Annotated in this window: 43 protein-coding genes and 1 pseudogene (2 of these 44 cut by a window edge); 20 read left to right on the plus strand and 24 right to left on the minus strand. The window is 73.7% G+C overall.

The annotated features are described in order from the left end of the window. On the plus strand, positions 1-278 hold the final stretch of the coding sequence (locus AC3EUV_RS17035; RefSeq protein ID WP_435603243.1) for a PepSY domain-containing protein. The gene continues 409 nt to the left of window position 1, outside the view; 278 of the gene's 687 nt are visible here — the last part of the coding sequence; its start codon lies off the left edge, out of view; it ends in the stop codon at positions 276-278. A 54-nt stretch (positions 279-332) separates the two neighbouring features. Here AC3EUV_RS17035 and AC3EUV_RS17040 read toward each other — a convergent pair whose 3' ends face one another. The 3 genes from AC3EUV_RS17040 to AC3EUV_RS17050 all read right to left on the minus strand — a co-directional run bounded on the left by AC3EUV_RS17040 (position 333) and on the right by AC3EUV_RS17050 (position 3,348). Next, on the minus strand, positions 333-1,607 hold the full coding sequence (locus AC3EUV_RS17040; RefSeq protein WP_432142771.1) for an HRDC domain-containing protein: 1,275 nt from the start codon (positions 1,605-1,607) through the stop codon (positions 333-335). A 77-nt stretch (positions 1,608-1,684) separates the two neighbouring features. Next, entirely contained in the window at positions 1,685-2,347 is a 663-nt protein-coding gene (locus AC3EUV_RS17045; protein ID WP_018088879.1) for a response regulator transcription factor, read from the minus strand. A gap of 344 nt (positions 2,348-2,691) precedes the next feature. Next, entirely contained in the window at positions 2,692-3,348 is a 657-nt protein-coding gene (locus AC3EUV_RS17050; RefSeq protein WP_432142770.1) for a DUF3000 domain-containing protein, read from the minus strand. Between the two features lie 147 nt (positions 3,349-3,495). Between AC3EUV_RS17050 and hemE the strand changes: the two genes are divergently transcribed. Together hemE and AC3EUV_RS17060 are read left to right on the plus strand one after the other, a co-directional pair. After that, a complete protein-coding gene (hemE, locus tag AC3EUV_RS17055) occupies positions 3,496-4,563 on the plus strand; it encodes a uroporphyrinogen decarboxylase (protein WP_432142769.1) in 1,068 nt (355 codons plus the stop codon). 37 nt (positions 4,564-4,600) lie between these two features. Next, complete coding sequence (locus AC3EUV_RS17060; protein WP_435603244.1) at positions 4,601-6,127, plus strand: hypothetical protein; 1,527 nt, start codon at positions 4,601-4,603, stop codon at positions 6,125-6,127. Positions 6,128-6,157: 30 nt separating this feature from the next. Here the strand turns inward: AC3EUV_RS17060 and AC3EUV_RS17065 are convergent, their stop codons facing one another. From AC3EUV_RS17065 to AC3EUV_RS17075, 3 genes are all read right to left on the minus strand, one after another. After that, positions 6,158-7,540, minus strand: a complete 1,383-nt coding sequence (locus tag AC3EUV_RS17065) for an FAD-dependent oxidoreductase (RefSeq protein WP_435603245.1) — start codon at positions 7,538-7,540, stop codon at positions 6,158-6,160. 162 nt (positions 7,541-7,702) lie between these two features. Further along, complete coding sequence (locus AC3EUV_RS17070; protein WP_432142766.1) at positions 7,703-8,899, minus strand: thiolase family protein; 1,197 nt, start codon at positions 8,897-8,899, stop codon at positions 7,703-7,705. A gap of 95 nt (positions 8,900-8,994) precedes the next feature. Further along, entirely contained in the window at positions 8,995-9,756 is a 762-nt protein-coding gene (locus tag AC3EUV_RS17075; RefSeq protein ID WP_435603246.1) for a DUF4349 domain-containing protein, read from the minus strand. Between the two features lie 200 nt (positions 9,757-9,956). Here AC3EUV_RS17075 and hemG point away from each other — a divergent pair, with 200 nt between their 5' ends. Then, on the plus strand, positions 9,957-11,417 hold the full coding sequence (gene hemG / locus AC3EUV_RS17080; RefSeq protein ID WP_432142764.1) for a protoporphyrinogen oxidase: 1,461 nt from the start codon (positions 9,957-9,959) through the stop codon (positions 11,415-11,417). 2 nt (positions 11,418-11,419) lie between these two features. Beyond that, a complete protein-coding gene (hemQ, locus tag AC3EUV_RS17085; protein WP_432142763.1) occupies positions 11,420-12,181 on the plus strand; it encodes a hydrogen peroxide-dependent heme synthase in 762 nt (253 codons plus the stop codon). A gap of 84 nt (positions 12,182-12,265) precedes the next feature. On the opposite strand, the gene AC3EUV_RS17090 is transcribed toward hemQ, so the two are convergent. The 5 genes and pseudogenes from AC3EUV_RS17090 to AC3EUV_RS17110 all read right to left on the minus strand — a co-directional run bounded on the left by AC3EUV_RS17090 (position 12,266) and on the right by AC3EUV_RS17110 (position 18,257). Beyond that, a complete protein-coding gene (locus AC3EUV_RS17090; protein WP_432142762.1) occupies positions 12,266-13,954 on the minus strand; it encodes an alpha/beta hydrolase in 1,689 nt (562 codons plus the stop codon). An 84-nt stretch (positions 13,955-14,038) separates the two neighbouring features. Then, positions 14,039-14,839 carry a TIGR04222 domain-containing membrane protein gene (locus AC3EUV_RS17095; protein WP_435603247.1) on the minus strand — a complete coding sequence of 267 codons (801 nt, stop codon included), beginning with the start codon at positions 14,837-14,839 and terminating at the stop codon, positions 14,039-14,041. Positions 14,840-14,912: 73 nt separating this feature from the next. After that, on the minus strand, positions 14,913-15,890 hold the full coding sequence (locus tag AC3EUV_RS17100; protein WP_432142760.1) for a TIGR04222 domain-containing membrane protein: 978 nt from the start codon (positions 15,888-15,890) through the stop codon (positions 14,913-14,915). A gap of 5 nt (positions 15,891-15,895) precedes the next feature. Further along, positions 15,896-17,270 (minus strand): annotated as a pseudogene (locus AC3EUV_RS17105) (MbnB/TglH/ChrH family RiPP precursor modification enzyme). 237 nt (positions 17,271-17,507) lie between these two features. After that, positions 17,508-18,257, minus strand: coding sequence for an aminoacyl-tRNA hydrolase (locus AC3EUV_RS17110; protein WP_435603248.1), 750 nt, complete (start codon positions 18,255-18,257; stop codon positions 17,508-17,510). A 244-nt stretch (positions 18,258-18,501) separates the two neighbouring features. Between AC3EUV_RS17110 and AC3EUV_RS17115 the strand changes: the two genes are divergently transcribed. Next, positions 18,502-19,419 carry an ATP-binding cassette domain-containing protein gene (locus AC3EUV_RS17115; protein ID WP_435603321.1) on the plus strand — a complete coding sequence of 306 codons (918 nt, stop codon included), beginning with the start codon at positions 18,502-18,504 and terminating at the stop codon, positions 19,417-19,419. After that, positions 19,416-20,084, plus strand: a complete 669-nt coding sequence (locus AC3EUV_RS17120) for an ABC transporter (protein ID WP_435603249.1) — start codon at positions 19,416-19,418, stop codon at positions 20,082-20,084. Before AC3EUV_RS17115 ends, AC3EUV_RS17120 begins: the two co-directional genes overlap by 4 nt. A gap of 108 nt (positions 20,085-20,192) precedes the next feature. Here the strand turns inward: AC3EUV_RS17120 and AC3EUV_RS17125 are convergent, their stop codons facing one another. Next, entirely contained in the window at positions 20,193-21,560 is a 1,368-nt protein-coding gene (locus AC3EUV_RS17125) for an alkaline phosphatase PhoX (protein WP_432142757.1), read from the minus strand. A gap of 99 nt (positions 21,561-21,659) precedes the next feature. Then, positions 21,660-22,280: a TetR/AcrR family transcriptional regulator gene (locus AC3EUV_RS17130; RefSeq protein ID WP_435603250.1), complete on the minus strand. Its 621-nt coding sequence runs from the start codon at positions 22,278-22,280 to the stop codon at positions 21,660-21,662. Positions 22,281-22,338: 58 nt separating this feature from the next. On the opposite strand from AC3EUV_RS17130, the gene AC3EUV_RS17135 reads away from it, so the two are divergent. Further along, positions 22,339-23,361, plus strand: coding sequence for a glycoside hydrolase family 113 protein (locus AC3EUV_RS17135; RefSeq protein ID WP_435603251.1), 1,023 nt, complete (start codon positions 22,339-22,341; stop codon positions 23,359-23,361). Positions 23,362-23,366: 5 nt separating this feature from the next. On the opposite strand, the gene zapE is transcribed toward AC3EUV_RS17135, so the two are convergent. Beyond that, positions 23,367-24,488 (minus strand): cell division protein ZapE, encoded by a 1,122-nt coding sequence (zapE, locus tag AC3EUV_RS17140; protein WP_432142754.1) that lies wholly within the window; start codon positions 24,486-24,488, stop codon positions 23,367-23,369. Between the two features lie 67 nt (positions 24,489-24,555). On the opposite strand from zapE, the gene AC3EUV_RS17145 reads away from it, so the two are divergent. Together AC3EUV_RS17145 and AC3EUV_RS17150 are read left to right on the plus strand one after the other, a co-directional pair. Beyond that, positions 24,556-25,380, plus strand: coding sequence for a pyrimidine reductase family protein (locus tag AC3EUV_RS17145; protein ID WP_435603252.1), 825 nt, complete (start codon positions 24,556-24,558; stop codon positions 25,378-25,380). Between the two features lie 138 nt (positions 25,381-25,518). Further along, positions 25,519-26,016, plus strand: coding sequence for an indole-3-glycerol phosphate synthase (locus AC3EUV_RS17150; protein ID WP_432142752.1), 498 nt, complete (start codon positions 25,519-25,521; stop codon positions 26,014-26,016). A gap of 87 nt (positions 26,017-26,103) precedes the next feature. On the opposite strand, the gene AC3EUV_RS17155 is transcribed toward AC3EUV_RS17150, so the two are convergent. Continuing rightward, positions 26,104-26,790 (minus strand): ABC transporter ATP-binding protein, encoded by a 687-nt coding sequence (locus AC3EUV_RS17155; protein WP_435603253.1) that lies wholly within the window; start codon positions 26,788-26,790, stop codon positions 26,104-26,106. After that, the gene (locus AC3EUV_RS17160; protein ID WP_432142750.1) at positions 26,787-27,893 is read right to left on the minus strand and encodes an FtsX-like permease family protein; all 1,107 of its coding nucleotides are present in this window, start codon (positions 27,891-27,893) and stop codon (positions 26,787-26,789) included. Before AC3EUV_RS17160 ends, AC3EUV_RS17155 begins: the two co-directional genes overlap by 4 nt. Before the next feature lie 254 nt (positions 27,894-28,147). On the opposite strand from AC3EUV_RS17160, the gene AC3EUV_RS17165 reads away from it, so the two are divergent. From AC3EUV_RS17165 to AC3EUV_RS17195, 7 genes are all read left to right on the plus strand, one after another. Further along, positions 28,148-29,317 carry a sensor histidine kinase gene (locus tag AC3EUV_RS17165; RefSeq protein ID WP_432142847.1) on the plus strand — a complete coding sequence of 390 codons (1,170 nt, stop codon included), beginning with the start codon at positions 28,148-28,150 and terminating at the stop codon, positions 29,315-29,317. Further along, positions 29,314-29,988 carry a response regulator gene (locus tag AC3EUV_RS17170; protein WP_435603254.1) on the plus strand — a complete coding sequence of 225 codons (675 nt, stop codon included), beginning with the start codon at positions 29,314-29,316 and terminating at the stop codon, positions 29,986-29,988. The genes AC3EUV_RS17165 and AC3EUV_RS17170 overlap by 4 nt, the downstream gene beginning before the upstream one ends. A gap of 139 nt (positions 29,989-30,127) precedes the next feature. Next, complete coding sequence (murC, locus tag AC3EUV_RS17175) at positions 30,128-31,525, plus strand: UDP-N-acetylmuramate--L-alanine ligase (RefSeq protein WP_432142748.1); 1,398 nt, start codon at positions 30,128-30,130, stop codon at positions 31,523-31,525. 15 nt (positions 31,526-31,540) lie between these two features. Continuing rightward, entirely contained in the window at positions 31,541-31,948 is a 408-nt protein-coding gene (gene msrB, locus AC3EUV_RS17180) for a peptide-methionine (R)-S-oxide reductase MsrB (RefSeq protein WP_432142747.1), read from the plus strand. A gap of 323 nt (positions 31,949-32,271) precedes the next feature. Continuing rightward, positions 32,272-39,561 (plus strand): amino acid adenylation domain-containing protein, encoded by a 7,290-nt coding sequence (locus AC3EUV_RS17185; protein WP_435603255.1) that lies wholly within the window; start codon positions 32,272-32,274, stop codon positions 39,559-39,561. A 40-nt stretch (positions 39,562-39,601) separates the two neighbouring features. After that, positions 39,602-42,154 carry an FAD-dependent monooxygenase gene (locus tag AC3EUV_RS17190; RefSeq protein ID WP_435603256.1) on the plus strand — a complete coding sequence of 851 codons (2,553 nt, stop codon included), beginning with the start codon at positions 39,602-39,604 and terminating at the stop codon, positions 42,152-42,154. A 43-nt stretch (positions 42,155-42,197) separates the two neighbouring features. After that, positions 42,198-43,085 (plus strand): SDR family oxidoreductase, encoded by an 888-nt coding sequence (locus tag AC3EUV_RS17195; protein WP_435603257.1) that lies wholly within the window; start codon positions 42,198-42,200, stop codon positions 43,083-43,085. Between the two features lie 38 nt (positions 43,086-43,123). Here AC3EUV_RS17195 and AC3EUV_RS17200 read toward each other — a convergent pair whose 3' ends face one another. The 4 genes from AC3EUV_RS17200 to AC3EUV_RS17215 form a co-directional block, all read right to left on the minus strand. Beyond that, positions 43,124-44,410 carry an NPCBM/NEW2 domain-containing protein gene (locus AC3EUV_RS17200; RefSeq protein ID WP_435603258.1) on the minus strand — a complete coding sequence of 429 codons (1,287 nt, stop codon included), beginning with the start codon at positions 44,408-44,410 and terminating at the stop codon, positions 43,124-43,126. Positions 44,411-44,544: 134 nt separating this feature from the next. Next, positions 44,545-45,204 carry a 4'-phosphopantetheinyl transferase family protein gene (locus AC3EUV_RS17205; protein WP_432142742.1) on the minus strand — a complete coding sequence of 220 codons (660 nt, stop codon included), beginning with the start codon at positions 45,202-45,204 and terminating at the stop codon, positions 44,545-44,547. After that, complete coding sequence (locus AC3EUV_RS17210) at positions 45,201-46,136, minus strand: metallophosphoesterase family protein (protein ID WP_432142741.1); 936 nt, start codon at positions 46,134-46,136, stop codon at positions 45,201-45,203. The genes AC3EUV_RS17205 and AC3EUV_RS17210 overlap by 4 nt, the downstream gene beginning before the upstream one ends. Before the next feature lie 93 nt (positions 46,137-46,229). Further along, complete coding sequence (locus tag AC3EUV_RS17215; RefSeq protein ID WP_435603259.1) at positions 46,230-47,840, minus strand: PucR family transcriptional regulator; 1,611 nt, start codon at positions 47,838-47,840, stop codon at positions 46,230-46,232. A gap of 252 nt (positions 47,841-48,092) precedes the next feature. On the opposite strand from AC3EUV_RS17215, the gene AC3EUV_RS17220 reads away from it, so the two are divergent. Further along, a complete protein-coding gene (locus AC3EUV_RS17220) occupies positions 48,093-48,626 on the plus strand; it encodes a type 1 glutamine amidotransferase domain-containing protein (protein WP_432142846.1) in 534 nt (177 codons plus the stop codon). Between the two features lie 47 nt (positions 48,627-48,673). Here the strand turns inward: AC3EUV_RS17220 and treZ are convergent, their stop codons facing one another. Further along, entirely contained in the window at positions 48,674-50,455 is a 1,782-nt protein-coding gene (gene treZ / locus AC3EUV_RS17225) for a malto-oligosyltrehalose trehalohydrolase (RefSeq protein WP_432142739.1), read from the minus strand. 192 nt (positions 50,456-50,647) lie between these two features. On the opposite strand from treZ, the gene AC3EUV_RS17230 reads away from it, so the two are divergent. Then, positions 50,648-51,193: an FHA domain-containing protein gene (locus AC3EUV_RS17230; protein ID WP_235467078.1), complete on the plus strand. Its 546-nt coding sequence runs from the start codon at positions 50,648-50,650 to the stop codon at positions 51,191-51,193. Between the two features lie 82 nt (positions 51,194-51,275). On the opposite strand, the gene otr(A) is transcribed toward AC3EUV_RS17230, so the two are convergent. Both otr(A) and AC3EUV_RS17240 read right to left on the minus strand, forming a co-directional pair. Then, positions 51,276-53,222: a tetracycline resistance ribosomal protection protein Otr(A) gene (gene otr(A), locus AC3EUV_RS17235; protein ID WP_435603260.1), complete on the minus strand. Its 1,947-nt coding sequence runs from the start codon at positions 53,220-53,222 to the stop codon at positions 51,276-51,278. A gap of 165 nt (positions 53,223-53,387) precedes the next feature. Beyond that, on the minus strand, positions 53,388-54,863 hold the full coding sequence (locus tag AC3EUV_RS17240; RefSeq protein WP_435603261.1) for an FAD-dependent oxidoreductase: 1,476 nt from the start codon (positions 54,861-54,863) through the stop codon (positions 53,388-53,390). A gap of 132 nt (positions 54,864-54,995) precedes the next feature. Here AC3EUV_RS17240 and AC3EUV_RS17245 point away from each other — a divergent pair, with 132 nt between their 5' ends. Beyond that, on the plus strand, positions 54,996-55,892 hold the full coding sequence (locus AC3EUV_RS17245) for a LysR family transcriptional regulator (RefSeq protein WP_432142736.1): 897 nt from the start codon (positions 54,996-54,998) through the stop codon (positions 55,890-55,892). A 55-nt stretch (positions 55,893-55,947) separates the two neighbouring features. Here AC3EUV_RS17245 and treY read toward each other — a convergent pair whose 3' ends face one another. Beyond that, a protein-coding gene (gene treY, locus AC3EUV_RS17250; RefSeq protein ID WP_432142735.1) for a malto-oligosyltrehalose synthase crosses the window boundary here: on the minus strand, positions 55,948-57,671 show its 3' portion. Its footprint extends 736 nt past the window's final position; only the last 1,724 of its 2,460 coding nucleotides appear in the window; its start codon lies beyond the right edge, outside the window; its stop codon occupies positions 55,948-55,950.

Raw genomic sequence — 57,671 nt, forward strand, 5'->3', positions numbered from 1 at the left:
AGAAGCCGCAGCCCCAGTCGGACGACCCCGATGACAAGCAGCAGCTGGCCGCCCGGCTGTCCAAGGCCACCGTCACCGCCCAGCAGGCCGCGCAGACGGCGACCGCGAAGACCAAGGGCACCGTCACCACCATCGAGCTCGGCGACGCCGACCACGGCAACAACGACACCGTGGCGTGGACGGTGGGCGTGGTGACCCTCGACGACTGGAACGAGACGACCTACGAGATCGACGCGACCAACCGCAAGGTCCTGTGGATGCACGTCGATCAGGACTGAGCGACCGCCCCACCTGCCCCGGGCCGGAGTCTTGCTCCGCCCGGGGCAGTCGCGTCAGCCGGCGTCCGTCAGCAGCGCCTCGGTGAGGATCGGCGCGACCTGCTCGATCTGCCAGGGGCGCGCGCCGTGGCCGGACAGCACCTCGGCGACCGTTTCCCGGGTCGGCTCGGCCGGCGGCTCCCAGCACAGCCGGCGCACCGTGTCCGGAGTGATCAAGTTCTCCTGCGGGAGATTCAGGTTCTCGGCGAGCGCGGTGACCGCCGTGCGGGCGGCCGACAGCCGGGCCGCGGCGGCCGGGTCCTTGTCGGCCCAGGCGCGGGGCGGCGGCGGGCCGTTGAGCGGCTGGCCGGGCTGCGGCAGCTCGCTCTCGGGCAGTGCACGGGCGCGGTCCACGGCGGCCTGCCACTGCTCCAGCGCCCGGCGCCCCATCCGGTGGCCGAAGCCGGGCAGCCCCGCCAGCGCGTGACTGTTCGGCGGCAGGCTCAGCGCCGCCTCCACGATCGCGGCGTCCCCGAGCACCTTCCCGGGCGAGACATCGCGCCGCTGGGCGACCTGGTCACGGGCCGTCCACAGCTCCCGTACGACCGCCATCTGACGGCGCCGGCGGACCTTGTGCATGCCGGACGTACGGCGCCAGGGGTCCTTGCGGGGCGGCGGCGGGGGAGCGGCGGCGATCGCCGCGAACTCCTGCCGGGCCCACTCCAGCTTCCCCTGCTGCGTCAGCTCCTCCTCCAGCGCGTCCCGCAGATCCACCAGCAGCTCGACATCGAGCGCGGCATAGCGCAGCCAGGGCTCGGGCAACGGGCGGGTGGACCAGTCGACGGCGGAGTGGCCCTTCTCCAGGGCGAAGCCGAGCACGTTCTCGACCATGGCGCCCAGGCCGACCCGGGCGAAGCCGGCCAGCCGCCCGGCCAGCTCGGTGTCGAACAGCCGGGTGGGGACCATCCCTATGTCACGCAGACACGGCAGGTCCTGGGTGGCGGCGTGCAGCACCCACTCGGCGTCGCCGATCGCCTCCCCCAGCGCCGACAGGTCGGGGCAGCCGACCGGGTCGACCAGCACACTGCCGGCGCCCTCGCGGCGCAGCTGTACGAGGTAGGCGCGCTGACCGTAGCGGTAGCCCGAGGCCCGCTCGGCGTCGACGGCCACCGGGCCCGTACCGGCCGCGAAGGCGGCCACGACCTCGGCGAGTGCCTCGTCCGTGGCGGTCACCGCGGGGATGCCCTCGCGGGGCTCCAGGAGAGGGACCGGCGCCGGTCGGGGGTCCGGAGGCGAGTCTCCGGTTGCTCGCAGTGTCGTGTCTGCTGCGGTCTTTTGGGCGTCGGTCACCAGTCAAGGGTATCTGTGTATGCACGTCGCCCGTCGAGGGAACGTTCCCTCGACGGGCGAGCCGGTCATGTGGACGGTCAGTGAATGATGCCGGTGCGCAATGCGACGGCTACCATTCCGGCCCGGTCGCCGGTGCCGAGCTTGCGGGCAATACGGGCGAGATGGCTCTTGACGGTCAGCGCCGACAGCCCCATCGAGACACCGATGGCCTTGTTGGACTGGCCCTCCGCCACCAGCCGCAACACCTCGACCTCGCGCCCCGACAGCTCCCGGTAGCCGCCCGGGTGACCGGGGGCGCCCGGGGGGCGGCGCTGCATACGGGCCGCGTTGGCGCCGATGGGCGAGGCGCCGGGGCGGCCGGGAAGGCCCAGGTTGGTGCGGGTGCCGGTGACGACATAGCCCTTGACGCCGCCGGCCAGGGCGTTGCGTACGGCACCGATGTCGTCGGCCGCGGACAGCGCGAGGCCGTTCGGCCAGCCCGCCGCCCGGGTCTCGGACAGCAGCGTGAGGCCGGAGCCGTCGGGAAGGTGGACGTCGGCAACGCAGATGTCGCGCGGATTGCCGACGCGGGGACGGGCCTCCGCGATCGACGACGCCTCGATCACGTCGCGCACTCCGAGGGCCCACAGGTGGCGGGTGACGGTGGAGCGCACGCGAGGGTCGGCCACGACGACCATGGCCGTCGGCTTGTTCGGGCGGTAGGCGACCAGGCTCGAAGGTTGCTCGAGAAGAACAGACACCGGGCCTCCTGGGGGGAGTGGCGGGGGACGGACGCCGACTTGGGGGAGCCGGAATGATCCGTGTTTGAAGGGTCACTGACCTCTTCGGCAGTAATCCGGCGGGACTTTAGACTTTGATCACGATTTAGTTAGGGGCAATTCGGGCAAATCGGATGCGTGATCGATCAGGGTGAGTGCCCGGTGCGCACCGAGATGATCAAAGCCGTACGAGATGCCGCCCGGACCTCGTCAGCGGACCTCGTCGCCGGACCTCTTCAGCGGAGCCGGCGGGGTGGGCGGGCAGCGAAACGATCACCGGGCCGACGGTGTGCGAACACCGCGGCCCGGTCCGGGAAGTGCCGAATTCAGCGGGGCTGGGCGCCGCGGCGCTGCGGCAGCGGGACGATCCCGGCGCGCGTCGTCATGTCGAGCGGGGCCGGCGGCAGGCCCGCGACCTGGCACAGCAGATCGCACCACGCCGACAGATGCGCCGCCAGATCCGGCACCCCGCCGGGGCCCTCGGCCGGCGTCCAGGACGCCCGGATCTCGATCTGGGTCGCCGGCTCACGCGCCGCGAGCCCGCCGAAGTAGTGCGAGCCGGCCCGGGTGACCGTCCCGCTCGGTGCGCCGTAGTGCACCGAGCGCGCGTCCAGCGCCCCCGTCAGCCACGACCAGGACACCTCCGGCAGCAGCGGATCGGCGCCCATCTCCGGCTCCAGCTCCGCCCGCGCCAGCGTCACCACCCGGAACGTGCCGTGCCAGGCCTCGTCCCCGGCCGGGTTGTGCAGCACCACCAGCCGGCCGTCCGCCAGATCCCGGTCCTCGCCGTCCGGACCGGCGCCGCGCTCGACGACCGCCGCCTCCAGCGCGTACGCGAACGGGGCGAGCCGTTTCGGGGCGGGTGTCGGGTCGATCTCGATCTCCGGCCGCAGTCGTGCCGCGCGGAGCGCCTCGACCGCCTGACGGAAGGGGATCGGGGCCTCGTCCGCGCTGTCCGCGAGGTGTTCGTGAGCCGCAGCCATGCCCGGAAGATTAGGCGGAACCGGGCCCGCATACGGGGAGGACACCCGGTGCGCGCGTCGCCCATTCGGAGGCGCCCCCGGGCGCATGTGGAGATATCGGCCACCTGCCCCGATCGGCGGACGGGCCGTCGTGCGAAGATTTGGGGCGTGAGCGCCAACAACCAGGCCACGGGCCAGCAGCAGACCGCTACGTACGACTCGGCTTTCCTCAAGGCCTGCCGACGGGAGCCGGTGCCGCACACCCCGGTGTGGTTCATGCGCCAGGCGGGGCGCTCGCTCCCCGAATACCGCAAGGTCCGCGAGGGCATCGCGATGCTCGACTCGTGCATGCGGCCCGAGCTGGTCACCGAGATCACCCTCCAGCCCGTGCGCCGCCACAACGTCGACGCCGCCATCTACTTCAGCGACATCGTCGTCCCCCTCAAGGCCATCGGCATCGACCTCGACATCAAGCCCGGCGTCGGCCCGGTCGTCGAGAACCCGATCCGCACCCGCGCCGATCTGGAGCAGCTGCGCCCCCTGGAGACCGGTGACGTCTCCTACGTCACCGAGGCCATCGGCATGCTCGTCCGCGAGCTGGGCGGCACCCCGCTGATCGGCTTCGCCGGTGCGCCCTTCACGCTCGCCAGCTACCTCGTCGAGGGCGGCCCGTCGCGCAACCACGAGCGCACCAAGGCCCTCATGTACGGCGACCCGCAGCTGTGGGCCGACCTCCTGGACCGGCTCGCCGACATCACCGCCGCCTTCCTCAAGGTCCAGATCGCGGCCGGGGCGAGCGCGGTGCAGCTCTTCGACTCCTGGGTCGGCGCGCTCTCGCCGGCCGACTACCGCCGCTCCGTGATGCCGGCCTCCGCCAAGGTCTTCCGCGCCGTCGAGGGCCTGGGCGTGCCGCGGATCCACTTCGGTGTCGGCACCGGTGAACTTCTCGGTCTGATGGGCGAGGCGGGCGCGGATGTCGTCGGCGTCGACTGGCGGGTCCCGCTGGACGAGGCGGCCCGCCGGGTCGGCCCCGGCAAGGCGCTCCAGGGCAACATCGACCCGGCCGTGCTCTTCGCCCCCCGCGAGGCCGTCGAGACCAAGGCCCGTGAGGTCCTCGACGCCGCCGCCGGCCTGGAGGGCCACATCTTCAATCTCGGCCACGGCGTCCTGCCGACCACCGACCCGGACGCGCTGACCCGCCTGGTCGAGTACGTCCACACGCAGACCGCGCGCTGAGCGGAACCACTCCCGCCCCCGGGGCGTCGTCGGGATCATGCATGCTTCCGCCGACGCCCCGATAGCCGACCTCGCCGCCGCCTGGCGGCTGGTCGACCACCGCTCCACGGCCGAGGCGGCCGATCCGGTCGTCCTCGACTGTGCCCGCCGGCTCGCCGCCGACCCGGGCGGCGAGCGCGCCGCCGAGTGGGTCTACGGGCTGCTCTCGATGACCCGCTACCTCGCCACGAGGGCGGATGACGCGACGACTCGGCAGGTCGCGGAGGTGCTGCGCACGGCGGCCCACGCCCTGGACGGCCCGCCCTGCGATCACCGCACGCACCCCTACGAAAGCGCCCTGGAACAGATCGAGTTCGATGAACTCCGGCTGACCGGCAGCGCTCCGGACGTGGTGCTCCTCGGCAACGGCACGCCGACCGAGGCGGACCCGGCGTGGCAGGAGCCGGGCACCAAGGAGGAGTACCGCTGCCCGCACGCCGTCGCGGTGTTCGCGCGGATCGCCGCCGAGATCATCGCCCCCGGCACCCCGCAGGGCATTCCCGAGCGCATTCCGCACGACTACGAGGACCGCATCGAGGACCTCGCGTCGGTCCTGCACGGCTATCCGCGCGGCGGCGTCCAGCCCGCGTACGAGATCAGCGCCGGGACCGGCCTCCCCGCGCACCCCACCACGGGAGCCCTCGCCGGGCACCTCGCCCTGCTCCGCGCCGGATGCTGGGAGGCCGCTTCCGGGATGATCAGGCCGCGCTGGGTGCTCGACGACATGATCGGGACGCTGGAAGCCGCGCTGCGGGCGCTGGAGGGCGCGAGCTGCTCGCACGGTGGCGGCGCCCACCCCGAGCTCTCGGGCGACCCGGACACCGATGCCGGCACCGGCTACCACCTCCTCACCCCGGGCGGCCGCGCCCGGCTCCAGCGGAGCCACGAGGACGGCATCGAGGACGCGCCACCCGCCGCCTGGACCTGCCGCGCCCATCTACAGGAGCTGGCCCGCGACACCCTCGGCCATCTCACCGCGGCCCGCGACCGGTTCTTCGGCGAGCGCCGGACGGAGTACCTGGACGCGGAGTGCCTGCGTCCCGACGGGACTTGGGACGCGGCGCGGCTGGCGGGAGTGCTGCGGGGAGCCGACGGGGGCGAGGAACGGACCGAGGACCTCGGGGTGTGGGCCGCACGCCGCTTCGTGGGCGGTCCCGGCACCGCCCACGAACGCCTCATCCTGTTCCTGACCGTGTGTCACAGCCTGGACCTCGCCTACCCGGACCCGCCGCCGTCCGTCTACCGCGAGCTGCGCCCCGTACTGGAGAGCGCCCTCGCAGCGGTGCCGGAGATGTGCCCGCACGGGGACGCACACCCGGGAGCGGGGGCCGGTCTGCCCGGCGAGGCCGGTGCGCACCTCGCCCACCTCTGTGCCCCGGAGAGCTTCCCTGCCCCGGAGGGCGCGCGGGAGCCGGACGCCTGGGCCTGCCCCCGGAACCTCGCGCCGCTCGCCGAGGAGTGGCTGGAGTGGTGTGACACCTGGGACGAGGACGCGGAGGACGGGTACGGCGAGGACGACGACTGAACCGGGGCGGTCCGGCGCCGTACCGCCGTGTCAGAAGCCGGCCGCCCGTACGGCCCCGGCCGCCTTGCGGGCCGCCACCAGGACGGGGTCCCAGACCGGGGAGAACGGCGGGGCATAGCCGAGGTCGAGGGCGGTCATCCGTTCCACCGTCATCCCGGCCGTGAGCGCGACCGCCGCGATGTCCACCCGCTTGCCGGCGCCCTCGCGGCCGACGATCTGCACGCCCAGCAACCGGCCCGTACGGCGCTCGGCGAGCATCTTGACGTGCATCGGGCGGGCGCCGGGGTAGTAGCCCGCGCGGTTGGTGGCCTCGACGGTCGCCGTGACGAAACGCAGTCCGGCGGCCAGCGCCTCCCGCTCCAGCAGCCCCGTCCGGGCGATCTCCAGATCGCAGACCTTGCTGACGGCCGTGCCGACGACCCCGGGGAAGGTGGCATAGCCGCCGCCCACATTGGCGCCGATGACCTGCCCGTGTTTGTTGGCGTGGGTGCCCAGCGCGATATGGCGGGTGCGCCCGGAGATCAGGTCCAGCACCTCCACACAGTCGCCGCCGGCCCAGAGGTGGTCCTGGCCGCGGACCCGCATCGCGAGATCGGTGAGCAGCCCGCCGGACTCGCCCAGCGGCAGCCCGGCCGCGGCGGCGAGCGTGGTCTCGGGGCGTACCCCCAGACCCAGCACGACGACATCCGCCGGGTACTCGCCGTCCTCGGTGGTGACCGCGCGGGCCCGCCCTTCCGTATCCGTCAGGACACCGGTGACCGTCGTCCCGCACACCGTCTCGATGCCCATCCCGCACATCGCCTCATGGACGAGCGCGCCCATGTCCGGGTCCAGGGTGGACATCGGCTGGGCGCTCTGCTCCAGGACGGTGACCGCGTAGCCGCGACGGATCAGCGCCTCGGCCATCTCCACGCCGATGTAGCCCGCGCCCACGACGACCGCCCGCCGGCCTGATGACGCATCGAGGGTGTCCAGCAGGGCCTGGCCGTCGTCGAGGGTCTGCACGCCGTGTACCCCCGGCGCGTCGATCCCCGGCAGAGGGGGGCGGCTCGGCCGGGCGCCGGTCGCCAGCACCAGCTTGTCGAAGCCGGTCCATGACTCCCGGCCGCCGTTGTCCAGCTCCCGGGTACGCACCCGGCCGCGGTCCAGGTCGAGTTCGGTGACCTCGGTACGCATCCGCAGATCGATGTCCCGGGCGCGGTGCTCCTCGGCCGTACGGGCGATCAGCGCCTCCGGGCCGTCGACGTCGCCGCCCACCCAGTACGGGATGCCGCAGGCGGAGTACGAGGTGAAGTGGCCGCGCTCGAAGGCGGTGATCGTCAGCTCACCGGGCTTCCGCAGCCGGCGGGCCTGCGATGCCGCGGCCATCCCCGCCGCGTCGCCCCCGACGACCACCAGCCGTTCCGTCGCCATGCCGGGTGCCCCTTCGTCGTGTGCCGCCGCGTCGTGCGGTGCGGCGTCTGCGAGTGTGCCGGCGCCGCCTCGCCTGGAGGTGCGCCGGCCCGCGGGCGCCACGTTACGGCGCGCACGGCGTCCGCGCGGCCCGGCCGGGCCGGCACCGCGCGGAGCGGAGACTCAGCGCTCCAGGACCAGTGCGAGCCCCTGGCCCACGCCGATACACAGTGCGGCGAGCCCGGTACCCGAGCCCAGGGCGGCGAGTTGGTGGGCCACCGAGCCCGCGAGACGGGCGCCGGACGCGCCCAGCGGGTGGCCGATGGCGATGGCGCCGCCGCGCGGGTTCACCACCGCGGGGTCCAGCTCCGGCCACTGCCCGATACAGCCCAACGCCTGGGCCGCGAACGCCTCGTTGAGCTCGAAGGTGGCCACCTCGTCGAAGCCGCGCCCGGACCGCTCCAGCGCGCGCCGGACCGCCTCCACCGGGCCCAGGCCGAACAGCTGCGGCTCGACGCCGGTCACCGCGCTCGCACGGATACGGGCCAGCGGCTCCCGCCCGGTGGCCCGCAGCCCCTCCTCGTCGACCAGCAGCAGCGCGGCCGCTCCGTCGTTGAGCGGCGAGGAGTTCCCGGCGGTGACCGTGCCGCCGGCCGGGCGGAACACCGGCTTCAGCTTGGACAGCGACGTCAGGGAGGACGCCTCCCGGATCGCCTCGTCGCGCACCAGGTCGACATCCGGCAGCGGGACGACCTCGGCGTCGTAGGCGCCCTCCTGCCAGGCACGCACCGCCTTCTGGTGGCTGGCCAGCGCGAAGACGTCCTGCTGTTCGCGGGTGATGCCGTGCTGGTCGGCGATCAGCTCGGCGCCCTCGCCCAGCGAGACCGTCCACTCCGGCTGCATCCGCGGATTGACCATCCGCCAGCCCAGCGTCGAGGAGAACATCTCCTGATGGCCCGCCGGGTAGGCGCGTTCGGGCTTGCGCAGCACATAGGGGGCCCGGCTCATCGACTCCACCCCGCCCGCCACCGCGATATGCGCATCGCCGTGCGCGATGGCGCGGGCCGCCTGGATGACCGCCTCCAGGCCCGACCCGCACAGCCGGTTGACGGTCACGCCGGGGACGGTCACCGGCAGCCCGGCCAGCAGCACCGCCATCCGCGCCACATTGCGGTTGTCCTCGCCCGCGCCGTTCGCATCGCCGAAGCAGACGTCGTCGATCCGCGCCGGATCGAGGTCCGGGGTGCGGTCCACCAGGGCCTTGAGCACATGGGCGGCGAGGTCGTCGGGCCGTACCCCGGCCAGCGCGCCGCCGTACTTGCCGACGGGGGTCCGTACGGCATCGACGATGTAGACATCCCGTACGCGTGGGTCGGTCATCAGGCGCTGTCCTCGCTGTCCCGGCTCGGCATCGGTGCGGCGGTACGAAGATCGACGCCCGCCGACCACGAGTCTTTGCCCGTCGCCGCCCGCTGTCAACGGGGCTCCCGGTCACCTTCCGCCGCCGTATCGGACGCTTCGGCCGGCCCGGCGACACCGGGCGCGTCCGCCGCACCGCCCGCCGGCTGCGGGGTGTACCCGCCGGCCGTCCGCGGGCGTCGCCGCGTCACCGGCAGCCGGTCGCGGACCAGCCGCCACAGCGCGTACAACAGGCCCGCGGCCACCGCGAAGGGCAGCACCGCGCCGACCGCCACCAGCACCCACCGCACGGCCGTCAGAAAGGCGTGCCAGCCGCCGGACAGCGCGTCCCCGAACGACGTCGGGCGGTCTTCGTCGCGGTCCCCGGGGGCGGCGTCCGGCTGCCGCAGCAGCAGCGTGACGGTGGCCGTCCCGGTGCTCTCCTTGAGCGACTTCAGCTGGGCCTCCAGCGACTCCAGATTCGCCTCCCGGGTGCTCAGTTCCGATTCCAGGGAGACGATGTCGCCGATCGTCGTGGCCTTCTCCATCAGCGCCCGGACCCGCGCCACACTGGCCCGCTGCGACCTGATGCGGCTGTCGGTGTCCACCACCTGGGCGGTGACGTCCTTCGCCGAGACCTCACGGGAGAGCAGCTTGCCCAGCCCGGCCAGCCGCCCCAGCACCGCGTCGTACTCGGCGGGCGGCACCCGCAGCACGATCCGCGACCGGTCATGGCCGGTGGCGTCGCGGTCGGTGGTCTCGTCGGCGGTGTACCCGCCGGCGCCCTCGACCGCCGCCCGGGCCTTGGCCAGTGCCGCCGCGATGTCCTCGGTCTGCACGGTGACGGTCGCGGTCCGGACGATCTGCGCGGGACCGGACTTCCCCGGCTTCCCCCGCCCGCACCGCTCCCCGCATGACGCTCCCCCTCGAAGTGGCGTGCCGTTGTTGGCTCTTCGACGGACCGCGGCCCACCGGGGTTGCCGTCCGCGGATCGCGATCCGGTCACGGTCGTGTCGGTGGGCTCTGAGAGAGTGGAGGCATGAGCGCAGCGCACACCCGTACGGGCCGCGAGCCCGGTCATGCCGTCGTCATCGGTGGAGGCATCTCCGGGCTGGCGGCCGCGCACCGCCTCCTCGGAGGCGGCGCCCGGGTGACCGTCCTGGAGGCGTCCGGCCGGCTCGGCGGGAAGCTGCGCGCCGGTGCGATCGCGGGCGTCCCGGTCGATCTCGGTGCCGAATCGATGCTGGCGAGGCGCCCGGAGGCGGTGGACCTCGCGCGCGAGGTCGGGCTCGGCGACCGTCTTCAGCCGCCCGCCACGGCCAGTGCGTCGCTGTGGACCCGCGGTGCGCTGCGCCCGATGCCCAAGGGGCATGTCATGGGCGTCCCCGGGGATCTCGGTCTGCTCGCCGCCTCCGGGGTGATCTCGCCGGAGGGGATGGCGCGGATCGCCGAGGACGAGACGCTGGCGCGGACCGAGGCCGGTGCGGACGTCGCGGTCGGCGAATATGTCGCCGCCCGGCTCGGCCGGGAGGTCGTCGACCGGCTCGTCGAGCCGCTGCTCGGCGGCGTCTACGCGGGCGACGCCTACCGCATCTCGATGCGCGCCGCCGTCCCGCAGCTCTTCGAGGCCGCCCGTTCGCAGCGTTCCCTGATCGAAGGCGTCCGAGCCCTCCAGGCGCGCGCCGCCGCCACCGCGCCTCCGGGCGGGCCGGACGCAACCCCTCCGGTCTTCATGGGCATCGACGGCGGGATCGGAACGCTGCCGTCCGCCGTTGCCGAGGCCGTCCGCCGGGCCGGCGGTGAGATCCACCTCCGGACCCCCGTCCAGGCCCTTGACCGGTCCGCGGGAGAGGGCTGGCGGATCCGCCTCGGCGACCGGACCCTGGAGGCCGACGCGGTCGTGCTGGCCACGCCCGCGGGTGCCGCGGCGGGCCTGCTGCGCACCGAGTGCCCCGACGCGGCCGCCGCGCTGGACACCGTCGACTACGCCTCGATGGCGCTGGTCACCATGGCCTTCCGCCGCGCCGACCTGGACCGGGTGCCCGGCGGCAGCGGCTTCCTCGTCCCGCCCGTCGACGGCCATCGCATCAAGGCCTCGACCTTCGCCAGCCACAAATGGGGCTGGATCGATGCCGCCGACCCTGACCTCTTCGTACTGCGTACCTCCCTCGGCAGGTACCAGGACACCGCCGACCTCCAGCGCGACGACTCCGAACTGGTCGGCCTCTCGCTCGCCGACCTCGGCGCGGCGGTCGGCCTGACCGCCCGGCCGGTGGCGAGCACGGTCACCCGCTGGGAAGGCGGACTGCCGCAGTACTCCGTCGGCCATCTGGAGCGGGTCGCCGGGATCCGCGCGGCGGTCGCCCGGATGCCGGGTGCGCTGCGGGTGTGCGGCGCGGTCTACGACGGCGTCGGCATCCCGGCCTGCGTCGGCTCGGCGCGCCGCGCCGCGGACGAGCTCCTCGGCACCCTGACGCCGGACGCGGTCCCCGCCGAGTGAGAATGGACCACATGACAGACGCTTCCACTCCCGCTTCCGCGCCGCAGACCCCCGCGGCGCCCGAGAAGGTGCCGCACGCCGGCAAGAAGGCCAAGGACCTCAACGAGGTCATCCGCTACACCCTCTGGTCCGTGTTCAAGCTGCGCGAGGTCCTCCCGGAGGACCGCAGCGGCTTCGCCGACGAGGTCGAGGAGCTGTTCGCGCAGCTCGCGGCCAAGGACGTGGTGGTCCGCGGCACCTACGACGTGTCCGGTCTGCGGGCCGACGCGGACCTGATGATCTGGTGGCACTCGGAGAGCTCGGACGCCCTCCAGGAGGCGTACAACCTCTTCCGCCGGACCCGTCTGGGCCGGGCGCTGGAGCCGGTGTGGTCGAACATGGCGCTGCACCGCCCCGCCGAGTTCAACAAGTCGCACATCCCGGCCTTCCTGGCCGACGAGCAGCCGCGCGCCTATGTGAGCGTCTACCCCTTCGTGCGCTCCTACGAGTGGTACCTCCTCCCCGACGAGGACCGCCGCCGGATGCTGGCCGACCACGGCAAGATGGCCCGTGGCTTCCCGGACGTGCGCGCCAACACCGTGCCGTCCTTCTCGCTCGGCGACTACGAGTGGGTGCTGGCCTTCGAGGCCGATGAGCTCTACCGCATCGTCGACCTGATGCGTCATCTGCGCGGCTCCGAGGCGCGGATGCACGTCCGCGAGGAGATCCCGTTCTACACGGGGCGGCGCAAGCCGGTCGCCGAGCTGGTCGCGGGTCTGGCGTAACCGGACGCGGGTGTCCGGGCGGGCCCCGGACACCGCACCGCGGGCCGCCCCCTCAGGGACGGCCCGCGGCGCAATGGGGGTCGGCTACTTCCCGGGCAGGGCGTGCTGGGCCCGGGTCGCCTGCTGGCCCGGCAGCGGCTCCGCGCGCGGTGCGCAGTAGGCCCGGTGCGCCGGGACCTTCCCGTGCAGCAGATACGCCTCGGCGTACTTGTTCACACAGGCGTTGTCGTTGAACGCGACGCCGTGGGTGCCGGCGCCGTTCTCGGTGACCAGTGAGGAGCCGGGCAGCCGGCGCTGGAGCTCCAGCGCCCCCCGGTACGGCGTCGCCGCGTCCCGCTCGGCCGCCAGCAGCAGCACCGGCGGCAGCGCACCGGGCTCCGTATGGACATCGAGCGGACCGCGCCGCCCATGGAGCGCGTCGTCGACCTGGGTCCTGGCCACATGGCCGGCGACATCGGCCAGGTCCCGCCCGGCGGCGGGGTGGTCCGCGCGGCGCACCGCGTCATCGAGCTCGGCCGCGGCCGACGCCGGCCGGTCGGGCCAGTAGGCGCACGGCAGGTTCATCCAGGCGTTGTCCCAGGTCTCGAACGGGGCGATCCGGGCGATCTCCGTGTTGTCCCGGTTCCAGGTCCGCCATGCGCGCGGCCAGGGCGCGTCATTGCACTCCACGGCCGTGTAGACGGCGTTGCTGTTCTCGTCGGCGGCGGCGCCGGTGTCCCGGGGCAGGGCCTGGGCGATCAGCGGCTTGGGGTTGCCGTGCAGGTACCCCGCGAGCGCCTCGGCGCGCATCGGCCAGAAGGCGTCGTTGTAGCCGGTCTTCAGGAACGCCGACTGAAGCTGGCCGGCGCCGATCTTCCCGTTGAGCGGGGTGCGGCGCAGCTTGCCCGCGGCCTTGTTGTACGCCTGCTGCACCGCCTTCTTGGTCGTACCGAGGTGGTACTGCGCGTGGTGCCGGGCGACCCAGCGCAGCCAGTCGCCCCAGCGGCGCTCGAAGGCGACGTCCTGGTCGAGGTTGTTCTGGTACCAGATCTTCCGGGGCGAGGGATTGACCACACTGTCGAAGATCATCCGTCGTACGTGGCCGGGGAACAGCGTCGCGTAGAGCGCACCGAAGTACGTCCCGTACGACGCGCCCATGAACGTCAGCTTCTTCTCGCCGAGCGCGGCCCGCAGCATGTCCAGGTCGCGGGCGTTGTTGACGGAGTTGTAGTACGGCAGGTCCGCGCCGGCCCGGCGGACACAGCCGCGGGCGTACTCCCTGGCCTCCGCCCGCTTCCGGTGCTTGAAGGCGGCATCGGGGTGCATCCGGCTGTCGGTGGGCGCCTTGGCGAACTCCTTGGGGTTCTGGCACGACAGCGGCGCCGAGCGGCCCACACCCCGTGGCGCATAGCCCACGAAGTCATAGGCCCGGGCCACCTTGCGCCACTTGGGGAGCCCCCCGTAGAGCGGGAACTCCATGCTGGACGCGCCGGGGCCGCCGGGGTTGAAGACCAGGGCGCCCTGCCGTTCACCGCGCGCCGTGGCGCGGATCCGGCTGACGGTGAGGTGGATCTTCTTGCCGTCGGGCCGCGCGTAGTCGAGGGGAACGGTGAGTCTGCCGCACTCGACGGTCGACGGCAGATGCTCCACCGCGGCGCAGCGGCCGAATTCGATGCGGTGCGGAACGGGTGCGGGTGGCGCGGCGGCGGCCCCCGTGGCGCCGCCTGCCGGGGCAGTGGCGAGGGCGCTCACCAGCAGCGACCCGATGGTGCCGTACAACGCAAGTGCTCTCACTGGCCGTCCCTTCGTGTGTGCATACAAAAGGGATATTTGAGGCGGTGATTGTCGTTGTAAAGCACCTGGCTCCGGTGTCGGAGGCTATGCCCCGGAAGAGTGGAGCGCGGCGCGCAAGGCGGGATCGGTGAGGGCGGCGGGGCCGCGGAGGGCGAGAGTGACGAGGGAGGCGGGCGTGGCAGGGGCGGCGGGGGAGCGGCCCACGCCGGGCAGTTGCCGCTCGCCGGCGGTGGTGGCCCAGTCGCTGTACGGGTGGAGCTCGAAGCGGGCCACGGCCCAGGTCCCTAGGGTGAGGATCAGCGGCAGCGAGAACCAGGCCAGGAGCAGCCCGGTGTCCGCGCCGGCCGGTGCCATCCAGTAGGACGCGGCGGCGGACAGCAGCACCAGCAGGACGGCCCCCTGCACCAGGCGGACGGCGCTGCCGACACCCGGACGGACCGCGGCGGGCACCGCCAGCCCGTCGGTCACCAGCCGGTCGGCCACCTGCCGCACCGCGTCGTCGCCGACCAGGGCGTCCCGTATCGCCGGTATGCGGCACTGCCCCTCGGGGCCGATGGCGGTCAGGGTGGCGCGCTCGACGGCGTCCTTGCCGACCGGGTCGACGACGGTGGCCCAGCCGGTGTCGGCGAGCAGCAGCCGCCGCTGCTGGGCCATCAGCACCAGCACCACATCGGCGAGCCGGTGCGGGCCGCCCGACAGGTACGCCATCTCGTACAGGGTCAGGCGGGGGCCACGGCGCGTGGCGGCCGCGTTCGGGACGGTCCCGGGGGCCGGCCGCGGGGCCGGCCCGGGGGTGGCACGGGCCGCGGCGACCGCGGCACGGCAGAGCAGCGCACAGGACAGCACCGCCGCCGAACAGGCGACGAGGAAGAAGAGCAGCCACATGTCGGTATTTTTATGCGAGCCGACACGACGGCCGCCACAAATTTCTCAGCATGCGGGCAGTTGCCCGCCCGGCTCAGCCGCCCCCGCAGCCTCCGCCGCCGCAGCTCGACCCGCCCCCGCACGACGAGCCGCCCCCACAGCTCGCACCGCCGCACGACGAGCCGCCGCTGCCGCATCCGGACCCGCCGTCCGAGGAGCCGCACCAGGCGCCACCGTCGCTCCCCGAGCCGCCCCCGGAGGCATCGGACGCGGAGCTGCCGGACGACGCGGAGCCGCTGCCCGCCGCGGCCCGATGCGCCTCCTCGAACTGCTGCCGCAGCAGTTCGTCCGCGATCAGCGCCGTACCGCCGAGCGCCACCACCAGCCCGGCCGGCTGCCAGGCCCCGCCCACGCCCGCGTGCGCGGACGCCGCCTTCGCGGTGTGCAGGGCGAACGACCCCGCCCTGGTGATCCGCCGGGTGAACGCCTTCCGGCACAGCGACGCCACGACCAGACCACCCATCACCGCGGGCACGGTCGTGACGACCGGCGGCACCGCGAACCCGTCGTCCCCGCCGGACCCGGCGACCGAGAGCAGCACCCCCACGAGGAAGAGCACCCCGCAGGCCGCCATCTGGACGCCCGCCCACCGGCGCCAGCCCCGGCCGAGCTGCGGCCGGCGCAGCAGCCCGCGGGCCGCCAGCCCGTCGCCGACGCCCTGTACCGCCGTGCTGCGCATCGCGGTGGCCCGCAGCGCGGCGAGTGCCCCGCCGGGCGTCCGGGCGATCGCGTCCAGCACGGCCGCCTCGACGGCGTCCCGGGCGAGCGCCTGGCGCACGGTCACCACTCCGGGGCCGCCCACGGCCAGCCGGCCGTCCTCGTGCATCCCGGCGAGTGCGGCGTCCACCACCCGCCCGGGGCCGCCGGCCAGGAACGCCATCTCCCACACGTCGTGGGCCAGGGCGTCGGTCCGCCGGACGGACGGGGTGCGCAGCCGCACCCATACGGTGCCGAGGATCAGCAGCAGCGACGAGGCGGCGATTCCCGCGTACACCGCCTGGGGGTAGGACATCGCGGTCACCCCCGGCGCCGGAAGAGCCGCAGGGCGCGCGCCAGCCGGGCCGCGGGCCGCGCGGACGGCGGCTTCGGGCCCGCACGGTCCCGCCACCACTGCGTCAACTGCCGCCGCGCGACCGGGTCTTCGGGCCGTCCCTGGGCCAGCAGATACGCCGCGAAGTCCAGGGCGTCCTGGCGGTAGCCGCCGCTCATGGGCCGGTTCCGGGCATGGTCCGCGAAGGCGGCCCGGTAGCCGGCGCCGAGGATCTCGGGCAGTTCGGGCGCGACCTTGGCGACCACCTCGGCCCGCTTGGCGGCCAGCGCCCGGCTCTGCACCCCCAGCCGGGTGCGGTCGAAGCCCTCGGGGGCGGGCGTCCCGGCGACCAGCGCGGACAGCAGCGCGGTCTGGGCCAGGGCCAATCGCTGGCGGGCGGCGTGGGTGTCGGGGGCGGGGTCGGGGGCGGTGCCGGTGCTGGTGGCGGTGTCGGCGCTGGTGGCGGTGGCCGCATCGCCGGGTGCGGTGTCTGCTCCCGGCGCGATGTCCGGCACCGCCTCAAGCCGCCCGGTCATGGCGGGCCTCCTTCAGCACGGTGCGTATCGCATCGAGTTCACCGGCCAGTTCCCCGCCCTCGGGGAAGTCGTCGTCCCGCTCCAGCAGCACCCCGGGCGGGGTGGTCCGGTCACACAGCGCGGCGAGCACGTCCAGCACGGGCCGGGTCACGGGGTGGGCGTGGCTGTCGTGCCACACCCCGTCCCGCTCCACCCCGCCCGCGACATGGACGTAGGCGAGGGCGTCGAGCGGCAGTTCGTCGAGGGCGGCCTGTGGGTCCTCGCCCCGGTTGATGTGGTTGGTGTGGAGGTTGGCGACATCGATCAGCAGCCGCACCCCGGTCCGCTCGACGAGCTCGGCCAGGAACCGCCCCTCGGTCAGCTCCTCGCCCGGCCAGTTGATGAGGGCGGCGATGTTCTCCAGCGCCAGCGGCACCGGCAGGGCGTCCTGGGCGATCCGTACGTTCTCGCACAGCACGTCCAGCGCGTCCCGGGTCCGTGGTACCGGCAGCAGATGCCCGGCCTCCATACGGGGCGAGGCGGTGAGCGGACCGCCGGCCCGGACGAAGGCGATGTGCTCGGTGACCAGCGGTGCGCCGAGCGCCTCGGCGCGCTCGGCGAGGGCGGTCAGCCGGCCGGGGTCCGGACGGTCGGCGCCCCCGAGGCCGAGCGAGACCCCGTGCGGGATGACGGTCGTGCCGCGCTTACGCAACTCCTCCAGGGCGTACGGCAGATGGCCCGGGCAGATGTTCTCCGCGACCACCTCGACCCAGTCCACCCCGGGCAGCTCCGCGATCTCCGCGGCGATCTCCGGCCGCCAGCCGATTCCCGTACCCAGGCGCTCCATGGCTCCCCCTCTCGCTCCGTGGTGTCGTACTCATGCCGCACGGGGCCCGGCCGAACCCTGCCCCGGCCGAGTTCAGAGGTTGATTTGAGCTTCTGATCCGAGCTTCACCGGCGCCGTGGCGGTGCTGCCCGGCGCCGCTGCGGGCCCACCTCTGCCCTACGGCGGCGAGCGGTGCGAGCGGTGCCGGACGGTGGCCTGATCGGGACGGGCACCGGGCCCGGCGGCACCCGCGCCGGCTCACCCCTCGGCCGCCAGGGCCCTCCGCAGCGCCGGGTGGTCGGCCACGACCGTGCAGGAGCCCGGCGCGATCTCCGTGAACCCGGCGTCCTGCACCACGGGCAGACCACTGCGGGTGAGCGCGTCCCACTCCGCGCGCCCGGCGGACCGCACCGACAGCGGGAACCCGGCCGCCCGCCACGCCGCCCGCTCCTCCTCGGACAGCTCCCACCACGCCAGCTGCGCACCGTGCCCGGCCTGCGCCATCTCCTTGCCCGCCGACATCTCCAGCTCGGGGTTGAACCACAGCACCGGACCGTCGCCGGGCGCCCCGGGCGGCTGCGGATCGTCCAGCTCGGTGCCCGAGACCTGGAGGCGCGCCAGGTCCTTCGGCCAGCCGTCCAGCGGCACCGGCGGGAAGACCCGCACCTCGGCCTCGTGGCCGGTGACCGTGATGCCCGGCAGGGCCGTCGCCCGCCGCCACTCGGCGCGGCGCGCCCGCCGCACCACCTTCCGGATCCGGGCGTCCTGCCAGTCCCGCACCGCCGCGGCCCACTCGCCGTCCCCGGCCGACCGCTCGTCCGACAGCAGCACCAGCACCGCCCGCGCGGCCGTCTCCAGCGCGTCCGTACGCGCCGGCGGGGCCTCCCGCTCGATCCGTACGACGAGCGGCAGCACGAACTGCGGCGCCGCGTCCCGGTCGGTCTCTGCGTGCTCGAAGGGGCTGCCGTCGCTGTTGCCGGCCGGCCCGGCGGTCTCGGTGCTGGTCACCCGCCCAGTCTGCCAGCCGCCACCGACAGCGCCCCCGGCCCGCTCCCGCCGCTCCGGCACCGGCCGGCCGCGACGAGGCCCAACACCGCCCGCCCGGCGTGAGGTTGGGGCGCGTACGGTCCGGAGCCGAACGCCGCCCCGGGCGGGCACCAGGTGCAAGGCCCGGCTACCGTCGGGAGCGGTGGGGTGGTGGAGCGGCGGGAGCGGTGGGGCCGCCAGGAGGGCAGCGGAGGTGCCGGAGCGTATGAGGCTGGACGGGGTGGGGCGGCGGTACGGGGTGCGCGGCCCCTGGGTGCTGCGGGAGGTGGACCTCGACGTGCCCGCCCGGGCGCTGCTGCGCGTCGAGGGGACCAACGGCAGCGGGAAATCCACCCTGCTGCGGCTGCTCGCCGGGATCGACCGGCCCAGCACCGGCCGGATCACCGGCCGCCCGCGCACCGCCTACGTGCCCGAACGCTTCCCGGTCGCCCTCCCCTTCACCGCTATCGGCTACCTCACCCACCTCGGCCGCATCCACGGGCTGCCCGGACCCGAGGCGACCCGCCGCGCCACCGAGTGGCTCGAACGCTTCGGGGCGGCCGGGCATGCCCGGACCCGGCTGGCCGAGCTGTCCAAGGGAACGAGCCAGAAGGTCGCGGTCGCCCAGGCGCTGCTCGCCGAGCCCGACCTCCTGGTACTGGACGAGGCATGGACCGGTCTGGACGGCGGCGCGCGCGAGGTGCTCGACCGGGCGGTCGCCGAACGGGTCGCGGACGGCGGCACCGTCGTGTTCGTCGACCACGACCCGCAACGGCTGGCGGGCGCAGCCGACGCCCGCTACCGGGTCGCGGACGGACGGCTGTTGACCGGCGAGGGGTGCGGCTTGGCGGCGGGTGCGACGGCCGCGGCCGGTCCCCGGGTGCGCATCGAGGCCGAGGGGGCGGCGGCGAGTCTGCCGGCCGCCGGAGCGCCGCGGCTGCCCGGCGGCCCGGAGATCGCGCCCGGACCGGACGGGACGACCCGGCTGACGGTGCCGGCCGCCCACTCCGACGCCCTGCTGCGCGCCCTGCTCACCGCCCGTCCGCCGTGGCACATCCGCTCGGTCACCGCCGTCCCGCCGCCGCACGACGCCGCCGTCCCCGCCGACGATTCCCCCGCACCCCATGAGGCCCCGCTCCCGTGATCGCTCTCCTCCGCTATCAGACGGCACTGCTCATCGGCTCGCACCGCTGGCTGCCGCCGGTCATCCTCTACGCCGCCTGGCTGGCCATCGGCGTCCAGGGCGGCGGGCCGATCCTCGATGCGTTCGGCTATGCCGCCGGCGGGCTGCTGCCGGCCGCCGTATGGCTGACCCGGGTCTGCGTCACCAACGAGCCGCCGGCCGCCCGCAATTGCGCCGCGGCGGCCGCCGGGCCCGGCCGGGTACACCTCGCCTGTGTATTGACCGCGGCCGGCACCGGGCTGCTGCTGGCACTGCTCGGCACGGGGGTGGTCGTGCTGCTGTCGGACCCGCGCTCCACCGACCACCAAGTGGCCGTTCCGGTCGCGCCGGCGGCGCTCGCCGGGCTGCTGGCCGCGCTGGTGTGCCTGCTGATGGGCGTCGCCCTCGGCGCGCTGAGCAACTGGCCGGTGCTGCGCAGCACCGGCTGGAGCATCCCGACGGGTCTGATCGCCGCCCTGCTGCTGTTGGTGCTGGCCGCCTCGCCCGCCAACGCCGCCGTATCGGGCCTGGTCACCGGCTCCGTCCACGGAACGATCAGCACCCCGTGGCTGCCGCTCGCCGTGACCGGCCTCATCGCGGCCGCCGCGACGGGGGCTGCGTGCGCCCTCAGCTCCCGGCGGGGGTGACGGGGGAGGGGGCGGCTGAGGGGCCGCCGGCTCTCCCCCTCCCCCTCCTCCCCCTTCGGGGGAGGGGGCGGGGGTGGGTTCGGGGGGGGAGTGGGCCCCGCCGCAGCCTCAGTGCCCCCAAGGCCCCGTAACCGCGAACGTCGTCCCCGGCGTATAGCAGTTGACGTACATCGTGCGGTGGTCGGGCGAGAACGTCACGCCGGCGAACTCGCCCCACTCCGGCTTCTCCGGGGTGCCGATGTTCTGCCGGCCGCGGGCCATCGCATAGACCTCGCCGCGCCGGGTGAGGCCGAAGACGTGCTGGGCGCCCTCGCCGTCCTCACAGACCATCAGGCCGCCGCTGGGCGCGAGACAGATGTTGTCGGGGGATTCGCCGGGCAGTTGGAGATCGGTGTCCGGGCCGAACACGACCACCTGGGTGAGCCGCCGCTGCTTCGGGTCGTACCGCCAGACCTGTCCGTAGTGGTCGGCCGCCGAGCCGTCCTTGCGGTGGGCGAAGCTGGAGATGAAGTAGACGCAGGAGCCGCCCCAGTAGCAGCCCTCCAGCTTCTGGGCGTGGGTGATGCCCTGGGGGCCGAAGTCCTGGAAGCGGATCGGGGTCTCACGGGCCAGCGGATCGGGCACATCGACCCAGGCGACGTGGTCGAAGGTGGTGCCGGGCTGCTGGATGGTGGACAGGTCGGGCACACCGGGGACGCGCAGGGCCTGGAGGCGGCCGCCGGCCCGGAGCGAACCACGGCCGCCCATCGGCTTGTCGGGCAGAAAGCGGTAGAAGAGGCCGAACGGCTTCTCGAAGGCGTCCTCGGTCTCGTAGACGATGCCGGTGCCGGGGTCCACCGCGATCGCCTCGTGCTGGAAGCGGCCCATCGCGGTCAGCGGGACGGCTCCGGTGCGCCGCGGGTCGTACGGGTCGACCTCGAAGATGAAGCCGTGGTCCTTGGTGTAGTTCTCCTCACCGGCCCGGAGTTCGGTCTCCTCGCAGGTCAGCCAGGTGTTCCAAGGGGTGGGGCCGCCCGCGCAGTTGGTGGAGGTGCCGGCGATGGCGACCCGTTCGGAGAGCACCTTGTTGTCCCGGTCGAGTGCGAGGGCCGTACAGCCGCCCTCGCCGCCGGGGTCGTAGGTCAGATCGCGGACGCGGGGGACGGCGGAGCGGGAGTTCGTACGGTTCTCGTGGTTGCGGACGAGGTAGGTGCCGCCGCGGCGGCCCGGGAACGCCGACATGCCGTCGCAGTTGCTGGGCACCGGGCCCTCTCCGGAGGGCAGCGGGTCGCCCTCCTTGGAGAGGACCTTGTAGCGGAAGCCCTTGGGGAGGTCCAGCAGGCCGTCGGGGTCGGGGACCAGCGGCCCGTAGCCGCGCTCTCCCATGCTCTGGGCGGTCGCGGTTCCCGTGAAGAGCTCCGTGAGGCTTCCGGAGAAGGCGATCCCCGCGCCCAGCGCACCGGTTCTCGCGAGGATCTGACGTCGTGTCGCGGACATGGGCAACTCCCTGTTGGCGGACAGGTGGCGTGACCCGCACGTGTGTAGCACGCAACCGGGCCGCCGGGAACCAGGGCGGCGTGTCGGGGCCGCGCCCCCTTAGCCCCCCGCTCCCCCGTAGTGGGCGACCAACGGCAGGAAGAGCTCATCGACGACTTCCGTGACGGCGGCGCGGGAGGGTGCGCGAAGGCTGATCAGCATCTCGCCGGCGACGAGGGTGACCGGGAGCGCGGCGACCCGAGCGGGGATGCGGGAGGCGTCGAGCTCGCCGCGCCGGCCGGCGCGTTCGAGGAGCTCCGTCATGGTGTCCCCGCCGCCCTGGCGAGTGCGTTCCGTGATGAAGTCGCCGAGGTCGCTGCCCCGTGTGCGGCCGTCGGTGAGCACCTGGACTACGGGGGCGATCTCCGTCAGGCGGGTCGTGATCTGCTCCAGCAGGGCGAGGACGTCGGTGCGCAGTGCGCCGGTGTCCGGCGGGGGCGGGGGCACGGGTGGGGTCCGATGGCGGAGCGCGGCCAGGACCAGGTCGCGGCGCTGCGGCCAGCGCCGGTAGAGGACCGTGCGGCTGGTGTGGGCGCGGGCTGCCACGGCCTCGTACGTCAGGTCGTGGTAGCCGACGGCGAGCAGCTCTTCCCAGGTGGCCTGGAGCAGGGCGGCTTCCAGCTCGGCGCCCCGGCGCCGTCGTCCTGGGGCGGGTGGCTCGCCCTTTGCTTCTTTAGGCACGTTCTGTATCTTAAGCCTGCCGGGAAATAAGATACGTCCTGAACCTTAAGGAGCGCGGATGCGTGGCAAGGGCGTGCAGTACGACACCGGAACGTTCCCCAACGGCGACACCAGTCGGCCCACCTTCGAACCCGACGTCGTGGCGCGTGAGATGCGCGTCATCGCCGACGACCTGCACTGCAACGCCGTCCGGATCACCGGCGGTGACCCTGAACGGCTCAGCGTGGCGGCCGGGTTCGCGGCCGAGGCCGGACTGGCCGTCTGGTACTCGCCGTTCCCCTGCGAGATGACGGAGGAGGAGATGCTGCCGTACTTCGCCGAGTGCGCCGACCGCGCCCAGGCGCTGCGCCGCGGCGGGGCCGAGGTCGTGCTGGCCACGGGGTGCGAGCTGAGCGTGTTCGCGCGCGGCTATCTGCCCGGCGAGACCTTCGCCGACCGGATGGAGACCCTGCGCGCCGCGCCCGAGGTGCGGGCCGCAGCGCTCGCGTCGATACCGGAGCGGGTCAACGGCTATCTGGGCGAGGTCGTCAAGACGGTCCGGCCCCGGTTCGGCGGTCCGGTCAGCTATGCCTCGATCCCCATCGAGGACATCGACTGGAGCCCCTTCGACATCGTCGGGGTGGACGCGTACCGCAGCACCCGCAACGCCGATACCTACCGCGAAGACCTCAGGGCGTACTTCGCCTCCGGCAAGCCGGTCGTGGTCACCGAGGTCGGCTGCTGTACCTTCCGCGGCGCCGGCGACCTCGGAGCGGCCGGCTGGCTGGTCGTCCAGGCGGACGGCACGGTCAGCCCGGGGACCGTACGGGACGAGGGCGAACAGGTCCGCTACATGGACGAGTTGCTGCCGGTCTTCGAGGAGGAGGGCGTCGATACGACCTTCTGGTTCAGCTTCGCCGGGTACGGGCTGCCGCATCGCGACGACCCCGGGACCGATCTGGACCTGGGGTCGTACGGCATCGTCAAGATGCTCGACGGCACGCCGTCACGGACCCACCCCGGCCTCCCCTGGGAGCCGAAGGAGGCGTTCCACGCCCTGGCCCGGCACTACGAGAAGTGCGAGAAGGCCGATGGCGGCTGACGCCTCTAGAGAGCGCCGCCCGTGACCAGCGGCTTGGCGTCGCGGGCCAGCGCCGTCAGACGGGAGATCGCCCGGAAGTACTTCTTGCGGTAGCCGCCGCGCAGCATCTCGTCGCTGAACAGCTCGTCAAAGGCCTTCCCGGAGGTCAGCACCGGGACCTCGCGGTCGTAGAGCCGGTCGGCGAGGACCACCAGCCGCAGCGCGGTGGACTGGTCGGGTACCGCCTGGACGTCGGTGAGGCAGACCGCCTCGATGCCGTCGCACATGGCGCCGTAGCGGCTGGGGTGCACCTTGGACAGATGGTCCAGGAGGGAGGGGAAGTCGTCGAGCGAGGCGCCCGGGGTGCGGTACGCGGTGCGTGTGACGGTCTCGTCGTCGTACGGGGCGGGGGCCTCGGGCAGACCGCGGTGGCGGTAGTCCTCGCCGTCGATACGCAGCGGACGGAAGTGGGCGCTCAGCCCCTGGATCTCGCGCAGGAAGTCGGCGGCCGCGAACCGGCCCTCGCCGAGCTTGCCGGGCAGGGTGTTGGAGGTGGCGGCCAGCGCCACCCCGGCGTCCACCAGCTTGCCGAGCAGGGTGGAGACCAGGACCGTGTCGCCGGGGTCGTCGAGCTCGAACTCGTCGATGCACAGCAGCTTGTGGTCGCCGAGCGTCTTGACGGTCTGCTGGAAGCCGAGCGCGCCGACGAGGTTGGTCAGCTCGACGAAGGTGCCGAAGGCCTTGCGCTCGGCCGGGGCGGGGGTGGCGTGCCACAGGGAGGCGAGCAGATGGGTCTTGCCGACGCCGTAGCCGCCGTCCAGATAGACCCCGCGGGGGCCCTGGGGCGCCGCCGGCTTCCTGGCGAACCAGCGCCGCTTGCCCGCGCCCGCCCGCCCGGCGTCGATGCCGTCCGCGAAGTCGCTCAGGACCTGTACGGCCTCGGCCTGGCTGGGCTGCTTGGCGTCCGGGATGTAGGTGTCGAAGCGGGCGCCCTGGAAGCGCGGCGGCGGCACCATCTCGGCGACCAGGCGGTCGGCCGGGACGTGCGGGGCGCGGGCGGTGAGCGCGGCGGGCGCCGCGTCGGCACCGTCGGCCGGCGGTCCGGCTGTCGGGTCGGTCTGCGGGGCGGAGGGCTGGGAAGGCGACACAGCCGTCCAGCCTATCGCGTGTGCGGTACCCGCCGGTCCGGTGAGCGAGGCATGTCACACTGCCGCCATGCGACGCCTGTTCCCGCTCCCCGCCCCACCCGTACCGGCCCCTGACCTCGACGGCAGTGGGGCGGCGACGACCGATCCCACGGACCGCGAGTGGACGCTGGACGAGCTGGCCGAGACGTATGCGTACCCGGCGGCGGACGACCCGGCGCGCTCCGGGCGCACCGGCTGGCTCCGGGCGAACATGGTGTCTTCCCTGGACGGCGCGGCCCATCACGACGGCCGCTCGCAGCCGCTGTCCGGCGCGGCCGACATGCGGATCTTCGGGGTGCTGCGGGGGCTCGCGGACGCCGTGGTGGTGGGGGCGGAGACGGTGCGGCAGGAGGGCTACCGGCCGGGCCGCGCCCGGGAGGCGTTCGCCGCCCGCCGGGCCGCCGCCGGCCAGGGCCCGGCCCCCGCCATCGCCGTGGTGACCGCCGGTCTCGGGCTGGATTTCACGCTGCCCCTGTTCACCGAGCCGCTGGTGCCCACCGTGCTGCTGACCGGTGCGGCGGCGCCGGCGGACCGGGTGGCCGAGGCCCGGGCGGCGGGCGCCGATGTGCTGTTCGCCGGGGAGGGGCTGGGGGTCGACCCGGCCCGGGTGGCCGGGGTGCTGGCCGGGCGGGGCCATCACCGGCTGCTGACGGAGGGCGGGCCGCGGCTGCTGGGGCAGCTGGCGGCGGCCGACGCGCTGGACGAGATGTGTCTGTCGCTGGCGCCGGTGGTCGCCCTGGGCGACGCGGCGCGGATCATGAACGGTCCGGCCGTCGCGGTGCCCGAGCGGTTCGCCCTGGCATCGGTGTTGGAAGAGGCCGGGTTCCTGTTCACTCGCTACCGTCGGTCCTGACAATCAACGGAACACTCTGTTCCGCTTAGCTTCGGTTGGGCACACTAAAAGCCAACAGGTCCGCGTGGCGACGGGGCAGGATGGTGTCTGTCGGGCTCCGTGCCATGCGGCGCCCCGAAGAGAAGAAGGGCGTCCGTCGTGTTCACGAGCGTATTGATGATCGAGAAGCCTCTGACGCCCGCCGACGTGGAGTTTGTGACCACCCTGCACGGCGATGACCGGATCTCGTTCGTCGTGCTCATGCAGCCGCGGGGTAAGCAGGACGTGCTGCTGCGGGCCATCGACGACGTCGCCCTCGGCGAGTTCGACGACGCCGTACGGGAGGCCGAGGAACCGGGCGGCTCCCAGGCCGAGGCCCCCGCCGAGCTGGCCCTGGCGCACACCCTCCAGGCGCTGCGCGACGCCGGTTCGGAGGCCGTCGGGCAGGTGGTCGAGGACAAACCGCTGGACCTTTTGCAGTCCATCGTCGACGAGACCGGCGCGGACGAGGTGATCGTGCTGACCACCCCGCACTTCGTCGAGGAGTTCTTCCACCGCGACTGGACCTCCCGCGCCCGCCACAAGGTCGGCGTCCCGGTGCTCAAGCTCTTCTCGCACGCGGCGGACGACCAGCCTCAGGACACCGCGGGCGGCTGAGGGCGTCGGCGCGGAGCCGGTCCTCCCCGAGGTCCGGCTCCGGCGCGCCGCCGCGCGGGCCGGGAGGCCGGCCCGCGCCGCGGGAGATCAGTGGCGGACGCCGAGGTGCGGGCGGAGCCGGCCGTCCCGTACCTCGGCGACCTCGTCCGCCGCGTCCAGATGCGCGGGGTCGTGGGTGACCAGCACCGTCGCCGTGGCGCGCTCCTTGGTGAGGGTGCGCAGCAGCGCGAGCACCGCGGCGCCCCGCTCGTGGTCCAGGGCGCTGGTCGGCTCGTCCACCAGCAGCACCGCGGGCTCGTTCATCAGCGCCCGGGCGATATTGACCCGCTGCCGCTGGCCGCCCGACAGCTGGTGCGGCCGCCGGTCCGCCAGCTCCGCCAGGCCGACCGCCGCCAGCAGTTCCCGCGCCCGGGAGCGCGCCTCACGGGGTGCGCGGCCGTCCAGATGGGCCATCACCTGGAGCTGCTCGGCGGCCGTCAGCGACGGCAGCAGGTTCGGCTGCTGGAAGACCGTGCCGATGGTGGTCCGGCGCAGCGCCGTCAGCTCCGCGCGGCCGCGTCCCGCCGTGTCGGTGCCGTCGATCACCACCCGTCCGCGGTCCGGGCGGATCAGCGTCGCGGCGACCGCGAGCAGGCTGGACTTCCCGGAGCCGGACGGCCCGATCACCGCCGTCAGACCGCCGGGGGGCACGGTCAGCGAGACCCGGTCCAGCGCGGTCAGCCGGGCGTCGCCGTCGGGGTAGGTGAGGGTGACATCGGTCAGTTCGAGGCTCATCGGACACTTCCCAGGGCGGTCAGCGGGTCGACGGAGGTGAGACGGCGGATGGCGAGTGCGGCGCCGGCGGCGCCCAGCGCGATCATGATCAGGGCCGGGACCAGCACCGTCGGCGGATCGAGTACGAACGGCACGGTGCCGCCGACCGCCGCGCCCACCGCCGCCGCCAGGGCGGTGCCCAGCGCGGTCCCGGCCACCAGCAGGACGACGGCCTGGCCGAGCGCGTCCCGCAGCAGTGCGCCGGTCGAGGCGCCCAGCGCCTTCAGCACCGCGACATCGCCGCTGCGCTGGATCGTCCACACCGTGAAGAACGCGCCGATGACCAGCGCGGAGATGGCGAACAGGAAGCCGCGCATCAGCTGAAGCGAACCGTTCTCGGCGGCGAACGAGCCGATGGCCTGCACCGCGTCGTCGGTGGTGACGGTCTTCGTGCCGAGCTTCTTGTCGGCGGCCGCCAGATCGGCCGCCCCGGTGGTGGACAGGGCGAGCACCGTCGCTCCGGGGGCGGCGCCGTCGTCAGGGCCCGCACCGCGGGCGGCCGGACCGGAGCCGCCCGTGAGCCGTTGCCAGTCGCCCAGCGACGTCCACACCACCGGGGTGTGGCTGTACATCGCCGTGCCCGACACCGCCGCGACCTCGAACGTCCGCCCGCCCAGCGTCAGCTGCCCGCCCGTCCGCACACCGAGCGACGCGGCGGCCTTCCCGGACAGCACCACCGCACCGTCAGCGACCCGCTCCGGCGCCGGCCGGGATCCGGGCCGCACCCCGAAGGCCGACACCGCGGCGGTCCGGCCGCCCGCCTCCGCCCGGGTCGTCGCGATGCCCAGCGGCTCGGCATGCCGTACGCCCGGCACCCGTGCCCAGTCCCGCACGGTCCGCTCCGGCAGCCGGGAATCGGTGAACGCGAGCTTGCTGCCGTCGGCGGGCGCCGAGAACACCAGATGGTCGGCGGGCAGTCCGGTGACCGCCGAGGTGTTCTCCCGGCCCAGCCCCGCCGTCAGGCCCGACAGCAGGCCCACCAGCACCGTGATCAGCACGATGACGGTGCCCATCAGGGCGAACCGCCCCTTGGCGTATCTCAGGTCTCTCCAGGCGACGAACACGGGCTGCCCTCTTCGGATCGGGGCGCCGGACCGACTGCCCGGCGGCTGCTCCCCACCGTCGCCTCCCGGACGGGGCCGCGGCATCGCGCCGGGGAGGGGTCCGCCGGCGTCGAAGGGTGCGTCCCGCGGTCAAACCTTTGGTTGATGCCGCGGGCGCCCCCGGCCCGTAGCCTGGACGGGCCGTGACCGAAGAAGCCGTGACCGCTCACTCCCTCACCCCCGTCCTGCGGGCCCTGCGCAGCTGCCTGCATCTGATGGTGGCCGCGCTGCTCGCGCTCGCCGCCGTACGGGCGGTGGCCGACCGCACCCCCGACGCCCCCGCCGTGCTCGCCGCCGCGGTGGTGCTGTGCGCGCTCTACGTCACCGGCCCCCGGCTGCCCCGGCTGCGCACCTCCACCGGCGCCGCGGCCCTCTGGCTCGCCGCCGTGGCCCTGGTCTGGCTGGTCCTGCTGGCCCTCACCCCGGACGGCGTCTGGGTGGCCTTCCCGCTCTTCTTCGTCCAGCTGCATCTGCTGCCGCCGCGCTGGGCCCTGCCCGCGGTCGCGGCCACCACCCTGGCCGCCATCGCCGGGTTCGGCTGGCACACCCACACCCTGAGCGTCGGTACGGTGCTCGGCCCGGCCCTGGGCGCTGCCGTCGCGGTCGCCGTCGTCCTCGGCTACGAGGCCCTCTACCGGGAGAGCGAACAGCGCCGCCGCCTCATCGAGGAGCTCACCGCGACCCGCGGCGAACTGGCCGACGCCGAACACGCCGCCGGTGTGCTCGCCGAACGCGAACGGCTGGCCCGCGAGATCCACGACACCCTCGCGCAGGGCCTGTCCAGCATCCAGCTGCTGCTGCGGGCCGCCGAGCGCGCCCTGCCGGAGCGGCCCGGCACCGCCCTCGGCCACGTCCGGCAGGCCCGCACCGCCGCCGTCGACAACCTCGCCGAGGCACGCCGCTTCGTCCGCGCGCTCAGCCCGCCCGATCTGGAGGCCGGATCGCTGCCCGCCGCCCTGGAACGGGTCTGTGCCACCACCGCCCGGGCCTCCGGCCTCGCCGTGCACTGCCAGGTCTCCGGCGCGCCCACCGCGCTGCCCACCCCGCACGAGGTGGCGCTACTGCGCATCGCCCAGTCCGCGCTCGGCAACACCGTCCGGCACGCCGCCGCGGGCCGCGTCGAGCTGACCCTCAGCTACATGGACACCGAGGTCGCACTGGACATCGTCGACGACGGCACCGGCTTCGTCCCCGCCGAGGTGCCCGCCCCCGGCTCCGCCGCGGTCCCCGGCACCGGCTTCGGTCTCGCCGCGATGCGCGCCCGGGCCCGCGCCCTCCAGGGCACCCTCGTCGTCGAGTCCGCCCCGGGGGAGGGCACCGCGGTCGCCGTCACCCTGCCCGTCCCCGTCCCCGCGCCCGACGCCGCACCGGAGGCCGCCTCATGACCGCGTCGGACTCCCCGGAGCTCCCGGCCCCTGCCGCACCTCCCCGGCGCATCCGGCTGCTGCTCGCCGACGACCACCCCGTGGTCCGCGCCGGACTGCGTGCCGTCCTGGAGACCGAGGAGGACTTCGAGATCGTCGCCGATGTGCCCACCGCCGAGCAGGCCGTCGGCCTGGCCGCACGGCTCGACGTCGACGTGGTCCTCATGGACCTCCAGTTCGGCGGCTTGATGCTCGGCTCCCAGGCCACCGCCGCGATCGCCGCCGCCCCCGGCGCCCCGCGCGTCCTGGTCCTGACCACCTACGACACCGACGCCGACATCCTCGCCGCCATCGAGGCCGGCGCCACCGGCTACCTCCTCAAGGACGCCCCGCCGGAGGAGCTGGCCGCCGCGGTGCGCACCGCCGCCGCCGGGAAGTCGGCGCTCGCCCCCACCGTCGCGCTGCGCCTCATGGACCGGATGCGGACCCCCGCCACCGCGCTCTCCCGCCGCGAGACCGAGGTCCTCCAGCTCGTCGCCGACGGTCTGTCGAACGCCGCGATCAGCAAACAGCTCTTCCTCAGCCAGGCGACCGTCAAGTCCCACCTCGTCCACATTTACTCCAAGCTGGGCGTGGACTCCCGTACGTCCGCGGTCGCCGCCGCCACCGCACAGGGCCTGATCCGCCGCTGACCTCCGGCCCGGCACCGGAGCCCGCACCCGGCCGGGATCCGTGGACCGGCGCTGTCGGTGCCGGGTGCGAGAATCATCGACAGCACGACAGAACCACCGCACCACCGCTCGCGACGATCGACATCAGGGAGACCCGCCCATGGCACCCGCCATCCCAGCCTCGATGGACCGGCCGCACTTCATCGGCATCGGGGGAGCCGGTATGTCGGGCATCGCCAAGATCCTTGCGCAGCGCGGCGCCCGGGTGGCGGGCAGCGACGCCAAGGACTCTGCGACCGCCCAGGCCCTGCGCGCCCTCGGCGCCACGGTCCACATCGGCCACGCCGCCGGGCATCTCGCCGAGGACGCCACCAGCGTCGTCGTCTCCTCCGCGATCCGCCCCGACAACCCCGAGCTGGCCGCCGCCCATGAGCGCGGCATCCCTGTCGTGCACCGCTCCGACGCCCTCGCCTCCCTCATGGACGGCCTGCGCCCCATCGCCGTGGCGGGCACCCATGGCAAGACGACGACGACCTCCATGCTCGCCGTCTCCCTCGGCGCCCTCGGCCTCAAGCCGTCCTACGCCATCGGCGGCGACCTCGACGCCCCCGGGTCCAACGCGGAGCACGGCACCGGCGAGATCTTCGTCGCCGAGGCCGACGAGAGCGACCGCAGCTTCCACAAGTACGCCCCCGAGGTCGCCATCATCCTCAACGTGGAGCTGGACCACCACGCCAACTACGCCTCGATGGACGAGATCTACGAGTCCTTCGAGACCTTCGTCGGCCGCATCCGCCCCGGCGGCACCCTGGTCATCGCCGCCGACCAGCCCGGCGCCCGCGAGCTGACCGCACGCATCTCCGGCCGCTACGACATCGAGGTCGTCACCTACGGCGAGTCCGAGGACGCCGACGTCCGCATCCTCAAGGTCAACCCCCGCGGCCTGACCAGCGATGTCACCGTCACCCTGACCAGCGGCAAGATCCTCACCTTCACGGTCTCCGTCCCCGGCCGGCACTACGCCCACAACGCCGTCGCCGCGCTGGCCGCCGGCGTCGCCCTGGGCCTCCCGCCGCACAACCTCGCCTCCGCGCTCGGCAAGTACACCGGCGTCAAGCGCCGCCTCCAGCTCAAGGGCGAGGCGGCCGGTGTGCAGGTCATCGACTCCTACGCGCACCACCCCACGGAGATGACCGCCGACCTGGAAGCGATCCGCGGCGCCGCCGAGGGCGCCCGGGTACTGGTCGTCTTCCAGCCGCACCTCTTCTCCCGCACCCAGGAGCTGGGCACGGAGATGGGCCAGGCACTCGCCCTCGCCGACGCCTCCGTCGTGCTGGACATCTACCCGGCGCGGGAGGACCCGGTCCCGGGCATCACCAGCGCCCTGATCATCGACGCCGCGCGCGCCGCGGGCGCCGATGTCACCCCCGAGCACGACCAGGCCGCCGTCCCGGAGGTCATCGCCGGAATGGCGAAGCCCGGTGACCTTGTTCTCACCATGGGCGCGGGCGATGTGACCGACCTCGGCCCCGCCATCCTGTCCCGCCTGGGCAGCTGAGCTGAGGAGACCCGGATGCCGTACGAGATCGACAAGCCCGACGAGCAGTGGCGCGCCGAGCTGAGCCCCGCGGAGTATCAGGTGCTCCGCCAGGCCGGCACCGAGCCCGCCTTCGTCGGCGAATACACCGACACCAAGACCGAGGGTGTCTACTCCTGCCGAGCCTGCGGTGCCGAGCTCTTCCGCTCCGACACCAAGTTCGAGAGCCACTGCGGCTGGCCGTCCTTCTACGACGCCCGCGACTCGGACGCCGTGGAGCTCATCCCCGACAACTCCCACGGCATGGTGCGGACCGAAGTACGGTGCGCCCGCTGCGGCTCGCACCTGGGGCACGTCTTCGAGGGCGAGGGGTACCCCACCCCCACCGACCAGCGGTACTGCATCAACTCGATCTCGCTGCGGCTGACCCCCGACGAGGGCTGAGAGCGGTGATCGACACGGCCGGCTGATGCGTTCCCGCAGCCACCTCCGGCAGCTTCCCAGGTCGGTGGGCCTCGGGGAGCCGCCGGGAGGCGCCGCCGTGAATGCCATGGATTCGGACAACTTTCCGGGTGGTGCGGCGAGGCCGTAAAGGAGCGTCTCACTCCGGCCGACGGAACGGACCACTCCGGTGGATCGCCGAACTGCCGGGTTTGATATGTGCTGCGGAGGGACGCTCGCAGCCCTTGGCGCGATTTCATCCCCTTCTGCCCCGTCGCCATCCGGATTTGCTGGGTTTTTACTCGCGGGTAGTCATGATGTCGATCATGAAGAGGACCGCGGCTGCCGGCGCAGCTCTCCATGGAACGCAGGTGCGGGTGGACAAAGACCCCACGAGTCCGCTGACGGCGTATCAACGGGATATCTGGGCCGCCGGGTTACAGGCTCCGGAATCACCGCAGTTCAACTGCGTCCTCCACGAACGTCTGCGCGGCGGCGTCGACCATGACGCGCTCGCCGACTGCGCCGAGCGCGCGCTGTACCGCCACGCGACCTTCCGGATGCGGTTCGGCGAGAACGCGGGGGAGCCTTTCCAGTGGGTGGCGGGCGAGAGCGTCCGGGTCAGCAGGGTCGACCTCGGTCAAGAGCCTGAACCGGACATCGCGTGCGTCGAGTGGATGCGGCGCTCGATGGCGACGGCACTGCCGCTCACGGACGGCGGCACGCTGGTCGAAGCCACCCTCCTGGTGGAGAGCCCGGACGTCACGCATCTGCACATCAAGGCGCACCACATCATCGCCGACGGCTGGACCGTCGACCGGCTGAGCCACGAGATTCTCGACGACTTCGCGCGGGCCACGGGTGCCGGCCGGGAGTCCACCGCCCGTCGAGAGCCGTCCTCCTACCTCGCGTTCGTCGAGGAGGAAGCCGCCTACCGGGGCGGCGCCGACAGCGAGCGGGACCGTGCCTTCCACCGGGAAGCCCTCGCCGGTGTGGCGCCCGCGCTCTTCCCGCGCACGGCGGACGGCAGCGGGCGCGGCCGCCACTCGTTCGTCTTCGAGGGCCGGCTCGTCGACCGCGTCCGCGCCGCCGGCCTCTCCCCGTTCGCGTACCTCACCGCCATGTTCGGCACCTGGCTGACGCGGCTGCACCGCAGCGAGGAGGCGGTCCTCGGCATTCCCTTCCTCAACCGGCCGGAGGACCACCACAAGGACGTCCTCGGCCAGTTCGCCAACACCCTTCCGCTGCGGGTCGCGGCACACGGCGGGCGGACGGTGCGGGAGCTGGTCGCCGACACCCAGAACGCGACCCGTGCGCTAAGGCGCCACGAACGGCTGTCGCTGGGCGACGTCCTGCGTGAACTGCCCACGTCGGCCGGCCCCCGCCAGCTCTTCGATGTGACGGTCTCCTACCTGCACTGGCCGCGGCCGGCACCGATACCGGGAGTCGAACGGCAGACGGCCATGATGGCCCCGTCGCACGAACAGGACGCCCTGGGCGTCATGGTGTGCGCCTTCGACGACACGGCCGACATCCACATCGACCTGGACTACGCCCTCGACGTCTTCGACGAGGACCTGCCCATCGCCTCGGTCGCCGGCCACCTCAGGACACTGATCGAGCACGGCGTGGACATGCTGGACCGGCCCGCGTCGGCCGTCCCGATGCTGGAGCCCGCCGAATACGAGGACCTCACCGCGGTGCGCAGCCACGGTCCGACGGTGCCCTATGCGGACGAGGCCACGCTCCACGGCCTGTTCGAGGGGCAGGCCGCCCGCCGCCCCGGGCAGATCGCCGTCGTCGGCGCCACGGGCGAGACCCTGACCTACGCCGAACTGAACGAGCGGGCCAACCGGGTCGCCCGTGCCCTGCGGGACGAGGGCGTCGGCCCGGACGACCGGGTCGCGGTGATGATGGAGCGGGGGCCCTGGCTGCTGGTGGCGCTCCTCGGCACGCTGAAGGCCGGTGGCGCCTACGTACCGGTGGACCCCGGCTACCCGGCCGAACGGGTGCGGTTCCTGCTGGCGGACAGCCGCGCCAAGGTGGTGATCGTGGACGGCGACGGCCCCACCACGGGTGTGGCCGACGGGGCGACGGTGCGGCACGTCGAGGAGCTGCTGCACGGCAGCGGTGCCCCGCTCCCGCCGCTCGCCGGCTCCCGCGATCTGGCCTATGTCATCTACACCTCCGGCTCGACCGGCCGGCCCAAGGGCGTGATGGTGGAGCACCACAGCGTGGTCAACCGCCTCGCGTGGATGCAGCGTCGCTATCCCTTGGGAGACAACGATGTCTTGCTGCAGAAGACGCCGGTCTCCTTCGATGTCTCGGTGTGGGAGCTGTTCTGGTGGGCCGTCGAGGGCGCCGCGGTGGCCCTGTTGCCGCCCGGCGGCCAGCAGGATCCGCGGGAGATCCTGCGGACCATACGGGAACAGCGGGTCAGCGCCGTGCACTTCGTGCCCTCGATGCTCGGCCCGTTCCTCGACCTGCTCCAGGCGATACCCGAGGGGCGCGAGGACGTGAGTTCCTTGCGGTACGTCTTCTGCAGCGGCGAGGCCCTGCCACCGGCACGGGTCGAGCAGTTCAACAGCATCTTCGGTATGTCCGGCATATCCGGCACACCCGGCGCGGAGTGCCCCGTACGGCTGGTGAACCTGTACGGACCGACCGAGGCCACGGTCGACGTCTCGTACTACGACTGCCCGGCCGATCCCGCCCGGACCGTCGCACGGGTCCCGATCGGCCGGCCGATCGACAACACCCGGCTGTACGTACTGGGAGCCGACGATCTGCCGCAGCCGGTGGGCGTCGCCGGTGAGCTGTGCATCGGTGGAGCGGGTGTCGCCCGGGGCTATCTGGACCGCCCGGAACTGACCGCCGAGAAGTTCATCGCCGACCCGTTCCTGCCGGGCGACCGCCTCTACCGCACCGGCGACCTCGCACGATGGCTGGCGGACGGGACCCTGGAGTACCTCGGGCGGATCGACGGCCAGGTCAAGATCCGGGGAAACCGGGTGGAGCTGGGTGAGGTGGCGGGCGCCCTGTGCGCGGTCCCCGGCGTCCGCGACGCCCTCGTCGTCGACCACACCACCGCCGCGCGCGGCACCCATCTCGCCGGTTACTACGTCGCCGACGCCGCCATCGACCCCGCGACGCTGCGCGGACTGCTCGCGCGGACGCTGCCGGCGTTCATGATCCCGGCCGGCTTCGTACGGATCGACGCCCTTCCGCTGACCCCCAACGGAAAGGCCGATCGCCGTGCGCTGCCCCCGCTCCAGGACACCATGACCCCGGCCACCGGCGGGCAGCCGCACAACCCCATCGAGGCCGCCCTGATGGAGATCTGGGCCAGGGTGCTGGGCCGGGAGACCGTCGGCATCCAGGACGACTACTTCGCGCTCGGCGGGGACTCGATCCTCATGCTCAAGGTGCGTGCCGAGGCCGAGGCGCGGGGCCTGCGCTTCTCCCTCACCGACCTCCTCCGCAACCCGACGGTCTCGGGGCTGGCCGCATGCGTCGAGAGCCTGACAGCGCCGGGGAACGCTGCGGCCCTCGCCCCGTTCGCCCTGGTGTCCGGCGTGGACCGGGCCCGTCTGGAAGGCGCCGAGGACGCCTGGCCGCTCACCCGGCTCCAGCTCGGCCTGCTCTACGACAGCCGCAAGCACGAGAACTCCGCCACGTACAAGGACGTCTTCCAGTACACCCTCGAACTCCCCTGGGACGAGGACGCGTTCCGGCGGTCTTTCGAGGGACTGGTGGCACGGCATCCGGCGCTCCGCTCCGCCTTCGACCTGGTGGGCTGCTCCGAGCCGATGCAGATCGTCCGCTCTCAGGCGCCCGGTGGCCTGGACATCGTCGATCTGCGCGCGCTCGACAGCGCCGCGGCCGACGCCGAGGTCCGCGCGCACATCGAGGAACGCCGCTGTCACCCCTACGTCTTCGAACGGGCGCCGCTGTACCTCTGCCGGGCACACGTCCGGCCCGAGGCCGTCGACCTGGTCCTCAGCTTCCACCACGCACTGCTCGACGGCGGCAGCGTGGCGAACCTCCTTCAGGAACTCCTCCAGGACTACGCGCACGGCTTGGGGCTGGGCATCGGCCCCGTCGACGGCACGGCATCGCCCTCGCCGGCCTGCCACGTACAGGAGGAGCTGGCCGCCCTCGGGTCCGCGGAGACCCGGCAGTACTGGAAGGAGAAGCTGGCCGGCTGCGAACCCCTGCAGATCGAAGCGTTCCGGCCGCATCTGCCCGGCACCGGCCACGAGCCGGCCGTGTACCGCGCCGACCTGGCCGACGACCTGGTCGCACAGGTACGGCAGTTCGCCTCCGCACACCACCTGCCCATGAAGTCCGTGCTCTTCGCGGCGCACTGCCTGACGCTGGCCATGCTCGACGGGTCTGCCGGGGCTGACGGCACCCACGACGTGACCACCGGACTGATCACCCACGGACGGCCCGAGCTCGCCCACGCGGAACGCACCGCCGGGCTCTTCCTGAACACGGTCCCGCTGCGTCTCGACGTGGCGCAGGCCGCATGGCTGGACGTGGCGCGCGAGGCCTTCCGGCAGGAACAGGACGGCCACCCTCACCGCCGCTACCCACTGAGTGCCATCCAGGAGGACCACGGCGGCCCCGTCCTGGACACCGCCTTCAACTATGTGCACTTCCACCAGCTGAACGAGGTCCTCGGCCTGCCGGGCGTGCGGCTGCGGGAGTTCCGCACCTGGGAAGAGACCGGCTTCCGGCTCCTGGTGAACGCGGTCACCGAACCGGACGGCGGACGCGTGTGGCTGCGGATCGACTGCGACGGTGACGGATTCTCCGCCGACCAGGCCCGCCTCTTCGCCGACGGCTACCGGAAGATCCTGCGGAGGATGGTGGCGGACCCGCAGGCGGAGCCCGGCTTCGCCTTCCTCGCCGACCGGCCGGTCCTCGCCCCTGCCACGCCCCTGCCCGGCGTCGTCGAACGCTTCACGTGGCAGGCTGCCCACACCCCGGACGCGACGGCCCTGGCGAGGGGGGAGGAGCGGTGGAGCTACGCACGGCTGGCCGAGGCGGCCGACCGGGTGGCCGGGCAGCTGTGCGCGCTCGGTGCCCCGCCCCGTGCCCGGATCGGGATCGCGATGGACCGCGCACCGCAGACGATCGCGGTGATCCTGGGTGTGCTGCGGGCCGGCTGCGCCGTGCTGCCGCTGGATGTCGGCTACCCCGCCCAGCGGCTGGCCGCGATGCTGGAACAGGCCCGGCCCTTCCGCGTCATCGCACACGCTCCCCATGCCCATCTCGTCGGCGACCCGTCGCTGGTGCTGCCCGCCGAGTCGGTCACCGGGCCGGCCACCGGCCCCCTCGCGGACCCTCCGGCAGAGATCCCCGCCGACAACACCGCCTATGTCCTGTTCACCTCGGGCTCCACCGGCACGCCCAAGGGCGTGGCCATGCCGCACCGCTCCCTGGCCGGTCTGGTGGCCTGGCAGACCCGGGCCACCAGCGGCGCCGTCGGCGGCGTCACCCTCCAGTACGCGCCGCTGAGCTTCGACGTCTCCTTCCAGGAGATCTTCTCCACCCTGTGCTCCGGCGGCACGCTGCATCTGGTGAGCGACGCCGAGCGGCGCGATATGCCGGAGCTGCTGCGGCTGATCGACCGCGCGGGCATCGAGCGGATCTTCCTGCCCTATGTGGCGCTCCAGCAACTGGCCGAAACCGCCCAGGCGTTGCACATCACCCCGAGTGCCCTCCGGGTGCTGATCTCCTCCGGCGAACAGCTGCGCGTCACCCAGGAGATCCGCAGGCTGTGCGCCGCACTCCCGGGCGCCGTCCTGGAGAACCAGTACGGGCCGACGGAGACCCATGTCGCCACCGCCTGGACCATGACCGGGGACCCGGCCGCGTTCCCCATGCTGCCCCCGATCGGACGCCCCGTCGACGGCGCCGAGGCACATGTGCTGGACGACCGGCTGCGCCCGGTGCCCGCCGGCGCGCGCGGCACCATCTACCTCGGCGGCAGCTGCCTGGCCGACGGCTACGAAGGCCGCCCCGACCTCACCAAGGAACGCTTCGTCGCGCATCCCTTCGCGGACGAGGGCCACCGGCTGTACGACACCGGGGACCTCGGCCTGGTGCTGGCCGACGGGACGATCGCGTACGCCGGCCGGGCCGACACACAGGTCAAGGTGCGCGGCTTCCGCGTCGAACTCGCCGAGGTGGAGCTGGCCGTCACCGATCTCGCCGGGCAGTACCCGGGCCTGCGCGATGTCGCGGTGGTGGCCCGGCGGCACGAGAACGGCGAGAGTCTCCTCGCGGCCTTCCTCGTCGGCGACGGCACCGCCGCGGATCTGGCCGGTATCCGCCGGCAGCTGCGCACCACGCTGCCCGACCACATGGTCCCCTCCCATCTGCAATGGGTGACGCAGCTGCCGCTGACCCCCAGCGGGAAGCGGGACGACGCCGCCCTGCGCGGGCTCCCGCTCACCGCCACCGCCGAAGTCGCCGGGTCCGGGCCGGGCGACGCCTACGAACGTGGCGTGGCGGAGATGCTGGCGGACCTGCTGCAGTTGCCCGCCGTCGGCGTGCGCGACAGCCTCTTCGACCTGGGCGGCACCTCACTCACCGCGATGCGGCTGGTGGTCCGGATCGAGCAGCGCTACGAGGTGAACATCCCGCTGGCGGAGTTCATCGCCACCCCCACCGTGGCCGGGCTCGCCGCGCGGCTGCGCGCAGGCGGCGCGGTCGCCGCGTACGACCCTCTGGTGCCGATCCGGCCGGAGGGCACCCGCACGCCGCTGTTCATGGTCCATCCCATGGGCGGCAACGTCCTGTGCTACGTACGCTTCGCCCGGCACCTCCCGGACGATCAGCCGCTGTACGCGCTCCAGGCGGCCGGGGCGGACCCCGGCACCAGGCCGCTGCGCACCGTCGAGGAGATCGCGGACAGCTATATCGCCGCGATGCGGACGGTGCAGCCATACGGCCCGTACGCCATCGCCGGATGGTCCTTCGGCGGCTTCGTCGCCTTCGAGATCGCCCGGCGGCTGCGGGCATCGGGGGAGGACGTGGCCAGGCTGGTGCTCCTGGACACCACCGCGCTGAGCCAGGGAGAGCGCCACCGTCACGACGACGACGCGCTGCTGGGGTGGTTCTTCTGGGAACTGCTCTGGCTGGAGCGCGGCGGCGACTCCCCGATGGAGGTCATCCCGGACGAACTGTCCTCGCTGGACGAGAAGTTCGACTTCATCGCCCGTCTCGCGACCGATGCGGGTGTGCTGCCGGCCGGCAGTTCGGGCGCCGTCATACGCCGGCTCTTCCGCGTCTATCAGGCGAACTGGCAGGCGGCGCTGGACTATCGGCCCGAGGCTGCCGGCCAGGGGGTCACCCTGATCCGCGCCATGGAGCCGCTGCCGGACGTCCTCGCCACGATGCACGGCGCCGCCGGAAGCCGCCACGAGGACCGGACCAACGGCTGGAGCGATATGACCGACGGCCCGCTCCAGGTCATCGACGTGCCCGGTGACCACCTCACGATCATGGAAGAACCGTATGTGGCCCACGTGGCGAAAACGGTCGCGGACCTGATCGGTGCCGGCCCGGCCGGCTCCCACGCCCGATCCCACGAGGAGAACTGACGCCATGTCAAGAAGCCCGGAAAGCAGGAGGAACCAGCCTGTGCAGGCCATCGTCATCGGAGCCGGTATCGGCGGACTGGCGTGCGCCATCGCCCTCCGGCGGGTCGGCATCGACGTGACGGTGTACGAGCGCGCCACCGAGCTGCGTGCCGCCGGTTCCGGCCTGTCGATCATGTCCAACGCCCTCACCGCGCTCAGCACGCTGGGCATCGACCTCGGCCTGGAAAAGCGGGGCCAGGCCGTGGAGTCCTTCACGGTCATGGACCACCGCGGCCGGGACATCAGGGACCTGCCGTTCAAAGAGGTCTGCGAGACGGTCGGCGCGCCCAGTGTCTGCCTGAGCCGCTCGGACCTTCAGGAGGCCCTGCTGGACGCGGCCGCGGACTGCCCCATCCACCTGGGCGCCGTCGCGACCGGCTTCGAGACCGACGACACCGGCGTCACCGTCCGCTTCGAGGACGGGAGTTCGGCGCACGGCGACATCCTCGTGGGCGCCGACGGATTCCACTCGGCCGTACGCACCCGGCTCGTCGGGCCGGAGACGTCACAGGACAGCGGCTATGTCTGCTGGCTCGGCATCGTCCCCTTCGACCACCCCGTCCTCGCCCCGGGCAGCGTGCGCCACTACTGGGGCAGCGGACAGCGCTTCGGCCTCATCGACATCGGCCACGGCCGCTACTACTGGTGGGGCACCATGAACATGCCCGCCGACCGCTCGCACGCCTGGGACGGCACCAAGGGCGAGATCACGCAGGCCTACGCGGGCTGGGCCGACGAGGTGACGGCCGTGATCGAAGCCACCCCACCCGGGGACATCCTCGCCGTGCCCTCCCGCGACCGCACCTTCCTGGAACGCTGGGGCGACGGTCCGGTCACCCTGCTCGGCGACGCCGCGCACCCCATGCTGACCACCCTCGGCCAGGGTTCGGGCATGGCGATCGAAGACGCCGTGGTCCTGGCCCACACCCTGGCCGAGCCCGGGGCGCGCGACGACCTGCCGCTCGCGCTGCGGACGTACGAGGACCGCCGCCGCGACCGCACCCGGGCCATGGTCGCCGCGTCCCGGTCGATGAGCGACCTCGAACAGGCCGACACTCCCGAACACCGGCAGGTCCGGGACGACTACTTCCGGCTGACGCCCCGGCAGGAACTGGTCCGCCAGCAGGAGGAAGCGCTCACTTTCCCCGGCATCCCGGACCCCGAACCACGCGTCCGGCGGAAGCTGAGCCCCCTGGAGCGCTGGTACTGGACCGCGGACCGGACCTCACCGCTCCACGGCGTCAACCGCACCCGGGTCCACGGGGCCCTGGAGCTGCCCCTGTTGCGTCGCGCCCTGGACATCCTCCAGTCCCGGCACCCGCTGCTGCGCGTCGCGATCAGCGGTGACGAGGAGGGAGCGGCCCCCGCGTTCCGTCCGGTGGGCGGGCGGCCGATTCCGCTGCGGCACGTCCAGGTGCCGGCCGGAGAGGCCGGGGCCGACGCGCGCTGGCAACGCGAGGTCGACGAGCGCGAGCTCGCCGAGGGCCTGGACTGGCGCACCGGGCCCCTGGTCCGGGCCGCCGTGATCACACGGGAGGGTGCGGAGCACGGGGAGGACGTGCACGACCTGCTCTTCACGGCAGCGCACTGCATAGCCGACGGCATGACGGGCCTGTCCCTGCTCGGGGAGTGGGTCGACATCGCCGCGCGGCTGAGCACCGGCGAGCAGCCGCCAGGTACGTCACACCGGGCGCTGCCTGCCGCGGAAGACCTGCTTCCGCGCCCACACCGGGGGGAGGCCGGCGCCGCCGCTCTCACGGCCCTGATGGAGCGTGATGAGGAGGAAGCCCGTCGACTGCGGCCACGGCGTATTGTCCCGAGCCGGCCGGTCCCCTTCGACCGGCGGCGCACCCGGCTGGTGCACAGGTCCCTCACCGCCGGGGAACTGGAGCTGCTCGTGGGTGCCTGCAAGCGGCACGAGGTCACGGTGCACGGAGCCCTGGCCGCCGCCATGGTGACCGCCGTCGCCCTGGAGGCGGGGACGCCGGAACCGGCCCACTTCTCGATCGGTTCCCCGCTCGACTTCCGCGCCGAACTGGACCCCGCCGTCTCCTACGGTGAGGCCGGCACCTATGCGGCCACCCTCCCCTCCCGCGTCCTCTACCGGCCCGGCATGCCACTGTGGCCCATGGCCGGCGCCATCAGCCGCGACCTGTCGGACCGCCGGCAGCGCGGGGAACACCTGGCCCTGGTCAACCTGCTGGACCGGGCAGGGCCCAGGACATCGGCCGATGACGACACCTTCATGCGGTACATGGACGAACAGGGCCCGATCAACCTGTGCCTCTCCAATCTCGGCCGCTATGCCGTCCCCGACCGGGTGGGCCCTTGGCGCGTCTCCGGTACCCAGGTCGTCGCGGGCATCTCGGTGACGGGCGCCGTCGTGGCAACCGCCATCACCAGTCACGGCCAACTCTCCTGGAACTTCAGCTACATCGAGGGAATCGTTCCGGCACCGCGCGCCCACCAGATAGCCGATATGTCCGTACGCACCGTGCTGTCCGCGGTGTCAACCGAGTCCCACGCGTCCCACGTGTCCGACGCCTCCGCCTGACCGGTCGCCCAGGCGGTATACCCCACCACCGAAAGAGAACGAAGTGCTCAACTGGCAGCCCAAGCTCCTGGATCCGGCCGGACGCGCCGTCGTCATCACCGGCGCCTCCTCCGGACTCGGCAAGAACTGCGCACTCCACCTGGAACGGCGCGGCTTCCGCGTCTTCGCCGGAGTGCGCCGGACCGAGGACGGCGCGCGGCTGCGTGCCGAGGCGTCCTCCGCGCGGCTGCGGCCGGTCCTCATGGACGTGACCGGTGAGGAGTCCCTCCGGGCGGCTGCCGCGGAGGTCGCCGAGTCCGTGGGCGTGCAGGGCGTGTGGGCGCTGGTGAACAACGCCGGTACCTGCCTCTCGGCACCCCTGGAGTGTGTGCCGCCCGAACGGCTGCGACAGCAGCTGGACACCAATGTCGTCGGTACGGTCGCCGTCACCCAGGCTTTCCTGCCGCAGCTGCGCCGGAGCCGCGGGCGCATCGTCAACATCTCCTCGGGTGTGGGCAGTGTGGCGATGCCCTACCTCGGCGCCTATGCGGCGGGGCAATTCGCGAAGGAGGGAATGAGCGACGCGTTCCGCCGCGAGCTGCGGCCCTTCGGCGTCTCGGTCTCGGTCGTGAAGCCGGGCGCGATCGCGACCCCGATCTGGGACAAGGTGCGGGAGGCCGGTGAGGAGATCCTGAACAAGGCCCCCGAAGACATCGCCGGCCGCTACCGGGCGCCCTTCGAACAGTTCCTGCGGATGAATGAGCAGCGGGCGCAGTCGAGCAACACCCGGCCGGAGGACTTCGCACGTACCGTCTTCCGGGCGCTGACCGCCCCGCGGCCCCGGACCCGCTACTGCGTCGGCACCGATGCGTGGGCGGCTGCGACGCTGTCGCGACTCCTCCCGGACTCCGCCCTGGACCGCGGCCTCAGCGCGGTCACCAAGGGCCGGTAGGGGCCGGTCAGGATCCTGACGAGGCGTGGGCGGCCGGATCAGCGGCAGGTGAGCTGGGGGCCGCCCCAGTCGGCGTGGTCGGAGTTGTTCCCGTTGCCGCCGTTGGTGACCACGAGCCGCAGCTGGCTGCCGCCGGAGAGATCCGCGGTGAGGCGCTTGGCGGGCTGGTCGACCGTCATCAGTCCGCTGTCGGCGACCAGGGTGCTGTCCCGGTAGATCTGGAAGACCACGGAGCCGTTCGCGCCCACCTCGTCATCGACGCCCACATCCACGGTGAGGGCGGAGCAGGAGCCGCCGAGGTCGTAGAGCATCTGGCTGTCGGCGTGCGCGCCCAGACCCTGCGCGTATACGGCTCCCTGGATGGTGAGCGGATGGCCGTCGATGCTGCTGTTCAGCCGCGCGGGCGCGTAGCTGTCGCTGGTGGCGACCGGCTGCCGGTCGGTCAGCGAGGTGGTGTGCGCCGGCGGTTTGGTCTTGTGGCCCGGGCTCGCGGAGCGCGAGGGCTTGTCGGGCGACGGGTGCCGCGGCTTCGGATGCTTGGAGGCCGCGCTGCGGGTGGGGTCCGGGGAGCTGGACGCCGAGCGGGAGGCGCTCGCCGAGCCCTTGGGCGGGGCGGACGGCGTCTGGTCCGGAGCGGGCGCCGACGTGCGTCCGGAGGGTGCGGGGCCGCCGGCCTCGGCAGCGTGCCGCGACGGGCCGAACAGCGGGCCGGCGGATATCGCGACACCGGCCAGGACGGCCACGGCGACCGCGAGCAGGGTGATCCGCGCCGGTGAGAACCACGTCCGCCGGGGCCGGTCCGGCGCGGCGGACGGGACCGTCCCCGAGAAGCTCATCCCGGCCGTGGGCACGCCGCCGGCGCCGGCCGGGGCCGGCCGGTCGCCGTCCGCGGGACCGGGGCCTTCCCCCGGCTGGGCGGCCAGCCAGGACGCGAAATCGTCGCGCAGCTCGGTGTTCCGGGAGTGCTGGTGCCAGGCGGCGGCGGTGTGGCGCACCGCCGCCAGCAGGCTGTCCCGCCAGGCCGGGTCGGAAGCCTCCTCCGGGCCGGGGGAGTGCAGGACGCCGTTGATGGCTTCCTTGGTCAGATCGGCCGCCGCCTGGGAGGACCGGCAGCAGGCGCGGGCGTAGGCCAGTACGGCGGCGTAGTGCCGGCGGTGGAACTCGTTGAGGGCTTCCTCGCCCGCGCCGGCCTCGCCGTCCGGAACCGGGGCGCCATACGGGCCGGCCGACAGCCGGCCGCCGGGCTCGGCCGCCGCACGGATACGCCGGACCAGCTCGGTGTCGGAGGGCGCGGTCCCACCGGTGGTGTCGCAGTGCTCTTGCATGAGTGGGCTGATGACCCTTCAACGTCCTGACGGGCCATGAAAAATACCCCACGGTCTACGAGTACCCCGCTGCCGGTGCGTCATTTGACACCGGATGGGCCGCGGGGACACCTGCCGCCCCCGCGGCCGCACCGTCACACCATTTCCACGACCGCCGTCACCACCAGCCCCGAACCGACGAGCCACCGGCCGCTGAACTCGGTGAGTTCCCTGCCGTCGACCACCGGCCCGGGGACGAGCAGCCGCGCGGTGAAGGTGGCGTTCGTCGGGTCGAGGGTGAGCAGCGCCTCCTCGAAGTCGAGCCAGCGGCGGGTGAGGGGGTACCACGCCTTGTAGACGCTCTCCTTCGCGCTGAACACCAGGCGGTCCCAGCAGACTTCGGGCTGGAGCGCGGCCAGCCGGCGGAGCTGGGCGCGCTCCTCGGGGAGGGTGACGAGGTCGACCACCCCGGGGTCGTTCACCGGCAGATTGGGCTCCGCGTCCAGGCCGATCGTCCGTACCTCTCCCGCGCGGGCCACCGCCACGGCGCGGTAGCCGGCGCAGTGCGTCATGGCGCCGACGACGCCGTCCGGCCACTGCGGCTCCCGGTTGGGGCCGGGGATCAGCGGCGCGGGGGCGAAGCCCAGCTCGGCCAGGGCCCGGCGGGCGCAGCCGCGTACGGTGCCGAACTCCCGCTGCCGCTTGGGCACGGCGTTGGCCACCTGCGCCCGCTCCTCGGGGAACATCTCGGACAGCGGCGCGTCCTCGAAGGCCTCGGCGGTCCTGACCGGGGCCGGCAGCAGCTTCTCGATCATGCGGGGCTCCCGGGGGTGCCGGAGGCGACCGTGGCCGGCTGGGGCAGGATCTGGACCGGGCGGCCCGGCGCGGCGGCCCGGCGCTGCCATTCCCGCGGATAGCCGAGCGAGACCTCCTGGTGCGGCACGCCGTCCAGCGTCAGCAGCCGCGGGATGTGGAGATGGCCGTACACGACGGCGGCGGCACGGAAGCGGCGCGGCCAGTCCGCGGTCGCCTCCGTACCGCACCACAGCGCGAAGTCCGGGTACCACAGGGGCCGGGTGGGCTCGCGCACCACCGGCCAGTGGTTGACGAGCACCGTGGGCAACTCCTCCGGAACGGCGGCGAGCCGGGCCTCGGTTTCGGCCACCCGCGCCCGGCACCACGCCTCCCGGGTGGGATACGGGTCCGGGTGCAGGAAGTGCTCGTCGGTGCAGACCACCCCGGCCTTCTCGGCCCGGGCGAGCGCCTCCTTCTTGGACGTCGTCCCCGGCTGCCGGAAGGTGTAGTCGTAGAGGAGGAACAGCGGTGCGATGACGACGGGACCGCCGGCGCCTTCCCACACCGGGTAGGGGTCCTCGGGGGTGAGCACGCCCAATTCCCGGCAGATGTCCACCAGATGCTCATAGCGTTCCACGCCGCGCAGCTGCACCGGGTCCTGGGCCGGGGTCCACAGCTCGTGATTGCCGGGCACCCACACCACCTGGGCGAACCGGCTGCTGAGCAGTGACAGCGCCCAGCGGATGTCGGAGACGAACTCCCCGACGTCGCCGGCGACCAGCAGCCAGTCGTCGTCGGACTCGGGCCTCAGCCCCTCGACGATGTCGCGGTTCTCCTTGTAGCGGACGTGCAGATCGCTGACGGCCACCAACCTGCCGCGACCGCCGCCGTGCGAGGAGCCGGCGGCGGGCCCGGCGGCGCCGGGCGTGGGGGTGCGGATCTCGTAGGTCATCATCGAAGTAAAGACGGTGCGGGCGCGAGAGTGAAGCGCGGACACCCCCTGCGGACACCCCCTAGGACACCCCCTAAGGGGAGGTGCCCCGCATCACCGCCCTGAGGGCGGTGCCGGCCGGCCGTCGGTGCCGGTGGGGGCGGCGTCGCCGCGGCGGATGCGGGTGGCCAGCCACAGGTCGAAGCGGTCGTCGGGGTCGTCGAGGCGGCGGCCGGTGAGGTCCATGGCCTTGTCGAGGCGGTTGCGGACGGTGTGCCGGTGGACGCCGAGGCGCCGGCTGGTGGCGTCCCAGGCGCCGCCGGTCTCCAGCCAGGCCGCGAGGGTGGCGGTCAACTCCTCGCCGTTGTCCGCGAGATCGAGCGGGCCGAGCACGGTGTCGGCGTAGCCGTGCAGCGTCCGGCGGTCGCCCAGGTCGAGCAGCAGTCGGCTGGCCTGGCTCTGCCGGGCCTCCGCGGGCTCGCCGCTCGCCCGGCTGACGGCGAGCAGGCCGGCCGCCTGGCGCACGGATACCCGTACCGCTTCGGGGGCGGTGGCCGGGCCGATGCCGGCCGGGCAGCCCGGGGCGAAACGGGCGAGCACATCGCGGATGTCCAGATCCTCGCCGACCACCGCCTCGATGACCGCGCCCGGCGCCTCGTCCACCACCCTGACCAGGCCACCGGGCATCGCCAGCGCCAGATCGGCGGCCATCTCCTGCGCGGCGCCGTCCGCCGCCCCCGCCCCGGACCCCGGCGCGGCGGAGGTCCCACGGTCGCCCGCGCCACCCTCCGCCGCCACCACGACCCCGCGCACCCGCTCGGCCGTCAGCCCCACCGAACGCAGCATGTCCCGGGCCCGCCCGGCGGCCGGATCCTCCTCCGCCAGCAGCTCCGACAGCAGCGCCGACCGGCGGCGGCGCTCCGGCTCATCGCGCAGGTGACGCCGCTCCAGCTCCAGCGAGAGCAGCGAGACCAGGCCGGGAACGACCGAACGGGCGGCGTCGTCCGGGCGGCCGGTGAGCAGCAGCAGCCCGCGCAGCCGGCGCGCCCCCAGCGGCTGCACCTCCAGCTGCTGCCCGGCGGCCGTGCTGGACGCGCTGCCGCGCAGTCCGCGCGCGGCGACCCGTTCGAGCAGGTCCCGGGCCGGTGCCGGCGGCGTCCGCTGCGCCCGCTCACCCGCCGCGAGCAGCCGCCCCAGCGGGTCGAACACCGCCGCGCCGACCCCGGTGGCGGCAGTCCACTCCGCCAGCATCGGCCGCAGCCCGTCGCCGGTCGCCGCGGCCGTCAGCCGCCGCTGGGTCGCGAACGCCCGCTGAAGCCGGTCCCGCTGCTCCTCGGCCCGGGCCTCGAAGACCGCCTTGGTGACGGCGATGAACGGCACCCCGTCCGGCACCGTCAGCAGCGGCAGCCCGGCCTCCCCGGCCGCGGTCACCAGCGGTTCCGGCGCCTCCTGGTACGGCAGCCCCTGCCCCAGCCCGAGCGCCAGACAGGCCGCCCCGCCCTCGGCCACGTCCCGCACGTATGCCCGGCATGTGGCCGGCTCCTGCGGCAGCAACAGGCCGATGGTCATGAGGAGTTCGCCGCCCTGGAGCCACTTTCCCGGCGCCGGGAGGTCCGAGACCGTCGCCGCTTCGATGGTGCGGGCCAGCAGCCGCGGCGGCACGTCGTAGGTGACCGACAGCCGGAGATCGGGCCGGGCGAGCAGGTCGGAGATATGCAGGGGCATGGACACAGTGTCCAGCAGCGGGCCCGGTGATGGACACTCGGGAGACCGGCCGGCCCGTCTGACCAGCGGTTTCGGGCGGCCGGTGGACGGCGCGGCCGACCGGCGGCGGCAGCTGTGCACCGGGCCGCCCGGGGCCGGGAACACCGCCCCGTCCCGCGGATGAGCGAGGGCCCGGTGGGCCGTTATGGTCGAGAGGTGTGGGAGCGGGGCCCCTCCCCGCTTCGCGACCCGACGAAGGGACGTGAGCTCGGTATGCAGGCGGCGTTTCTGGTGGCTCCGGAGGGCACCGAAGAGGTCGAGCTGACCCGGCCGTGGCAGGCGGTGACCGACGCGGGCGGCGGCCCGACGCTGGTCTCCACCCACACGGGCAAGGTGCAGGCGTACCACCACCTCGACAAGGCGGACACCTTCCCCGTCGATCTGACGGTGGACGAGGCGACCGCGGCGGACTTCGACGGGCTGGTGCTGCCCGGCGGGGTCGCCAACCCGGACGCCCTGCGGCTGGACCGGCGGGCCGTGGCGTTCATCAAGTCCTTCTTCGACGCCGGACGGCCGGTGGCCGCGATCTGCCATGCGCCGTGGACGCTGATCGAGGCCGATGTGGTGCGGGGCCGCACACTGACCTCCTGGCCGAGCCTGCGGACCGACATCCGTAACGCGGGCGGTACCTGGGTCGACGAGCAGGTCAAGATCTGCACCGCCGGCCCGAACACCCTGATCACCAGCCGGAAGCCGGCCGATCTGGAGGCCTTCTGCGCGGCGTTCGTCTCGGAGTTCTCGCACTGAGCGACACCGCTCCAGGGCTGCGCCCGCCAGGGATGACGGGACTCCCCTCAGGGCCCCAGCACCACCGCCGATTCCGGCGGCAGGCGCAGCACCCCGTCCGCGTCGGGGAGCCGGGCGCCGGGCCAGCCGGCCAGGGCCTGGAGTCCGGCCCCGCCGCCGTCGTCGTCGCCGACCGGGACGGCGGCCGTGGTGTCCGGCGCGAGATTGACCGCCACCCGTAGCGGGCCGCGCCGCAGCAGGAGCCAGCGGGCCGCCTCGTCGTAGTGGACGGCGGTGTGCCGCGGGTCCGGGTCGGTCAGCGGGGGCAGCTCATGACGGAGCGTCAGCAGGGTGCGATGCCAGGCCAGCAGGGCGGTGTGCGGCTCCCGGGCCGGTTCGGTCCAGTCCAGGACGCAGCGGTCGCGGGTCGCCGGGTCCTGCGGGTCGGGCCAGTCCCCGGCGTCACCGGCCCACTCGTGCGCGGTGAACTCGCGCCGCCGCCCCTCCCGTACGGCCTCCGCCAGCTCCGGGTCCTGGTGATCGGTGAAGTACTGCCACGGGGTGGTCGCGCCCCACTCCTCGCCCATGAACAGCATCGGGGTGAACGGCGCGCACAGCACCAGCGTGGCGGCGCAGGCGAGCAGTCCGGGGGAGAGCCCGGCGGCGAGCCGGTCGCCGAGCGCGCGGTTGCCGATCTGGTCGTGTGTCTGGGCGTAGGCCAGCAGCCGGTACGCGGGGGTCACCCGCAGATCGAGCGGTGCGCCGTGCCGCCGGCCGCGGAAGGCGGAGTGCGTACCGTCGTGGAAGAAGCCGCCGGTCAGCGTCTTGGCGAGGGCGGCGAGCGGGGCCCGCGCGAAGTCCGCGTAATAGCCCTGGGATTCGCCGGTGAGCGCGGTGTGCAGGGCGTGGTGGAAGTCGTCGTTCCACTGGGCGTGCAGCCCGTGCCCGCCGTCCGCCCGGGGCGCGGTGGTGCGCGGATCGTTGAGATCGGACTCGGCGACCAGGAACAGCGGGCGCCCCAGCCGCCGGGCCAGCGCGTCGACGGCGGCGGACAGCGCGGCCAGGAAGTGCGGGGAGCGGTTGTCGTGCAGTGCGTGCACGGCGTCCAGCCGCAGTCCGTCGAGCCGGTAGTCGCGCAGCCAGGAGAGCGCACTGGCGAGGAAGTAGGCGCGCACCTCGTCGGAACCGGGGGCGTCGAGATTGACCGCCGCGCCCCACGGGGTCCGATGGGTGTCGGTGAAGTACGGCCCGAACGCCGGGAGAGGGTTGCCCGACGGGCCGAGGTGGTTGTGCACCACGTCGAGCACGACCCCCAGCCCGTGCCCGTGCGCCGCGTCCACGAACCGCTTGAGCCCGTCCGGCCCGCCGTACGGTTCGTGCACCGCCCAGGGCGCGACCCCGTCGTAGCCCCACCCATGGGTGCCGGGGAACGGGCAGACCGGCATCAGGGAGATATGGGTGATGCCCAGGTCGGCGAGGTGGCGCAGCCGCGCGGCGGCGGCGTCGAAGGTGCCCTCGGGGGTGTACGTCCCGATGTGCAGTTCGTAGAGGACCGCACCGGGCAGCGGGCGGCCCGGCCACGGATGCCGCCAGTCGAACCGGTCGTGTACGACGACCGCGGCGGGCCCGCCGGGGCCCTGCGGCAGCCGGGCGGCCCGCGGATCGGGCAGCGGCGGCCGGTCGTCCAGCCGGAAGGCGTACCGGTCCCCGTCCCGGGCCGGCGCCTCGGCCCGCCACCAGCCCGCGCGGCCGGGTTCGCGCTCCATCGGGACCGGCGGCTCGCCCGCCCGGTCCCCCGCCCACTGGAGAGCGACCCGCCCGGCCTGTGGCGCCCACACCTCGAACAGCACGGCCGTCCTCCTTCGTTCGGTCCCGGTCCCCGACGAAAGCACGCCGCCGCGCCGCCCGACAGTCCGACGTGGCGATGCGGCGCCACATCGCGCCATCCGCTGGGCCGTTCCGGCGAGGTCAGGGGCCCGCCGCAGCGCTCTGCGCAGCCACATCGCCTGGACAGCGGCTCGCGGTGGCCGGAGAATCCCGGTATGACTTCGCTCGAGTTCCCTGCGCGTCCGGCGCGGCCGTCGGACGCCGACCGGGAACGCGCCCTCGACCTGCTGCGTGACGGCGCGGCGCAGGGACGGTTGTCCCAGGACACTTTCCTGCGGCGCCTGGAACTCGTCCTGACCGCTCAACAGCAGTCCGAACTCGATCTGGTCACCGCTGACTTGGCGAGCCGCGGCAAGGTCCAGGGCGTGGTGCTGCGGATGGTGGGCCGGGCGTCCGCCTTCCACCTCCGGGTGCGCCGCGCCTGGCGTACGGAGCGGCTGCCGAAGCTGCTGCTGCCCGAGCCGGGCCCGCTCCCGCTGCTCATAGGGCGGGCTCCCGGTTCCGGTCTGCGCCTCAACCACGAGACGGTCTCCCGTGCGCACGCCGAACTCCGCAGCGCCGGCAAGGGCTGGCTGCTGCGTGACCTCGGCTCCACCAACGGCACCTGCGTCAACGGCCGCCGGGTGGTGGGCGAGGTGCCGGTCGGCCCCGGGGACCACATCCGGTTCGGCCAGGTGGATTACGTCCTGACGGAGCGCTGAGCCGGGCCGCGCGCGACGGAAGGGCCATGGTGCCCCGGCCCGCTCCCGCCCGGCGGCCGCCGCCTCACCTGGACCCGCTCTCCTACGGTGCCGCGTTCCCCCGCACCGGACGATCGCCCGAAGGAGCGGAGGTCCACACCCCCTCGCCGTGCGTCAGACCGGGCAACAGCCCCTGGAACTCCTGGACATGGCGCGCCGGGAGGACCCCGCTGACCAGCCAGGTGTGCCGGCCGCCGATGGTCTCGGCGAACTCGGCGCCCAGCGCCGCGAGACGGGCGGTCACCGGCGCCAGCGCGGCGAGCGGGATCTCCGCCTCGAAGGCGTGATACGGCTCGTGGACCCGGGTACCGGCCCGCTCCAGGGCGCGCCGCAGCACCCGGGGAGTGACCGTACGGAAGTCCCCGGCGGTGCTGAGCGGGCCGACGAAACCGGACCGGGTCAGCACCACCCGGCAGTCCGTCACCGCCAGACCGCGCGGTCCGTGCCGCAGGGTCGCCTGCACCGTCTCCTCGATGGCCTGGTGGAAGCCGTGCGGCAGGGCGCCCAGTTCGGTCTCGTAGGCGAAGACCGGGCCGGAGTGCGGGGCGCCCGGCTCGACCCGGAGTCCGACCGTGGCCCAGGGCCCGGTGTGGCCGTGCCGGGCGATCTCCTCGCACGCCTCGCCGACCCCGCACGGCCGCTCGACACACACCACCCGGCTCGGCGCGAACTCGGCCTCGATGCCGTGCTCCTGGTGCAGGGTGGCGGCCAGGATCTCCTTCTGCACCTCGCCGTGCAGCAGCACCGAGGTGGCACCGCCGGGCGCCGGGCGGACCTGGAGCAGCGGGTCCTGGTCGGCGAGCGTCAGCAGTGCGGTGCGCAGTGCGGCGGCCTGCGCCGGGACGCGGGCCCGGACCAGGGTTTCGAGGGTGGGGGAGGGGAACAGCGCGGCGCCCGCGGGGCCGTCGCCGGGCAGGCCGAGACGGTCACCGGTGCGGATGCCGGGCAGCCCGCGGAGCACCGCGATATGGCCCGGGGTGAGCGGCCCGTCGTCGCCGGGCGGCCGGCCGACGACCTGGAGGGCGGTGATCCGGCCGGTCAGGGTGCCGTCGGTGCCGTCCGTGCCGGGCCGGTGGAGGGTGATCTGCTGCCGTGGCCGCAACTCGCCCGCGTAGAGCCGGAGGTACGCCGTCCGCTCGCCGTGCGGCGGCTGATGGACGGCGAAGACCGTGCCCCGCGGCTCGGTGCCCGCACCGGCCGGTGCGGGCGGGATCAGCCGGACCATACCGTCGAGGAGCGCGCCGACGCCCTGGCCGCCGAGGGCGGAGCCGAAGTACACCGGGTGCAGTGAGCCGTCGGCGGTCCGGGCGGCCAGCGCCGCACGGAGCCGGTCCGCGGTCAGCGGCGGCCCGCCGTCGCCCGCGTCCGGCCCGCCCGGGAGCCGGCTGACCAGCAGATCCAGGATCGACTCATCGGCCTCGGCGACGACTTCCGCGATCCGTTCGCGGACCGTCGGGTCCTCCAGGGCGTACGGCACGGACGCGGCCCGCGCGGTGCCCAGGCCCGTCACGGACGTCATCGGGACGGCGACCGGCGCCAGCAGCCGGCGGATGTCGGCGAGCAGCGGCTCGCCGCGGGCGCCGGCCCGGTCGATCTTGTTGATGAAGACCAGGGTGGGCAGCCGCAGCCGCCGCAGTGTCTTCATCAGCACCCGGGTCCTGGCCTGGACGCCCTCCACCGCGGACAGCAGCAGCACTGCGCCGTCGAGCACCCCGAGCGCGCGCTCGACCTCGGCGATGAAATCGGAGTGGCCGGGGGTGTCGAGAAGATTGACCTGGGTGCCGCCGACGGTGAAGGAGGCGACGGCGGAGCGGATGGTGATACCGCGCTGCCGCTCCAGCTCACCGGTGTCCGTGCGGGTGTCACCGGCGTCGACGCTGCCGAGCCGGCCGATGGCGCCGGTGTCGAACAGCAGCCGCTCGGTGAGGCTGGTCTTACCCGCGTCGACGTGGGCGAGAATCCCGATGTTCAGGGTGCGCGAAGGAAGCATGGAAGGTGATTTCCTCAAGAACTGTCGTCCGGTGGGGGCGATGAGTAGTTCCGAGGAATCCGCGCATTCCGTGCTCCTTGCTCAGGGAAACAAACCGTCGTACGCGGCCATGCTGTCAGCCCGGCGCGGGACCGCAACCGAATTTCGGTCGCGGCCCCGGCCCGCTCAGTGCTGGTGCAGCCCCCGCCCCGCCAGCGTCAGAAACGCCTCGCCGACCGCTTCCGACAGCGTCGGATGGGCGTGGATGTGCTGGGCGACATCGGCCGGTTCGGCGTCCCAGCCCACGATCAGCTGGCTCTCCGCGATCATCTCCGAGACGTGCGGTCCGACGAGATGGACCCCGAGCACCGTGCCGGTGTTCCCCAAGCTCTCAACTTCGTTCGAGCAGGGGAGACCCCAATCGCCGCCCGCACCGTCCGCCGTCGCGATCACCTTCACCATCCCGCCCTGGCCGTGCACCATGCCCTTGGCGGTGGCAGCCAGTGGCATGGTGTTCACCTTGATGTCCACGCCGGCGGCGCGCGCCTCGGCCTCGGTCCGGCCGACCGACGCGGTCTGCGGTGCGGAGTACGTCACCCGCGGCACGGTCGCGTAGTCCACCGCCCGCGACGGCAGCCCCGCCAGCGTCTCGGCCACCAACAGGCCCTCCGCGAAGGACGCATGGGCCAGCCCCGGGGACGGCGGCGGCAGCAGATCGCCGACCACATGGATGCCGGGGACCGCGGTCTCCAGCCGTGACCAGTCCGCCGGTGCGACGAACCCCCGCTCGTCCGCCGCCAGCCCGGCCGCCGCCAGCTCCAGCCCGTCCGTCACCGGGGCTCGCCCCACCGCGACCAGCAGCCGCTCGGCCTCGATCACCAGCTCCTCGCCCTTCGGGGTGCGCACGGTGGCCCGTACCCCGTCCGGCAGCAGCTCGGTGCCGGTGAGCGTCGAGCCCGTACGGACCGCGATACCGCGCTTCTTCAGCCCGCGCGCCAGATGGCGGCCGACATCCTCGTCCTCCATCGGAAGCAGCCGCCCGGCCGCCTCGACGAGGGTGACCTCGGCCCCCATGGAGCGGTGGAAGGACGCGTACTCGACGCCGATCGCCCCGCCGCCCAGGACGAGGACGGATGCCGGAAGTCCGGCCGCGAACAGTGCGTCGTCGCTGGTCACCACCCGTCGGCCGTCGGCGGCCAGGCCCGGCAGCATCCTCGGCCGAGAGCCGGTGGCCAGCACGATGCCGCGCCGCGCGGTGAACTCCCCGGCGTCCTCGACATGGACCGTACGGGGCCCGGTCAGCCGCGCGCTGCCCTTGAGGACCCGCACCCCCGCCGTCCGCAAGTGCCCGGCCACGCCCTGGTGGTTGCGGGCGACGATGGCGTCGCGGGTGGCCACCAGGGCCGGCCAGTCCAGGGAGTCGACGGTGGCCTTGACGCCCCACCGCTCGCGGGCCTCCGCGATGCCGTCCACCAGCTCGGCCGCGTGCAGCATGGCCTTGCTGGGGATGCAGCCGCGGTGCAGACAGGTGCCGCCGATCAGCTCGCGTTCGGCCAGCACCACCCGCAGCCCCAGGGACGCGGCGCGCAGGGCGGTGCTGTAGCCGCCGGTGCCGCCGCCGATGACGATGACGTCCGTCGTGTTCGGGTCTGTCTCACTCATGCGTTCAGACTGCGCCCACCTGCGGTGATGAGTCCAAGGCAATGTTTCCATGGAGGTGATGAAGAACCTTCATGCGCCGGGGCATTCCGCGCGGCACGGCATGAGGGGCCGAGGGCACCGGGAGGGGCGGGCATGAGTCTGCGGCAGATGGAGTACCTCGTCGCGGTCGTGGAGCAGGAGTCCTTCACCCGCGCCGCCGAGGCGCTGCATGTCACCCAGTCCGCGCTCTCGCACCAGATCAAGGCGCTGGAGCGGACGGTCGGCGGCCCGCTGCTGGAGCGGATGACCCGCGGCGTACGGCTGACCGCGATGGGCCGGGCCTACTTCCCGCACGCCCAACTCGCCGTCCGCAGCGCCCGGCAGGCCCGCCGCGCCGCGCTCGCGGCGGGCGGTGCGGAGAGCGGTGAACTGCATATCGCGACGGTGCACGCCCAGGCGGTCGGGGTGCTCCCGGAGGTCTGTGCCCGCTGGGCCCGTGCCCGTCCGGGCGTCCGTCTGGTGCTCCATGAGTACGCCACCACCGAGGAGTTGGACGAGCAGATGGCCCGCGGGGTCGCCGATCTGGCGCTCGGCCCGCGCCCCAAGGACTGGCCGGGACCGGTCACCGTCGTGGGACGGGAACGGATGGTGCTGGTCGTCCCGCACGGTGACCCGCTCGCCGCCCGGGAGTCGGTCCGCCTCGCCGAACTGGCGGACCGCCCGTGGGTACGGTGCAGCCTGGAGCCCGTCGTCGACGGCCGGCGGTGGCTGGACCGGGAGTGCGAACGGGCCGGCTTCACCCCGCGGACCGCGGTCCGCACCCAGCACAGCTCCACGGCCGTCCGGATGGCGTCGGCGGGCGTCGGTGTCCTGCTGACCGCGGCCCATGAACTCCGCGGCCTCGACTGCGCGGTCGTGCCCACCGACCCGCCCTGGCACCGCGACATCACGGCCTTCTCCCGCGTCGAACCGACCGGCGCGGCCGCGGAGTTCACGGAGCTGCTGCGCACGGCGGGCGGGGCGGAGGGGCCGCAGGACGCCGGAAACTGACGTCCACTTCGCTCGCGGAGGGACGGCACCTGGGACACCGGAAACTGACCCCGCATCACTCCCGCACGAACAGCGCCACCGGCGACTCCGCCAGCAGGTCGCTCAGCCCCACCACCGCGCCGCCCGGCAGCTCGCGCCCGGTCAGCAGCTCGCGCCAGGGGCCCTCCGAGGGCAGCCGCAGCAGGGTGTCCCACCAGCCGCCGGTCTCCACCAGCCGGAGCGACAGCCGGGTCACCACCGTCAGCACCCGCCCGCCGCGGCAGAACGCCACACAGTGCTCGGCCGCCGGGCCCTCCCCGTACACCGGCTCGTACGAGGACGCGGCGCCGAACCACTGCGGACGGTCGCGCCGCAGCCGGAGCGCCGTGGCGGTCAGCCGGAGCTTCTCGCCGGACAGATCGCGCGGCGGGCTCCCGCCGTCCAGCGCGGTGAGCACCTCGGGGCGGAAGCGGGCCGGCCGCCGGTTGTCCGGGTCGACCAGCGCGGCATAACCGGCTTCGGTGCCCTGGTAGAGATCGGGGACGCCCGGCATGGTGAGCTGAAGCAGCGTCGCGCCCAGCACATTCGCGCGGACGAACGGGGCGAGTTCCCCGTCCAGCGCGGCGAGCGGGGCGGCCGTGGGACCACAGGGCCCGCTGCGGACGAACTCCTCGACGGCGTCCTCGTAGCCCGCGTTCCGCTCCGTCCACGAGGTCCGCAGCCCGGCCTCCCGCGCCGCCTTGAGCACCGCGGGCGCCACCCGCTCCGCCGCCCCACCGTCACCGGCCGCACCCAGGCCGAACGCGGTCTGCCAGGCCAGCCACGACACCATCGGGTCCGCCGGGGCGATACCGTCCAGCGCACTCGCCGTGCGGCCGCACACCGCGTCGTCGCCCATCGCGCCGAGCACATCCCGCCACCGGTCCGGGCACTCCGACAGCACCGCGATCCGCGCCCGTACATCGGCGCTGCGCTTGGTGTCGTGGGTGGAGAGCACCGTGCCGGCCGCCGGCCGGTCCCGCTGAAGCCGGGCGCAGTACGTATGGAACACCTCCGGGGCGAGCGCCGGATCGCCCGGATCGCCGCCGACCTCGCAGGCCGACAGCAGTACCGGATAGCGGTAGAAGGCGGTGTCCTCCACGGATTTGGCGTGCAGTGCGGACGCGGTCTGCGCGAACCGCGCGGTGAAGTCGGCGCAGTCCGTGCCGTCGTGCTCCGGGGGGTCGGTGAGCCGGCCGAGCGCCAGATCGCGGAGCAGATCGACCGCCCGCGCCTCCTCGGGCACCCGGAAGGCGGTCCGCGCCTGCTCCGCCGCCTCGTCCAGCATGGCCGCGTCCTGCCCGGCCCGGGTCGGATCCGCGGCATAGGGGCGGTAGACCGGCAGCCGCACCAGCAGCTCACGGAGGGCGTGCCGCAGCGCCCAGGTCGCATGGTCGCCCGGCCCGGGGGCGCGGGCGCTGATCCGCGCCGCGGTCCGCACCAGCCGCTCGATCTCGGTGGCCAGATCGTGGGTGACGACCTCGTACGCGGCCCGGCGCACCGTCTCCTCCCAGTCGCCGCCCTCGTCGGCCAGCGGGGTGACGAAGTCCCGGTAGTGGGAGAACAGCCGTCCGGCCCCCTGGGGGCAGACGAACAGGCCGTCGATGTGCCGCAGGGCGTCATAGCCGGTGGTGCCCGCACAGGCCCAGCTGTCCGGGAGCCGCTCGGCACCGGTGAGGATCTTCTCCACCACCGTCCAGCGGCCGCCGGTCCGCTCGTGCAGCCGGGCCAGATAGCCGCCGGGGTCCACCAGACCGTCCG

Source organism: Streptomyces sp. bgisy130, assembly GCF_057708345.1.

Bases quoted from the DNA above. Each gene is read 5' to 3' on its own strand.
- AC3EUV_RS17245 (WP_432142736.1), top strand. From the start codon at position 54,996: ATGAGTCTGCGGCAGATGGAGTACCTCGTCGCGGTCGTGGAGCAGGAG.
- AC3EUV_RS17240 (WP_435603261.1), bottom strand. From the start codon at position 54,863: ATGAGTGAGACAGACCCGAACACGACGGACGTCATCGTCATCGGCGGC.
- AC3EUV_RS17070 (WP_432142766.1), bottom strand. From the start codon at position 8,899: ATGACCGACCCACGCGTACGGGATGTCTACATCGTCGATGCCGTACGG.
- AC3EUV_RS17215 (WP_435603259.1), bottom strand. From the start codon at position 47,840: ATGCCCCTGCATATCTCCGACCTGCTCGCCCGGCCCGATCTCCGGCTG.
- AC3EUV_RS17155 (WP_435603253.1), bottom strand. From the start codon at position 26,790: ATGAGCCTCGAACTGACCGATGTCACCCTCACCTACCCCGACGGCGAC.
- hemQ (WP_432142763.1), top strand. From the start codon at position 11,420: ATGGACCACATGACAGACGCTTCCACTCCCGCTTCCGCGCCGCAGACC.
- AC3EUV_RS17210 (WP_432142741.1), bottom strand. From the start codon at position 46,136: ATGACCTACGAGATCCGCACCCCCACGCCCGGCGCCGCCGGGCCCGCC.
- AC3EUV_RS17170 (WP_435603254.1), top strand. From the start codon at position 29,314: ATGACCGCGTCGGACTCCCCGGAGCTCCCGGCCCCTGCCGCACCTCCC.
- AC3EUV_RS17050 (WP_432142770.1), bottom strand. From the start codon at position 3,348: ATGGCTGCGGCTCACGAACACCTCGCGGACAGCGCGGACGAGGCCCCG.
- AC3EUV_RS17100 (WP_432142760.1), bottom strand. From the start codon at position 15,890: ATGTCCTACCCCCAGGCGGTGTACGCGGGAATCGCCGCCTCGTCGCTG.
- AC3EUV_RS17115 (WP_435603321.1), top strand. From the start codon at position 18,502: ATGAGGCTGGACGGGGTGGGGCGGCGGTACGGGGTGCGCGGCCCCTGG.
- AC3EUV_RS17165 (WP_432142847.1), top strand. From the start codon at position 28,148: ATGGTGGCCGCGCTGCTCGCGCTCGCCGCCGTACGGGCGGTGGCCGAC.
- murC (WP_432142748.1), top strand. From the start codon at position 30,128: ATGGCACCCGCCATCCCAGCCTCGATGGACCGGCCGCACTTCATCGGC.
- AC3EUV_RS17095 (WP_435603247.1), bottom strand. From the start codon at position 14,839: ATGTGGCTGCTCTTCTTCCTCGTCGCCTGTTCGGCGGCGGTGCTGTCC.
- AC3EUV_RS17200 (WP_435603258.1), bottom strand. From the start codon at position 44,410: ATGCAAGAGCACTGCGACACCACCGGTGGGACCGCGCCCTCCGACACC.
- AC3EUV_RS17135 (WP_435603251.1), top strand. From the start codon at position 22,339: ATGCGTGGCAAGGGCGTGCAGTACGACACCGGAACGTTCCCCAACGGC.
- hemG (WP_432142764.1), top strand. From the start codon at position 9,957: ATGAGCGCAGCGCACACCCGTACGGGCCGCGAGCCCGGTCATGCCGTC.
- AC3EUV_RS17205 (WP_432142742.1), bottom strand. From the start codon at position 45,204: ATGATCGAGAAGCTGCTGCCGGCCCCGGTCAGGACCGCCGAGGCCTTC.
- AC3EUV_RS17125 (WP_432142757.1), bottom strand. From the start codon at position 21,560: ATGTCCGCGACACGACGTCAGATCCTCGCGAGAACCGGTGCGCTGGGC.
- AC3EUV_RS17065 (WP_435603245.1), bottom strand. From the start codon at position 7,540: ATGGCGACGGAACGGCTGGTGGTCGTCGGGGGCGACGCGGCGGGGATG.
- msrB (WP_432142747.1), top strand. From the start codon at position 31,541: ATGCCGTACGAGATCGACAAGCCCGACGAGCAGTGGCGCGCCGAGCTG.
- AC3EUV_RS17145 (WP_435603252.1), top strand. From the start codon at position 24,556: ATGCGACGCCTGTTCCCGCTCCCCGCCCCACCCGTACCGGCCCCTGAC.
- AC3EUV_RS17060 (WP_435603244.1), top strand. From the start codon at position 4,601: ATGCATGCTTCCGCCGACGCCCCGATAGCCGACCTCGCCGCCGCCTGG.
- AC3EUV_RS17220 (WP_432142846.1), top strand. From the start codon at position 48,093: ATGCAGGCGGCGTTTCTGGTGGCTCCGGAGGGCACCGAAGAGGTCGAG.
- AC3EUV_RS17230 (WP_235467078.1), top strand. From the start codon at position 50,648: ATGACTTCGCTCGAGTTCCCTGCGCGTCCGGCGCGGCCGTCGGACGCC.
- AC3EUV_RS17185 (WP_435603255.1), top strand. From the start codon at position 32,272: ATGAAGAGGACCGCGGCTGCCGGCGCAGCTCTCCATGGAACGCAGGTG.